Here is a 57,671-nt window from a genome sequence, read left to right as displayed (position 1 = left end):
TCAGAGTTTGATGCGCGAGTAAGCCAATGGATTCAAAAGGCGGATGCACAACAGCGCCGTGGTGGTGCAGCGCCAGCAGAAGTGGTTCAGTTGGATCGTATTATTGACGAGATGCGTTTGAAAAAATCTGCACAAGAAATTGAGTTGATGCAGATTGCATCGAATATCAGTGCAGAAGCGCATACCCGTGCAATGCAAAGCGTAAAACCAGAGATGATGGAATATGCGCTTGAAGCAGAACTGAATTATATATTTGGTAAAAATGGTTGTGTACCTGCTTATAATAGCATTGTAGGTGGTGGTGAAAATGCCTGTATTTTGCACTATGTTGAAAATAACAAGCCTTTAAAAAATGGCGATTTAGTTTTGATTGATGCTGCTTGTGAATATGAGTTCTATGCATCGGATATTACCCGTACTTTCCCTGTAAATGGCAAGTTTAGTCCTGAGCAGAAAGCACTTTATAATATTGTTTTAGATGCTCAATTGGCTGCCATTGATGCAACCCGTATTGGCAATCACTATAAATATCCACATGAAGTGGCTGTCAAGATTTTAACTCAAGGTTTAGTTGATCTTGGCTTAATGAGTGGCAATGTGGATGAATTGGTTGAGAGTGAAGCATTCCGTCAATTCTTTATGCATGGTACAGGGCATTGGCTCGGTATGGATGTACATGATGTGGGTGCTTATAAAACGGGCGAAGACTGGCGTGCTTATGAAGCAGGAATGGTAGTCACCGTTGAGCCAGGTTTATATGTAGCGCCTGATGATGAAACGGTTGATGCGAAATGGCGTGGTATCGGCATTCGTATAGAAGACGATATTGTTGTCACTGAAAATGGACCATTGGTTTTGACGAAAAATGTAATCAAAACCGTTGAAGAAATTGAAAGTTTAATGGCTTTAATTTAAGCAAAATAGTTGCTTAAATCATTTTTGTTCCATCATGTAAATGGTGGAACAAAATAAAATAGACAATATTTATTCAAATAAAATAGCTTAGATAGGTTTAGTCGAACTGTTGGCTAATCCTGTCTAATAAAATAGACCTTACTTATTGTGGGAAGTATTTTTTAATTCTTCACTGTTTTTACAAGGGCGTGCAGTGAAATCTGGCAGACCTTTGTTTTGGAAAATTTCATTTTCTGTAAAGGGGTATATGTGAACATTAAATTTAATATCTTCGGGTCCTTTACTTATTTTTCCATGAGGGCATAAAATATATATTTTTCCTGCATCTGCTTTGAAAGGAGGAACTGGAGTATAGACATTCCAAGCTTCAAACCCTCTGTATGTATCTAAAAAACTACCTATAATTAGTGAATGTACCGTTAAATTTATTTCTTCAGGGTTTACACTGATTAACTGATTACTTCCAAAAAAAGATTGATTTTTAGACACTTTTTGATCATTAACTTCGTATATTGTTGCGCTACCAGCCTTAAAATAATGGCCAGCTCCTATCCAGTCGATATAAATCATAGCTATTTCATTTTTTGGCTTAATTTCACCACTATACATTTTTGTAGGTTTTAAATGAGTTGAGCTACAGCCTACAATTGAAATTGATATGATTAAAAAAAATAAAAATCGCATGTTATTCCCCTTTATGAAAGTAAATTATATTCTTTTTTTGTTTGATTTTTAAAAATCTATCTATAGTCATTAGAAAAATAGGAAACACACATAGATTAGCTATAACGATAGTAATAATCGCTAAATGCTTAACATAAGTGGGTATTGAAGGGTTTTTCATTGAAGTTATTATGTGTTATTAATTTATATAGTAAAATTTATTTTGACGTAAAAAACAGAAAGTTTTGATTTATGAGAAAAATCACCAAATGTTATGGGTGGTTGAATATTTTTCCAAGAACTTTTAAAAACATAGACCAAACAAAGTACAAATTCCAATCCTGATTTGAGTTAGAGTAAGATAGTCCCGAAACATCAAGTCATGAAAAACTGATAAGGAATAATATTATGCAGCAACAAGTCATCATTGTCGGTGGAGGTATGGTTGGACTCAGCCTTGCTCTAATGTTGGCAAAATCTAATATCGTAGTAAAGCTATTAGAAGCTGTGAAATATCCGAATTACGATGACGAAAACGTTGCGCCTTATCATTCTAGCTTTGATGCGCGTAATACCGCATTGTCACGCCGTAGTGTACAGATTTACCAAAAATTAGGCTTGTGGGATGCTTTACAGCAACATGCGACCCCAATTTTACAAGTGCATATCACAGAGCAGGGTAGCTTTGGTAAAGCACGACTTGTCGCAGAGCAAGAAAAAGTTGAAAGCTTTGGTCAAGTGATTGAAAATGCTTGGCTTGGTCGTGTTTTGCTCACTCAAGTTCGCCAACAACCGCTGATTGAGTTGATTGATGGCGTACAAGTCACCTCATTGACACAAGATGATGATGCTGTACACATTGAAGCCATGCGTAATGGTGAATATATCCATTCCTTAAGATCCAAGTTGGTGATTGCTGCCGATGGTCGTGATTCATTCTGTCGCCAAGCGATTGGTGTCGGTGTGGATGAGCATGATTATGACCAAGTCGCCATCGTCACTACTGTACAAACCTCTAAACCCCATCAGCACGTTGGTTTTGAGCGCTTTAGTGCGTTGGGACCGTTAGCACTGTTGCCGTTGCCGGGTGAATACCGCCGTTCAGTGGTGTGGCCTGTGAAAAAAGGCACTGAAGCCGAGTGGTTAGGTGAAGAAAATGATCAACATTTCCTTGATGCTTTACAGGAAACTTATGGAGATCGTGCAGGAAAGTTTGAAAAAACAGGCAAGCGCTTTAGCTATCCATTGTCTCAAGTTTTAGCAGATAAGCAGGCGGTTGGACGTGTGGTACTGATGGGTAATGCAGCACATACCATTCACCCAGTTGCGGGGCAAGGCTTCAATTTATGCTTACGTGATGCAGATGTATTGGTGCGTTATTTGATGGAGCAATTGGCGAAATCAGATGATATTGGCAACCCAGATAATTTACTCGCTTATGAACAAGCACGTTTAACTGATCAACAACGTGTGATTAAGTTCTGTGATTCTGTGGTACGTGGTTTTAGTAATCAGAATCCAATTCTAAAATTATTACGAAATACTGGGTTGATTGCATTTGATGTGATCCCTGGAATTAAGCCTTTGGTTGCCAATTATGCGATGGGACTAAAAGCATGAGTGAAATGTTAGATGTTGTGATCGTTGGTGGTGGCTTGGTCGGTGGTCTAACGGCATTACTGCTTGCTCAGGGTGGCGTTCAAGCGACAGTATTGGATGCTGCGCCTGTGTTAGATCAAGAGAAAACTTTAGCTGTGATGAATCCGCGTGTATTGGCACTGAGTCAGGCGACCATTCATTTATTGAAAACAGTTGATGTCTGGAATGATTTAGCCCGCCAAATACCCTATTCAGGTATGCAAGTCTGGAACAAGAATGGTTATGGTGAAATCAATTTTGGCCATGCCTCAGAACAGCAACCTCAATCAGATCAGGCTCTAGGTTCAATGGTCGAGCCAAGTGTTTTGAATGTAGCGATTCAGCAAAAAATGCTGCAACAACTTAAAGACTATCGCACCCAAGTCAAAGTCATTCGGATCGAACAGATTCCACAAGGTTGGTCGATTCAACTTGCTGATGGCACAATTATTAAAACCAAGTTATTGATCGGTGCGGATGGCGCAAACTCATTTGTACGTGAGCAGGCTTATATTGATCTCGATGTGTTGGACTATAAACAAGCTGCGATCAGTTGCGCGATTAAAACGTCAAAACCAAATCAATATGTCGCTCGTCAAATTTTCCTCCCTACAGGCCCATTGGCGTATTTACCAATGGCGAGTCTAGATGCACAGGAAAATGGCTATTGGCAGTCGATTGTCTGGACTTTACCTGATGATTATGCTGATGAGTATTCAGCACTAACTGATCAAGATTTTATGCGATTGCTCACTCAGGAAAGCTTACAAATGTTAGGTGAAGTTGTTGATGTTCGCTCTAGAGCGCAATTTCCACTTAAAGCACGCGCGGCGCAACGCTATATTAAATTAGGCTTGGCATTGATTGGTGATGCTGCACATGTGATTCATCCTTTAGCTGGACAGGGTGTGAATATTGGTTGTCTTGATGCTGCTGTGTTATGTGATGTGTTACTGCACGATTTACAACGTGGAGTGTGGGCTAACGAGCAAACTTTGTTGCGTTATGAGCATCAGCGTAAAGGTCAAAATGATGCGATGATGCACAGTATGTCGGCGATTGGTTGGTTGGAAAGCTCGGAATTATTTCCATTTGTATGGGCAAGAAATTTTGGCTTAAAACAGGTTGAACAGTTCGATTGGTTTAAAGATCGTTTTATGCAACAGGCGAATGGCTTAGGTGCATTGAAGCAGACACGTTACGCTTGCTAAAAAATAGTAGATATTTTTTAAACAATCATTTATAAATCAGAGTGAATTTGGTCGTAAAAAATACGATTTAACAAACATTATGCTTTGCGAAATGAGAAGAGCTTGCTAAATTTCACCAAGTTCTGATGACCAAATAGCGATGATGAGAATTTAGTCATTGTGGGGAGAGTAATATGACGGAAATGAATGATTACGACGAAAATACAGAAGATTCTGCTGTAGACGACGAAGAGGCGAAAGCAGCCGAAAGTGGTGCAGATAATGAAGAATCTAGTGCAAATGATGCTGATCTTGCTGAAGCTGAGACATTAACCGTGACTGCAAAGCAAAAACAACGTCAAGCTTTAGAAGATGAAGTGGCTGCATTTCTTGCGCGCGGTGGACGCATTACCGAAGTGCCACCAGATGAACATCAAGATTAAGCCAAATGTCGAATAAAGACATCAAAAAAGCATCACGATTGTGGTGCTTTTTTTTGCTGATGTGATTCATGTTCACATTCATGTGGTTGATGTAATTCTTTGAGAATGCCACATTGCTCAATCGTTCTGTGTTGAGAACATTGCTGTTTAAGATGAGTTAGGTCTTGCTGTAGATGTTGAAGATTTTGAATTTTTTGAGCAACGTCTTTGAGATATTGATCAACAAGTTGATCGACTTCAATACAGGTTTGACTTGGGTTTTCTGCTAAATCTTTGAGCTTTTGAATATCCTGTAAAGTAATGCCCAATTCACGACAATGTTTTAGAAATAATAATTCTGAAAGCATTTGCTCGGAATAATAACGATAATTTCCTTCTGTTCGCTTTGCCTTTTCTAATAATCCAATTTTTTCATAATATCGAATGGTATCAACAGAAACGCCTGATTTTTTAGCGAGTTGCCCAATTGTAAAATTAATCATACTTGACTCTGGAGTTACTCAAGGGTTTTTAATGACTATAAAAGATAATGTGAGAAAAGTCATGGCGGGATGCGGATGTAATACAACGACTGCACCAACACAAAAGATTAGTCCAAAATTTAGAAAGGCATTGTGGATTGCTTTGGTTCTTAATGCAGCAATGTTCTTTGTGGAAATGATCGGGGGATCTCATGCACGGTCAGTATCCTTATGGGCAGATGCACTCGATTTTGCTGGGGATGCAGCCAACTATGCTATTTCTTTGGCTGTTTTGTCGATGACGCTGTATTGGAGAGCAACAGCAGCTTTGCTAAAAGGAATTACCATGACCGCATTTGGTGTGTTTGTGATTGCAAAAGTGATCTGGTCATGGTGGTTAGGTTTAACACCTGAACCGATGTTGATGGGAGCTATTGGAGTTCTTGCATTGATTGTAAATGTCAGCGTGGCATTGTTGCTTTATGCTTTCCGTGATGGTGATTCAAACATGCGTTCGGTGTGGCTATGCAGTCGTAATGATGCGATTGCGAATATTGCAGTCATTATTGCTGCCGTTGGCGTGTTTGGTACTGGAACAATGTTCCCTGATTTATTGGTTGCTTTTATTATTGCTTATTTGGGTGTTTCTTCAGGTTTGAGTGTGATTAAACAGGCGAGAGCTGAAAGAAAAATTGATCAAAGTAAGCTTGTGTCAAAAGCTTAGCAACGTTGAAAAAATTACTGGAGTCTCCGTGCGATATGATTTAGGTAGTATTCAATATCAATTTTTCTATAACCCAATAACTGACCGATTCTGCGTTCGATTGTGGGTTGAAAACCTTTTTGTAGTAAAGACTGCTCTAGTATCGATAGCAATTCATTAAGATGAGATTTTGGAGCATTCTTATAAATTAAACGAAGCGTTATAGTTTGATTAACATGCTGTATAGGAAAAGTCTTAGTATTTTTTTTAAATTGCCTGAAGTTAAATGGAATAAGAGCTTATCTGGGACTTCCTCATAAAAAAGGGCAATAGGCTTTTCACTCGAAAGTAGTAACTCAAGTTCTCTACCTTCGTGTGGGCCTAAGGTTGGAGGAAACTCTATTGCCATTTAAAGAGTCTCTTATGGTGTTTTAATTATCGTTTTGCGTTAATTCCAAAGCACGCTGATACGCCACTTTCTTTTTAATACCTGTCAAATCAGCAGCCAATTGCGACGCAGCTTTTACTGATAAATCTTGCAATAAGCGTTTTAACAATTCATCCAACTTATCTTGCTCCAAGTCTTTTTCAGCAGATGCACCACCAACCACAACTACAATTTCACCTTTTTCTTGATTGTGATCATTTTCAATAAAAGTTACTAACTCTTTTAGCGTCATTTTTTTGATGGTTTCAAAGGTCTTTGTGATTTCACGAGCAAAACCAACAGGACGGTCTTCACCAAAGACTTGAACCATATCTTGAATACAAGCCAAGATACGATGCGGTGCTTCGTAGAAAATCAACGTTTGAGTTTCATCTTTTAATTTTTCAAGTTGGCCAATACGTTGAGATGCTTTAGATGGTAAAAAGCCTTCAAAGCTAAAACGATCACTTGGTAAACCTACAGCACTTAACGCAGCAATTGCAGCACATGCGCCTGGTACAGGAATCACTCGAATCCCATGTTGTTGTGCTGCGCGAACTAACTTAAAACCGGGATCGCTGATAAGCGGTGTACCCGCATCACTAATTAATGCAACATTTTCACCATTTAGCATTTTTTGGAGAAGTTGATCAATTTTGTTACTTTCGTTGTGATCATGACACGCTGTTAACGGAGTTGAGATATTATAGTGCTTAAATAATTGAGCAGACTGACGAGTGTCTTCTGCGGCAACTACCGAAACCGACTTTAAAATATCAATTGCACGAAAGGTCATGTCATCTAAGTGCCCAATCGGGGTTGCTACAACAAATAATTGAGCACTCATATAAGGTAACTCCATAATGTACTTGAAAAAATATTGGTTGCTACTGTGTTTAGCAGCATCTATCAGTCCAGCTTATGCGGACGTCTTGGTGATTCTACCCGAATCTGGTGCAATGGCGCGAGCTGGTGACAGCATCAAACGTGGTTTCTTGAGCGCTTATACAGCATCTGGTAGCAAAGAAAAGCTGATTTTTGTTGATTCCACAACCAATAGTATGGATAGCATTATCAAGAAAAAAACAAACAATAAGACAAAATTAATTGTTGGACCATTGGCTAGACCGCATATTGAACAAATGATGGAATTGAGTCCTAAAGTTCCTGTTTTGGCGCTCAATGATGTTAACAAAGAAGCTAATCATATGTGGCAATTTAGTTTAGCCAAACAGGATGATGCGGCTACGCTCAATCGATTGCTCAAGAAAGATAAAATTAAGAAATTATATGTTTTACGTCAGTCTGGTTTAGAGTCTGCAACTGAACTTTTTATGATGGCATTGATGACAGAGTTCGGTGATGGTATTGAGTTTATCAATGAACAACCTAAAAAATTATCTAGAAAAGAAGGTTTGCTGCTATTAGGCAATCACAATTGGATAGAGCAGTTAGGGCAATTACCCGAGCGAAATATTTACGCGACCCCGATTAGCATTGAACAAGGACGGTCAATCCCGTTAGGTTTGAGTTTTTGCGATACGCCAGCGTTGTATAATGGACAATGGGCCGATTTGATCGAGGCATATAAAGAGCAACCAGAAAATATGGCATTCCAGCGCCTACTGGCATTTGGTGGAGATGCGTGGACGATTACGGAACAATTCCTTAATCATTCAGATGATGAGCATTTTTCATTTTCAGGTCGCACAGGGCTAATAGAAATCAACAATACTAAAATACGCCGTCAGCCAGCATGTTATCAACAGCAGAAAAATGGTATTCAGACTCTCAAACTAAGTTAAAACCTCATGCAGAAAAAGAAAAACGAGCTAGGGCAATGGGCGGAACAATGTGCCCTGACTTTTTTACAAACACATCAATGTGAATATATAAGTCGAAATTATCATTCCCGATATGGTGAAATTGACTTAATTGTAAAACGACAAAATGAACTGATCTTTGTTGAGGTAAAGGCAAGGTCAGCAGGAAGTTATGCAGCGGCATGCGAGGTGATAACGTCTTCTCAGAGACGTAAAATCATAAAAACAGCACAACTCTTTTTACAAGAAAACCCTGATTATTATGATTTTGATTGCCGTTTTGATGTGATTTGTTTTGATTTTCCACAGAAAATTGCAAAAACAGTACAACCAGACTTTTCAAAATTGAAGTATGATCAGCAATGGATTGAACATGCGTTTACTTTAGATGAAGTCAATATCTGAACTTTTTTAAGATAAATGCCCAAGATTGAACAAGTTTGTAGATAGGGAGTCTTGCCAAGTGTTGAAACGTTTAACGATTACGTTACTTTGCGCTGCAAGTTTATCGGGATGTGCGAGTTTTATTTCAGGTGGTACAGGGACTTCTCCTGTGGGAACCAACAGCGGAGAGCGTAGTTTAGGGCAGGTTTTTATTGACTCTTCGATTAAGCGTACTGCGAACATTAATTTGTATAAATTAGATCATCGTTTTAAACAATCTCGAATCAATATCGAAAGTTTCCATAGCAATGTGTTGCTGACAGGTCAGGTGCCTGATCCGTACTTAAAACAGTTAGCTGAAGATAACGTTCGTGCGATGAGTGATGTCAAAGCAGTCCATAACTACATCACTGTTGGCGACAAAGTTGGCTATAACACGATTATGCAAGATGCAACAGTGACTGCGAATACCCGCGGTTTGTTGATGAAAGCACCCGTTGTTTCTGATAGTAAAGTGCTTGTTCATACTGAAAATGGCGTGCTTTATGTGATGGGTCGTCTAAATACTGCTGAAATAAGAGATTTAGATGATGTCTTACAAAAAGTTGGTAATGTGAGTAAAATTGTTACACTGATTGATAACATTGATCAGTCTTCTGGAACTATGGCGAGTTCGACAGCTGCAACACCTATGGTGGGAACTGCATCGACACAACCTTTAGTTGAGACTCCAGTTGCGATTGATCCTGATCAGGCTGAACCTGCGACTATTACTCCGACCACACCTTAATTTATGAAGCAACTTATTCAACAAGTACAAGAAAATGTTATACGGGCGAAAAATTTCTATCAGGAATTTCGCCTGTATGATTTAGCAAGTTATTCAATCAATTATCTGACACCCAAAGATACTTATGAAAAGGAAGAGCATCTTGCATATGGATTAAAAGCAAGAAATCGTCTTGATCTTTATCGTACTAAGAACCCGAAGAAGCAAAGACCACTGATTATTTTTGTACATGGTGGTTCATGGCAACATGGCAATAAAAGAGACTATTTGTTTATTGGGGAGTCATTCGCTCGTGAAGGCTTTGATGTTGCTGTCATTAATTATCAACTTGCACCAGAAAATATTTTTCCTGCATTCATTGATGATTTATCCCAAGCGATACATTATTTAAATCAAAATCAGAAAAAGCTTAATATTTCGACTGAGAATATTATCTTGATGGGGCATTCGGCAGGTGCTTTTAATGTCATGTCGGTTGTGTATTCAGCAAAATCTCAGCCATTTAAATATACAGATAATATTAAGGCAATCGTTGGCTTAGCTGGGCCTTATCACTTTGATTATAAAGATGATCCACTTTCTGAACATGCATTTGATCAACACATTCCTTATCAGCAAGTGATGCCATATTATTTTGTAAATCCGAATAAGATTAAGCATTATTTATTAATGGCTGAAAATGATCAGTTGGTGGGTAATCACAATAGTTTTGATCTTGATAAAGCATTAAGAGAAAAGGGTAATCATAGTCATGTCATGGTGATTCCAAAAACAGGACATATCACTATTGTTGCGACCTTGGCGAGTTTTGTAAGTCACTACTTTAAAACGAAGCGCACTATTCTGCATTTTTTAGAAGAAGCATTAGAAGATTAGATTAAAAAAAAGCATCTTATTTAAGATGCTTTTTTATTTTCTACCATTTGCGTAATCATGGCATGTGCGATACTGCCTTTGAATGGAATTTCTGGTAATTGATCAATTTTAAAGAATTGTGCATCGCTAATTTCTTCAAGTTGCAATTCAATATCTCCAGATTCATATTCAGCATGAAAGGCGATCATTAAATTGCTTGGAAAAGGCCAAGGTTGGCTTGATAGATAGCGAACATTTTTGAGTTTTAATCCAACCTCTTCGAATGCTTCGCGTTGCACTGCTTCTTCTAAAGTTTCACCTACTTCTACAAATCCAGCAATTAAGCCGTACATATTGCTTTTGTTGTGTGCAGACTTAGCCAGCAAGATTTCATCATCGCCTTTGGTAATGATCGTAATAATGCAAGGCTGTACACGCGGATATTGATGATATGCACAAGCAGGGCAGATCATGGCATATTCACGCGGGTGGATTTCAGTAGCATGACCACAATGGCTACAGAATTTATGATTGCGGCGCCATTCAAGTAATTGAATGGCTCGGCTCGCTTGTAAAAACTCTGTATTTGACCATGTTTGAATCAGTTCGCGGATGGGTACGAGTTGATACCCATCAGGAATGATTTCATCTTCTAGCAAATCACGAGCAATCACTTGATCGCTATGATGTATAGGAAGGTCACTTGCTATTTTTTCGACTTGTGGTAGTTGAAATTTTTCGTCTACTAACAGTTTTTGATGTTGAAAAATATAAGCAAGTGATAGTTGAGTCATTATGCCGCTACGCTTTGTAATTGTTGACTGTTTGATAATGCCACATCAAACATAGATTGCAATACTGGTTGCTTGTTCTTCAAGTTATCAACGAGTAAATCTAAGCCAGCAACAACATTTAGCATACAATTGATTTGCTCAGCATCGAATCCTTCATTTTGTGAAAGACGGTATTGAGCAAAATGTGCAGCACCTAATAATGCAGTCTGTTGGGCAGAACTACCTAAGAATAACGCAGCACCAGCCAATTGATTAAAATATTCTGGCAGTGCTTCTAAGCTATGCGCTGCTGGATCTTGAACGTATAAACTGAGAGTTTGGGTTAATGTTTCAATCAACGTCTTCGTTTCAGTTAATAGTGCTTTATGTGCTTCATCTAGTCGATCTAGAGAAATCTGCATATTATTTACACGTAGCTGTAAACGGCTAGAGGTGTAGTTGCGCTCTAAAATACCAATAGAGTTCATTGAAGCAAGAATACTATTCATCAATTGTTGAACAGAGGTTGCATCAGTAAGCGTATTTGGCTGACTTAACTTTTCTGCTTGTTGAGTGAGTTCATTCGCTGCTTCATTCAGGTTGAGCACTTTGAACACATTTGAAAGCTGCTTGAGCTTTTCTTGTAATTCCTGTGTTTTCTCCGCTGACATGTTTTGGTGATTGTATTCAATTTCATTACGAATTTGAGCCATTTCATTGGTCATTAGCTGGCTAATTGTATGAATAGTTTCGTAATCAGGACCATATAGATGGCGACTCAAAACTTGTAGTTGCGTATCGCTTAATAATTCATCGCCGATATTCAACTGTTCACGAATATGTTGTGATAAATCATCTTCTTGGCTGATACAAATACTTAGAATGTCTGCAAGATCAACAAGGTTACTTTGGAATGCCGTAGGCTGAGCCAAGAATTGACCAATATTGGTTTCAATTTTAATTAAAGTGCGCAGACGTGCTTCAGTAATTAATAAATCTTCAATATGACCTAGACCAACGCTGACAAGTTGCCAATATTGTTGGCTAGGTAAATCAGCCGCCAGACCTGCCATGTACACTGCAACCAGTTTAATACCTTGTAAATCTAAAGGTGATTCAGCTTGTTTGATCAACTTATTCAAACATAGTTTGTAGAGTTGGTGAATGTATTGTGATTGCTCAAGGCTTGGAGCTTGAGGCAGATTGAAGTTCGGTGTGATGCAGTCCAGTAATGGTTGGATGCTTTGACCTTCTTGTGTAATTGGTTTGCCCAAGGCTTTTTCTAAGCGGTTCAGCGTATCGAGTAAGAATTGTGGAACTTTAACTTCACGGAGACAAATAAACTCAATGTAACGCTTTAACATTGTTGTGCCTTCACTTAAAGCAACAACATCACCTGTATTAATTTGCTCTGGTTGAGCCATGATTTTTCTCATGAGCTCAGCTGAGTATTGGGTAATTTGCGAGAGATGTGGCATATCAATCAATGCAAGAACTTGTGTACATTGCTCGAATTGATTGAGTGCATCATCAATACCAAAAGGGAGGGCTTGTTCTTCGGCAAGCGTATTAACTGCTGTCTCTACTAATTTAATCGAGTTGTCGATCTCATTTTTTATTATTAGTAATGCCGTTGGGTCGAAGTGAATCGAGGTTTGGTAAGACATGTGACCTACACCTTCCTAAGTTGTTATATCCATGAGCCGCCTAATTAGAGGAGGCTTAAATCTTTAATAGTTAATATAACGTAAGTTTTAAAACTTGAGATACAAAAAAACACATGGATTGGGAAATTTATTTTGCAAAAAAGCAAGGCTTTCCATGTTTTTCTTCGAATTGTTTGACCCACGTCTCATGTTGGTTGATTTCATCGTCATTCGGATAAATCACTGGTAAATCGACTTCGATTCTTTGGCGTGAGGTTTTGTTTTGACCTTCCTCTGATTCAGACAGTGCGTCCATATCAAAAGAAACCTGCCCACCTGTCATTGCAAGGTAAACATCTGCCAAAATTTCAGCATCGAGTAACGCACCATGGAAAGTACGATCTCGTGCAGGAATCTCATAACGACGCACCAGCGCATCTAATGAGTTTTTCTGTCCGGGGTGTTTGTTTTTTGCAAGGGCTAGGGTATCAGTAACGTCACAGACATCTGACAGTAAAGGCAGACCTACACGTTTAAACTCCATGTCTAAGAAGTTCATATCGAAAGTTGCGTTGTGTGCAATGATTTCAGCGCCTTTTAAATATGCGAAAAGTGTATCTGCGATTTCAGCATATTTGGGTTTATCAACTAGAAATTCATCTGTAATACCGTGGACATCGACAGAATCGCCAACAGGTTTTTCTGGGTTGATATAGATATGGATCGAGCTACCTGTTAGTTTGCGATTGATCATCTCAATCGCACCAACTTCAATGATTCGATCACTATCTTGATAATAAAAACCAGTGGTTTCGGTATCTAGAATTAGTTGGCGAGGACCCTGCAGATTAAGTTTTGCTTCAGTTATCACCACATGAGGGTGTGATTTGCTCGCTGATATTTCTTTTTCGGTTATTTCTTCTGACACATCATCATTGGATTCTTCAGCGATCACGTCTTCTAGCTCTTCCTCGATTTCTTCAGATTCAGTTCTCATATCCAGACCAAAAGGATCATTGAGTAACCAGTCTGATTCAGGCTTTTTTGTATCAGCGTTAGCCTGTGTTGTCATTTTCATTTGTTGAGCCGTTTGTTCAGCACCTTGATTTGCCAGTTGGTCAGCCATTTCATTGCCCGCATGACCAGCGTGACCTTTGATCCAATTCCATTCAATATTTCGATTGGCACAAACTGCATCTAGTTTTTGCCATAAGTCTGGGTTTTTAACATCTTTCCAGTTTTTCTTTTTCCAACCATGAATCCATTCAGTAATCCCTTGTTTCACATAGTTGGAGTCAGTCCAAATAATCAGATGAGCATCTGTTGGACAAAATGAAACACCCTCGATTGCCGCAGTGAGTTCCATACGATTGTTGGTTGTCTCAGGTTCACCACCACAAATTTTATGTTCACCCTGTTCGGTAATGATATACGCACCCCAACCACCTAATCCGGGATTGCCTTTACATGCGCCATCAACATAAAGTGTGATTGTTTGAGACATAAATGAACCTAAAAAATGAATTTGAATTGTGTTACAAGAATAAGGGCGATCGAATAAAAGCAAAGTTTTATTTGAGTGTACTCGTTTAAAAGTGTAGCACTCCCTTATGACAACTTGTATTGTAAAGCTAAATTCGGTTTATGAGCGTTACAAAACTCATATTTTTAAATTTCTTGTAACATTTCCATGCAAATCACGTTAAATTATTGCCTTGTCTAAGTGACATGCTTTACTACAATGGCAAATCGAAGAAATAAACTAGCGTGAGTTGACTGGAAGTTTTTATGTATAAATCGACCACATTGGTGTGGCAAGCATCGGCTACATCATTTTTTAAAATTACTGTACTTACTTCTGCTTTAGCTGCGCTAGGAATTACGACGGGCTGTTCATCGACGCCACAATCATCAAAGACCTCATCTTCAAAGCAAGTGGGTTCTGGATTCTTAGATGCAAACAGTTTAGATTCGCTTGAAGATTTACTCTCTGCAACAGATATGCGTGCTGTAGAGGGAGATCGTTTATTGGTCCTTAAACATGGTGATGTATGGAAACGCATGACCGTTGGGTTTAAGATGGACTTGAATCACTGGGACTCTCGTATCGAAGCACAACGTGGTTGGTTTATTTCTCGTCAACCTTATCTAGATCGTTTAAGCGCACGTGCCAGCCGTTATTTATATCACACTGTAAAAGAAGCTGAGCGCCGTGGTATGCCAACTGAATTGGCATTACTCCCTGTTATTGAAAGTTCTTACGACCCAGCGGCAACCAGTAGCGCCGCTGCGGCAGGTTTATGGCAGTTTATTCCTAGTACAGGCCGTATTTATGGCTTACAACAAACAAGCTTGTATGATGGTCGCCGTGATGTTGTAGAGTCAACTCGTGCCGCTTATGAATTCTTAGGTAGTCTATATAATCAATTTGGTTCGTGGGAGCTTGCACTTGCAGCATACAATGCAGGTCCCGGACGTATCCAACAAGCGATTAACCGTAACAAAGCAGCAGGTCTGCCAACAGATTATTGGTCACTTCGTTTACCGCAAGAAACTATGAACTATGTGCCTCGTTTCTTGGCTGTAGCGCAAATTATCAAAAATCCAAGTGCTTATGGGGTAGCCTTACCGCCAATTGCGAATAGACCACACTTTCGTGAAATTAATCTGTCTGCACCTTTATCGCTTAACCAAATTGCTTCTATAACAGGTTTGAGCCGTGCAGAGTTGTATGCATTGAACCCTGCTTATCGTGGTGAGATGGTTGATCCAACAAGCCCAATGCGTATCTTGATTCCAGCAGATTTAAGTCCATCAATTGACGCTAAGTTGCGTTCAGGAAAAGCTAGCTCTGGTAGTTTCTTAGCCAGCAACAATAACCCGCCAGCGCTGAACAATAATGTCAGTACATCGACAACGATTCGAACAACGACAAGCTCTAGTTCAGGTCAAACAATTACGCCATCAACCAAAACGCCACCTAATTTAACAGCGAGTACATCTCGACCTGCGACAACGACGTCAAATAGTCGAATCACGACACCAAAAGGTTCGGATGCCTTAGCTTCATTTGCAGCGGCGGCTAATGTACCAAGTGCACCGCGGATTCCTGTTGCGATTACTCCTGCGCCAAATGTACAACCTGTAAAGGTTGAACCACCGATTTCGAGTAAAGAGCGTGAGCAGATTATTGCAGCCGTAAAAGAAGAGGGTAAAAAGGAAACTGTTGCTCAAGTTTTAGAACCACAAGCAACTCAAGCTGAGAAAGACCAAGTTGTTGCTGAAATTAAAGCGATTGCGCCGAAAGGAACTGAAATTGTTGATCCATTTGATGGCAAAATTAAGTTAACAGCGATTCAAACAAGCCAATCTGTTGCTGATGAAAAAGGTCAAGAAGTTACCAAAGGCTTCGCTTATCCTAAGAATTTAGTAGAAGATACTACTACAGCAAACAGTGATGACGCTAAGCGAAATCAGGGTAAACCGTATATTAAAACGGATACCGATGTCGTTGTCGTTGCGCCGAAGGGTAAACGTTCAACTTACGTTGTTCTGCCAGGAGATACATTGGCGGTTATTGCACAAAAAAATGGTGTGAACTGGCGTGACATTGCAAAGTGGAACCAAATTGATCCAACAGGCACTTTATTTGTAGGAACAAGTTTATATCTCTATGATGCAAAACCACAGCCTGAGACTGCTAAAATTGCTGAAAAACCAGAAAGCTATGTGGTGCAGTCTGGAGACAGTTTGACGACGTTAGCATCCCGTTTTGATTTAAGCCTAAAACAGCTAGCAGACTACAATAACCTCTCTGTTACAGATGGCTTATTTGTAGGTCAAAAGCTTACTTTGAAAGAGCCTAAAGGTGGTTCACAACAATCTGTACGCAATACAGACAGTAAAGTGACGAATAAAGTTGCAACTAAAACGTATACGGTGAAGCGTGGAGAATACTTAAAACTAATTGCAGATCGATATGCATTGTCTAATCAAGAACTGGCTGATCTCACCCCTAATCTAAGTGCGACAAGCAGCCTATTAGTTGGGCAAAAAATTAATGTGCCTGTAAATGAAGTCAATCAAAGTGATGATGTTTCAGACACCAAAACCTCAGTAAAATATGACAACGTTACGGCTTCTACCAGCTTTAAAACAGAAAGCTATACGGTACAACGTGGTGATACATTAACAAGTATTGCAGCACAGTCAAAAATTACTTTAGATGAGTTAGCAGATTTAAATAATATCAAGGTGAACAGTGGTTTGCGCTTTGGACAAAGCTTGAAAATCCCTGCAACAGTTAAAACTCCTGAAACTTACGTCGTTCAATCAGGTGATAGCCTGATCGCGATTGCAAATAAATACGATCTACAGTTAAGCGATTTGGCCGATCTGAATGGTTTAGAACGAAATTCTGGTGTTCGTATTGGACAGCGTTTGAAATTGACGGGTGATGCGCCAGCAAAAACAGCATCAAATAGCAAATCAAATCAGAAAGAGGAAAGTGCTCCAGATATTTATACCGTAAAGTCTGGTGATACCCTGAGCAATATTGCAAGCCGTTATTATTTACAACTTGATTATGTTGCTGCTTTAAATGGTTTATCTCGTAATAGTAGTATTCGTGTTGGACAAAAGCTTAAATTATCAGGTGATGTACCAAGCAATGAGTCTGCTAAAGCTGATGATACGAGAAGTGTGTCGAAAACGGCTTCAAGTAAAAACACTGAGAAATACACTGTTAAGTCTGGTGAATCGCTCAATAGTATTGCGAGTCGTTTAGGTATGTCTGGTCGTGAGCTAGCAGATCTAAATGGTGTACGTCCAAACACGGGCTTACAACTGGGTCAAAGCATTGTGATTCCAAAATTAGTGACCGAATACAAAGTTAAGCGTGGTGATACTTTGATTGGTTTGGCAAGTAAATTTGGTTTAGATACGAGTGCTCTTGCTGAATTGAATGACTTTAAACCAAGTACTCAGTTACGAATTGGTGATGTGATCAAAGTACCAAACTTATAATTGATCTATGATTCGATCTATTCCCTTTAAAAAGCTTAGTCTATGTTGTGGACTAAGCTTTTTTACTCAGATTGTGTGTGCAGCTGTACAAACAACACCATATCTCGCCATGCATGTGCAGCCTAAGTATGCAAAGCTTAAGGTCATGCCCTATGCCAATCCATTTGCACCGAAAGGTGGGATATTGAGTCAGTCGAGCCTTGGTACTTTTGATAATTTGAATAGTATGAATGGCAAAGGCAGCTCGACAGAAGGAGTGAATTATTTATTTGATACTTTGATGGATCGCTCTTTAGATGAACCGAGGGTTATGTATCCATTATTAGCCGAAAAAGTGAGTTATGACCCTGATCATTTGAAATATATTATTTTCTATTTGAATCCCAAGGCACGCTTTAATAATGGTCAACCACTCACGGCTGAAGACGTAAAATTTACATTTGATACTTATCAAACCAAGGCAAATCTCGGTTTGCAAATGTATTTGTCTGATTTGGCGAGAACACAAGTATTATCTAAACATCAAGTCAAATTTATTTTTAGGTCCGACAACAATGTTGAAATGCCATTGATTGTGGCGAGCTTGCCGATCTATTCAAAACAAGATTGGATCAACAGAGATTTTAGTCGCGTGACTTTGCAGCCAATTGTGGGTTCAGGGCCTTATGTGATTGATCGAATTGATGCAGGACGAAGTATTAGTTATAAACGCAGTCCGCATTATTGGGCAAAAGATTTGGCTGTAAATAAAGGTCGCTATAATTTTGATCGACTCAAATATGTGTATTATCGAAATTTAGATGTCAGCTTTGAGGGTTTTAAGTCTCGACAATTTACCTTATACGAAGAGAAAAATATCCGTAATTGGATGACAGCTTATCATTTTCCTGGGGTGCAATCTGGTTTAATTAAAAAGTATAAAGCCCATCTTCATACGCCTTTAGATATTCAAAGTTTAGTCTTTAATACTAGGCGTGCCCCCCTAAACGACATCCATTTACGTCAGGCATTAACTTATGCCTACGACTTTGAATGGCAGAACAAGGCACTATTTTTCAATCAAAATCGTCGCTTACAAAGCTATTTTGATAATACGGATTTAGCCGCAAAAGGTCGACCAAGTGCTGCTGAGTTGAGTGTGTTAAAGCCTTATATTGCCCAACTCAATCCAATCATGCGGCAAGGTGTAGTACAGGATTGGCATTATCCTGTGTCTGATGCTAGTGGTTTTAATCGTCGAAACTTATTGACTGCACAAAAGCTTTTAAAAGATGCGGGCTATCAGATTCGAAAGAATCAGTTATATGATCGCCAAGGTAAATTGGTTCAAATTGAACTACTAATGCAGCAAGAAAATCAGCCAAGAGAGTTGATGCCATTTGTTCGTAATTTGAATCGACTTGGTATCCAAGTCAATCTAAGACAGGTAGATGTACCGCAATATATGGAGCGGATTCGTCGACATGATTTTGATATGATGGTGTTTAATATGCCTCAAACGCTTACGCCAGGTAAGGAGCAAGCACAGTTTTGGGGAAGCGTCGCGGCAGATGAAGCCAATAACTATAATTATTCAGGGATTAAAAATCCTGTGATTGATCGCATGATCGAGAAAATTGTTGCTGCAAAAAGTCGTGAAGAAGTGGTTTTATATACGCGTGTGCTCGATCGTTTATTACGTGCCGGTTACTACCAAATTTTGACTTATGGAAAGCCTGAGCGTTGGTTTGCTTATTGGAATATTTACCAGCAACCTGTGATTAAGCCAAAGTTATCCGTGGGTTGGGAATATTGGTGGGTTGACGCAGAGAAAGCCAAGAAGTTGCATCAGTCGGTTCAAAAACATTAATTAGAATGATTGTGAACAGTGTTCTAAAATTTCGATCAAATAACGTAATAAGGGATTCTCTTTAATGATGAACTATATTCTGAAAAGAATGTTATTGATGATCCCAACATTATTTTTCATTTTGTTGATCAACTTTATGATTGTTCAGGTTGCACCGGGTGGACCTGTCGAGCAAGCCATTCAGCAAATCCAGAATGCACAAGGTTTAGGTACAGATGGGAATAATAGCGCACATTTAAGTGATTTAGCGCAGTATCAAGGTACGCGTGGACTCAGTCCTGAAATGCTTGAGAAAATTAAAGTACAGTATGGATTTGATCGACCTGCACATGAACGTTTTTGGTTAATGCTTAAAGGTTATTTGAGTTTTGATTTTGGAAAGAGTTTTTTTAAAGATAAACCTGTGACGCAACTGCTCTATGAAAAACTCCCTGTTACGCTGTCTTTAGGGCTGTGGAGTACTTTTTTAATTTATTTGATTGCGATTCCACTTGGAATTAAAAAAGCCAAAAATAATGGTTTTCTGTTTGATCAATCGACGTCGTTGTTACTCGCAGTAAGTTATGCCATACCATCTTTTGTCTTTGCGATTTTACTGATTGTTTTCTTCGCAGGTGGGAGCTATTTACAGTGGTTTCCGTTACAAGGATTGGTTTCCGAAAATTTTGCTCAACTCAGTTTCTTTGCCAAAATTAAAGATTATTTATGGCATATGTGTTTGCCAATCTTAAGCATGGTTTTGGGAAGCTTTGCTGCGCGTGCTTATTTAATGAAGTATTCATTTGTTGAAGAATTAAAAAAGCCTTATGTATTAACTGCGCGATCAAAAGGGCTAAATGAACATCAAGTATTGTATGGGCATGTTTTCCGAAATGCGATTTTAATTGTGGTTGCATCCTTGCCTGAGACTTTAGTGGGGCTTTTTTTTGTCGGTAATCTGTTTATTGAAATTATTTTTAATTTAGATGGGATTGGTTTACTTGGTTTTGAGGCAATTACCCAACGGGATTATCCTGTGGTTTTTGGAACGTTGTTTATCTTTACCTTGTTTGGACTCATTTTAAGATTAATTGGAGATTTACTCTATCAATTGATTGATCCACGGATTGATTTTGAGTCAAGAGGTGGAAAGTGATGTCACCATTGATGCGAGGACGACTAAAACGTTTTAAACAGAACAAACTTGGTTTTGGCTGTTTTATTTTATTTATTGTGATTTTTGTCCTGTCACTTGCCGCTGAGCTGATTGCAAATGACAAGCCATTACTGGTGCGCTATCAACAATCTTTTTATTTTCCATTTATTCAAGATTATCCTGAAACGACCTTTGGTGGTGAGTTTGAAACCACGACAGACTATCAAGATCCTGTGGTTAAACAGCTTATCCAAGCGCAGGGGTGGATGATTTCTCCTCCAGTTGCATTTGCTTATCAAACACCAAATTTATCCTTGGCAGTGCCTGTTCCATCACCGCCGACGGCACAAAATTGGTTGGGTACGGATGATCAAGGTCGTGATGTGTTTGCGCGTATTTTGTATGGTTTACGCATTTCTCTTTTATTTGGTTTGGCTTTAACGCTGTGTTCTGCGGTATTCGGAATCATTGTAGGGGCAATTCAAGGTTATTACGGTGGTTGGGTTGATTTGATCGGTCAACGTATTTTAGAAGTTTGGGGCGGTTTACCCATGCTTTTCATTGTGATGATTTTGGTCAGTTTCTTTAGTCCAAGTGTGTATTGGTTATTTGTGATTATGCTGCTGTTTGGCTGGACTGAGTTGGTTGGATTGGTTCGTGCTGAGTTTTTACGCGCACGCCATTTGGATTATGTGCGTGCTGCACAAGCTGTAGGTTTACGTGATTATCAAATTATTTTTAAACATATCTTACCGAATGCTGTAAGTTCCAGTTTATCGCAAATTCCTTTTATGTTGACGGCTAATATTGTGGCTTTGACTGCATTGGATTTTTTGGGTTATGGCTTACCACCAGATGCAGCGTCATTGGGTGAATTATTATTACAAGGCAAAAATAATTTAGATGCGCCGTGGTTGGTGCTATCAGGATTTTTTAGCTTAGCACTGGTACTTTCTTTGTTAATTTATATCGGGGAGGCTGCACGTGATGCATTTGACCCAAGACAATAATCAGGCTGTATTGAAAGTAGAAAAACTCAGTATTTGTAATGAGTTAGGACAGCCACTCGTGAGTGATCTTAGCTTTGATCTGTTTCCTGCAAAAACACTTGCGCTTGTTGGTGAAAGTGGTTCAGGTAAATCTGTCAGTATGTTGACTTTGTTGGGACTGTTGCCTGAAACATTGAGTATCACAGGTTCTGCTCAATTTAATGGCGTTGATGTATTGCAGTTGAATAACTCAAAATTGCAACAGCTACGCGGCAAAAAAATTGCGATGATTTTCCAAGAGCCAATGACAGCACTGAATCCATTACATCAAGTTGAGAAAATTGTGGGCGAAAGCTTGATCTTAGCAGGTCAATCTAAAGCTGAAGCGCGACAAAAAGTACTGTGTTTATTGCAAGATGTTGGGATCGAAAACGCAGAACAAATTTTAAAACGCTATCCACATGAGCTGTCAGGTGGGCAACGCCAGCGTGTGATGATAGCGATGGCATTGGCTTTATCACCTGATGTTTTAATTGCTGATGAGCCGACAACTGCTTTGGATGTGATGTTGCAAGCCCAAATTCTTGATCTATTAAAGCAAATCCAACAGCAACGTCAAATGTCGATGATTTTGATTAGCCATGATTTAAATTTGGTAAAACGATATGCTGATCATGTGCTAGTTTTAAATCAAGGCCATACAGCAGAGCAGGGCACAGTTGAAGAAATTTTTACCCATCCTAAAACTGCGTATACCCGTCATTTGCTGGAGCATGATTTTGGGGATGCTCTAAGTTTAGATGTGACTGAAATGTTATTGGCTTTAAATAATGTCTCAGTAAAATATCCAATCAAACGTGGCTTGTTTAATCAAATTAAAAGGTTTCAGCTCGCTGTGGATTCTATCAACTTAGACCTTATGCAAGGAGAAGCACTCGGAATCGTAGGGGAAAGTGGATCAGGAAAATCGTCTTTGGCTTTAGCGATTGCACGATTAATCAAAAGTGAAGGTGAAATCCATTTTGAGAAGATTCAACTCAATCAATTAAACCAAAATCAATTACGTTCTATTCGAACTGACTTACAAATTGTATTTCAGGATCCTATGAGTAGTTTGAATCCAAGGATGAATCTTGAGCAGCTTATTGCGGAAGGATTAAATTTGCGTGCGATTGAGAAATCGCAGATCGCGTTAGAAATTGAACAAGTTTTAGAAAAAGTAGAATTGTCTGTTGAGGATAAACATAAATATCCACATGAACTTTCTGGTGGGCAACGACAGCGCGTTGCATTGGCTCGAGCTTTGGTTTTACAGCCTAAACTCATCATTTTAGATGAACCCACATCAGCACTTGATCGGTCGACGCAAAGGGCTATGATTCAACTGCTACGTCGGTTACAACAACAAGATAAAATGAGTTATTTGTTCATCAGTCATGACTTACAAGTCATTAAAGCGCTTTGTCAAAAAATAATGGTAATGCGGCATGGCAAAGTATTGGAATATCAAGACACGGCATTGTTATTTTCATCTCCTCAAACTGAATATACGCGCCAGCTGATTTCTGCTAGCGAATATTAGCATTGTAATTAAATTGACATATGTTATTGTCAATTTATCGGAAGATATCTTGACACCAACAATAATCAGATTAAATTAGAGTAAATACTCTAATTGTAGCAGAGGATGACCATGAGTCAGATTGCAGACAGTATCCAAATTCGCAATACCATTTTTAAAAATCGCATTATCAAAGGAGCAATGAGTGAGGCGCTCGCCAATCACGAAGGGCAGCCAAATGAATTGCATATTGGTTTGTATGAAGCTTGGGCAAAAGGTGGCTTGGGCTGTGCGATCACAGGCAATGTCATGGTGAATATTGCTGCTAAAAATGAACCTGGTGTGGTTGCGATTGAAACCGAACGTGATTTAGCTAAATTGCAACAATGGGCCGCAGTTGGTAAGAGATACGGTATGGTGCAACTTATTCAGTTGTCTCATCCAGGGCGTCAATGTCCAAAAGGGTTAAACAAAGAAACAGTTGCACCATCTGCTGTCCCTTTTAGTCCAATGCTTGCAACCATGTTTGGTACACCACGCGAACTAACACATGATGAAATCCTCGATATTATCCAACGTTTTGCAACAGCCGCAGCCGTTTGTGAAAAGGCCGGATTTGAAGGTGTCCAGTTACATGGTGCGCATGGTTATTTGATCAGCCAATTTTTGTCACCATTGACCAATAAGCGTACTGATCAATGGGGTGGTTCAATTGAAAATCGTACGCGGTTTTTATTGGAAATTTATAAATCAGTTCGTGCTGCAACCTCAGAAAACTTTATCATTTCAGTCAAATTAAACTCTGCTGATTTCCAACGTGGTGGAATCACTGAAGATGATGTGATTACAGTGTTTAAAACCATTGATGAGGCAGGGATTGATATTATCGAAATCTCTGGTGGTACGTATGAAGCACCTGCAATGGCTGGAGCAAAGGCCGAGTCACGTAAGGCAAGTACGATTGCACGAGAAGCGTATTTCCTTGAGTTCGCTGAAAAGATTCGTCAGCATGTATCATGCAAATTGATGGTGACAGGCGGCTTCCGTACTGTTGCTGGTATGAATGCCGCACTTGAAAGTGGGGCATGTGATTTCATTGGTATTGCGCGACCGCTTGCTGTTGAAACAGATTTAACTAATCGTTTAATCGCAGGCAATGATGTACGTTATGCAGTGAACCAGATTAAAACAGGAATTCCTTTTGTTGATAAAATGGCAATTATGGAAATCATTTGGTATGCGGCACAATTTAAGGCGATTGGTCAGGGCAAGAAACCAAATCCAAAATTATCACCTCTAATTGTGTTCTTAAATTATGCGAAAGGAAATATTAAAGCGGTTGTCAAAGGGCGTGTTAATTCTCGAAAATCAGCATAATATTTTAAGGACGCTTCGGCGTCCTTTTTATTTCGAATAAAAATAAAAAATCACTCATACACATATAGAATATGTTGCTGATAAAGTCGTTTGAGCTTAGAGTTTCAATAACTTCATTTACAATAATTTTTATAAGTAGGGGAAATAGATGACCATGATTATTATTTTGATTGCTGTTTTTGCAGTCATTTTATTCTTTTTAACGAATGTGAATAAGGCTAAAGGTAATAGAGGTGAGCGCAACCCAATCAAAGGTAAACGCATCATCACAATGAATGAACAACCAACTTTTTTAAGATTACGAGAAGCTTTGCCTGAGCATATTGTTTTAGCACAAGTTGCTTTTAGTGCATTTATGACAGCAAAAGGATATGCAACACGTAATTTATTTAATCGTAAAGTTGCTGATTTTGTTGTCTTAGATAAACAATTTAATGTAGTTGCGATTGTTGAACTCGATGATGCTTCACATAAAGGTAAGGAAGAAAAAGATGCTGACCGAGATGCATTAATTGCTGAGGCTGGTTATCGTGTGATCCGTTATAAAAGAACACCTGACCTAGAGCAAGTACAAAAAGATTTCGGAATTATTAAAGTTGCTGAACTCGTTGAAGCACCTTTAGTTGAACCAAAAACACATTTAGTATCAGATGCATTTATTGTTGAAACAGATACCAATGAGCAAAAAATATCTTAAATTTTATTTTGATACTCACAATAAAAAAGCCACTGTCTGAAAGATGCAGTGGCTTTTTTGAATTTGGCGTCCCTACGGGGATTCGAACCCCGGTTACCGCCGTGAAAGGGCGATGTCCTAGGCCTCTAGACGATAGGGACTTCTTGAGGTGGGTGTATATTAGGGTTCTGTCACCAAAGTGTCAAGAAGGTGAGGAGACAGTTTGTTCAAAATATAGCAAAACAGTTCAGCTGTCTTCTGCGTATCATACAAAGCAGAGTGCGCTTCTTTACCATCGAACTCAATACCAGCTTGAATACATGCACGAGCTAATACGGTTTGACCAAACATCACTGCACTCAGCGTCACTGTATCAAAGACTGAAAAGCTGTGAAATGGATTCTGATTTTTTGTACCAGAACGTGCAATCGCAGCTTGTAAGAAACCCAAGTCAAAGTGAGCATTGTGACCCACTAATACCGCATGCGTACAATGCTGGGCCTTACGAACTTCATTCAATGACTTAAATATACGGCGTAATGCTGTTCGCTCATCTTCAGCCATTGCGATTCGCATTGGGTTAGATGGATCGATACCAATAAAATCTAAAGAACGACGATCTAAATTTGCGCCTTCAAATGGATTGATATGTGCATGGAATGAAGGGCCTGGAACAAATTGTCCTTGTTCATCATAGACAATCGGAATACAAGCAATTTCGAGTAAAGCATCGGTTTGCGAATTGAAACCTGCTGTTTCAACATCGACAACAACAGGTAAAAATCCACGAAAACGCTGACCAATGACAGGAGCTTTGTTTTCTTCTTGGGTCACACTTTTCTCCATTGCAGTGTTTTACCTGCATGAAGTGGAATAATTTTTTGACCATCAAGATAGTCAAGCGATTCGGCTACAGTATTTTCTTCTTTAACTAAAGTAATCGTAGACGTATTACGTGGTAAACCATAGAAGTCTGCACCAAACATGCTTGCAAAACCTTCTAAGCGTTCAATTTTACCCACTTGATCAAATGCTTGTGCATAAAGCTCAATTGCATTTGGTGCGCTATAACAGCCTGCACAACCGCATGCATTTTCTTTGGCATTTTGCGAATGTGGCGCACTATCTGTACCCAAGAAGAATTTTGGATTACCACTTGTTGCAACTTCCAACAACGTCGTTTGATGCGTTTGACGTTTTAAAATTGGCAGGCAGTAGAAATGCGGTTTAACACCACCGACCAATAAATCATTACGATTGAAAAGTAAATGTTGCGGTGTGATTGTTGCAGCAACATTACGATCTTGTTCAAGAACAAAGTTAGCTGCGTCACTGGTTGTAATATGTTCTAAAACAACTTTTAGTTTTGGAAATTGCTTTAACAGTGGAGATAAAATTTCATCAAGGAAGCGTTTTTCACGATCGAAAATATCGACATGATTATGAGTGACTTCACCATGCAAGAGTAATGGAACTTGATGTTCTTCTAATTGCTCGATGACGGCATATACTTTACGAATATCACTCACGCCATTATCCGAATTGGTTGTTGCGCCAGCAGGATAAAGTTTGATGGCATTAACAAATTCAGATTCTTTAATTTTACGAACTTCATCAGGTGAGGTGAAGTCAGTAAAGTAAAGTACCATGCGAGGATCGAAATGAAGACCTTCAGGTACGTGAGTTAGAATACGTTCACGGTAAGCTAAAGCTTCTTCTACCGTTTTTACAGGTGGAACTAGATTTGGCATACAGATTGCGCGCGCAAATTGTTTAGCTAAATCAGGTACAGTACGCTCTAAGGCTAAACCATCACGCAGGTGGGCGTGCCAATCATCTGGTTGTAAAAGGGTAATCGTGTTCAAGGTGCACTTCAAACTTAAAAATAATACAAATAATAATGCATAAAGTGTGAAAATGGTAACTACAATTACGGATAAGTGGTTAATCAAAGTGCACGACAAAATGACAAATTGTGTTATTTTTATGCGGCACAAGAATACAGCATTATAAGAAGAGTTAGAGGGATGGAAAATCAGTATGATCTTGAACAGTTAAGGCGGTCGAAAGAAGAGTTAGAGCAGCTTGTTTTTCAACATTTTAAAGGGAAGAAAACACAAAAGACTTTACCGTCTCAACTAGAAAATGAGTTCTGGCAATTTAATATTGATAGAACGCGGATTAATGCAATCCAATTTTTTGGTCAGGGTGTGATTACTTATACGATTTTTGTTCTCCTCATATTGCCTTCAAACTTTCTAGTTATCCGTTCTAGTCCCAATTTTATTGCCGATTTTGTTTATAGTATTTTGAGCCTGCTCATAGTAGGCGGTGCATTATTTTTATTTTGGGTATTTGCTCGTTTTCGCAGGCTCAATAAACTATTTTATCCTGCCGTTTGTTGCATCGTATTTTCTACGATCGTTTTTCCATCGTTATTTATGATGAGTATCACCAATGTTGTCCTGCAAAATCAGGCAATGGTGATGATTGCCTTTTTATATATGTTGGGATTTATCCTAAGTGGTATCCGACCTACACATATGTTATGGCTAGGATCAGTCGCTGCTATTGGTATTTTATTGTCTTTATATTTACTAGAAATACCCTGCGATTTTTTAATGTTGGGGCGGACATTTATTGGCAGTTTACTTTTAGGTTTTTCTATTAGTGTGATGCTGACATCTAAAGAACGGAAGTTGTTTTTAAAAACTAAAATTTCAGAAATAGATGAAAGGATTTTGCGTTTACAGGCTTCTGAATTACTTCATTTAAGCCAGCATGATGAACTAACCAAAGTGTCAAATCGACGTACTTTCGAAGAGATGTTTAGTTATTATTATGACTTGGCATGTCGTGAAACCAAGTCAATGTCTGTGCTTTTTATCGATATCGATTATTTTAAAAACTATAACGATTTCTATGGTCATCAGATGGGTGATCAAGTGATTTCTGCTATTGCGAAAACAATTAAAAGTTCCATTCGACATATGGACTTTATTGCACGCTATGGTGGAGAAGAGTTTGTTGTTTTATTGCCTGAAACATCGGCACAAGGTGCCTATGCCGTTGCAACCAATATCTACAAAGCCATTGATCGACTTATGATTCCACATGAAAAATCTTTAGTATCCAATCATGTGACCATCAGTTTAGGAATTACAGTATTTAATGGCAATCCTAAAATTAGCCAAGATGTCTTGATTCATACTGCTGACAAAGCGTTGTATCGCGCTAAACAATTGGGCCGTAATCAGATTTATTATCAACCCTTACCGATCGTGGAATAAAAAAACCGAATATAATTTATATTCGGTTTTTACTTCACTCGATTGTCAAAATCATTCTAAGAATTTAACCGTGACACCTGAACGGACTTTAGCACCTAAATCATTTGCATCCCAGTTGGTTAAACGGATACAACCATGTGATGCAGTCTTAGAAATTAAAGATGGGTTTGGTGTGCCATGAATACCAAATGATTTTTTACTTAAACCAATCCAGATATTGCCGACTGGAGCATTTGGACCAGGTGGTAGCGAGAGAGGTTTAAGATTCTTACCTTGTACAAAGTTAGAAGGTGAATAGCTATACCAAGGGTTTTTAGCAACACCTGTGACTTTATAAGTTCCTGTTGGTGAAGGTGTATCTGTGCTGCCAATCGTTGCAGGAAATGAGGCGATCATTTGGTTTTGGCTGTTGAACAAATAAAGCTGTCTAGCGCCTTTGTGTGCAACGATTAAGTGAATGTCCTCAGGTAAATCGTTACGAACATTCGCAACAACGATTTTTTCACCCACTTTTTTAAAGTTCGCGCGAGGGTTAAGTTGTTTTAGGAAATTTTCATCCATATGGAATTTTTCGCCTAACATTTCTGTTACGCGAGTGTAATAAAGACCTTTCATTTTTGCTTGTAAAGCATAGTCAGAAGGAATTGAATCTGCATATGGTCCTTTTAGGTCATCTTCAGTAATGGTGTATTCAACATAAGCAGGTTTAGTCTGTTTTGCGACTAATGCATCCCATGTTTCTTTGGTCAACTCACCTGTTGGTGTAATGCCATTCATTTGTTGGAATGAAGCAATCGCTTTTAAGGTGTTTTTACCACTTGAACCATCAATCGCACCTGGTGAAGCGTGCGCATTATTTAGCATAACATGGGCGCGGGCATAGGCTGGATGCTTACCTCTTGGTAAACCTTCAGGCCATTCTGCATTATTAATCGCATCCATTTTCCATGACGTTGGAATTTCTGGTGGTAAAGCTGCTGCTGTAGTCTCTGGAGCTTTGTCTAGGTTCTGAGATACGACAGATGCAGTATTTACTTGTGGCTGTGAAGCTGGTTGAGCCACAACAGCAGAAGCTGGGCTTGTATTCATCACAGGTTGTGAAGCTGGTTGAGCTACAACACTTGATGCTGCACGATCAATTGCCAAAGGATCTATTGGATCTTGGACTGGTGCTGAGATTATTTTTGGATTTAAAGGTTGCTCAGTTGTTGGAGCAGCGAAAGCAACATTAGCAATAATACAACTTAAACTCATAGCGAGTAATGAGCGAACAAACATGTAATTCAACCTTAAGAATTATTCATATTGAGATATAAGATGTTGCAAGTATTACAGAAAATAAGCTGAGTTGCAGTAGCTGTTTTGTGTCAAAGCGAAATTTTTAGCCCAAGGCAGATTTTTTGTATGGAATTATAATTTCTAGGCTAACTTTGCTATCATGCGCGCTACATGAAAGAATTTAGAGATTGGTAATGACAACGTTGAAAAATGATCGTTTTTTACGAGCTTTATTACGTGAACCTGTTGATACAACACCCGTGTGGATGATGCGTCAGGCAGGTCGTTACTTACCAGAATATCGTGAAACTCGTGCTCAAGCAGGTGATTTCCTTTCTTTGTGTAAAAATACTGATTTTGCTTGCGAAGTGACTTTACAGCCATTACGCCGTTATGAACTTGATGCCGCAATTCTTTTTTCAGATATTTTAACAGTTCCTGATGCTTTAGGTTTAGGTTTGTATTTTGAAACAGGCGAAGGGCCAAAGTTTCATAAAACAGTCCGTACTGAACAAGATGTTGCAAATTTGCCTAAGTTAAATGCGAAGTCGGATCTAGCATATGTCATGAATGCAGTTTCGACCATTCGATCTGCTTTAAATGGTCAAGTACCTTTAATTGGTTTTTCTGGAAGCCCTTGGACACTTGCAACATATATGGTTGAAGGTAGTTCAAGTAAAGAGTTCCGTTTTACGAAGAATATGATGTATGCACAGCCAGAAGTATTGCATGCGTTATTGGATCATCTTGCAGATTCCGTTATTGATTATCTGAATGCACAAATTGATGCTGGTGCACAAGCAATCCAAATTTTTGATAGCTGGGGTGGTGCATTAGCACATCGAGAATATGTTGAATTTTCACTCAATTATATGAAGAAAATTATCGCAGGTCTTCAACGTGAAAAAGATGGTCGTCGTATTCCAATTATTGTCTTTACCAAAGGTGGTGGACAATGGCTAGAAGCGATGGTGGGTACTGGTGCAGATGCTTTTGGGGTGGATTGGACCACGCCATTATATACAGCGAGAGATGTGATTGCTGGTCGCGCAGCATTACAAGGCAATCTCGATCCAGCAGTACTGTATGGTTCAGCAGCATCCATTGAAAAATCAGTAAAAGCAATGCTCGATGATGCTTATGCGAATGGCGAAAAAACAGGTTATGTTGCTAACTTGGGGCATGGTATTACGCAATGGGTTGATCCTGCTCAGCCGAAAATCTTTGTTGATACCGTTCATGAATATAGTGCGAAATATTTAGGTTGATTTAAAAACTCTAATCAATATCTGATGTTAGGATCAATCTTGTGCAGTTGATTGTTTTACCGCTACATTTTATCGCTAAGGCAGCTTCGGCTGCCTTATTTGGATTATTACTTTTAATTGCTTTTGCATTAACAGCACCGATGGGAAGTAATGAGTATTTTGGTTTCTTCCGTTATGATTATCTGCTTTTTTATGCTTTGATCATTCAAGCTTGCCTGATCTATTTGAAGCTCGAGTCATGGGCAGAAGCAAAAGTCATTGCTTTGTTTCATATCATGGCGATGGGGATGGAGATTTTTCTCACACATCCAGCAATTGCTTCTTGGCAGTATCCGCAACCTGCTGTATTTAAATTACTTACAGTGCCACTTTTTGCTGGGTTTATGTATTCGGCTGTAGGTAGCTTTTTTGCGAGATCTCTTAGATTATACCAAGTTGCATTTGAGCACTTACCAAGATTCAGTAATATGCTGTGCCTCGCTGTTTTATCTTATTTAAATTTCATGACTAAGTTTTTTATTCCAGATATTCGTATTGCATTATTTATCTGGAGTATCATCATTTTTTGGAAAACAAAACTACATTTTCAGCTTCAACAAAAGCATTTTAAAATTCCAATGTTACCTGTTTTATTATTATTGGCTTTCTTGATTTGGATCGCAGAAAATATTAGTACATTTTATAAAATATGGTTGTATCCAAGCCAAGTTGATGCATGGCATATGGTGGGATGGGGCAAGTTAGGTTCATGGTATTTATTATTACTATTAAGTCTGGTATTGGTACTTAAAATTCTAGGTAATCGCAATGAAGGTGGAAAGTGGCAGTTAAAATAAACTGTATTTTTAGATGAATATGGTGATTACAAAGCTCGGTTTATAAATATTTCAACTTTATTTCAAAATCTATTTGCTAAAAAGGAATAACCTCGTTATTTTAATTCTTGTGTAAAAATTTTGCACATTAAAATAGTGATAAAGAATAGTTAAAATAATTGATACTGGAGATCTTTCCTATGTTAAAAAAAATTGCATTGGCCGCTTTATTGGCAGCTGGTTCAACTGTAGCAATGGCTGATAATGATGTTGGTTGTGGTGTTGGTACACAAGTTTGGGCAGGTAAAAAGGGTGTTGCACCTAAAATTCTTGCTGCAACAACTAACGGTATTTTTACAAACCAATTATTAGGGATCACTTTTGGTACTTTAGGATGCCGTCAAGGTGGTACAGTGACTGCTCAAGTGGTGACATTTACCAATGAAAATGCGGAAGCTCTAGCGCGTGATATGGCTGTTGGTCAAGGTGAAAGCTTGAATGTTCTTGCTGAGCTTATGCAGATTAAAGCTCAAGATAAAGCACGCTTCTTCGCAGTTTCAAAAGCGAACTTTGCTGAAATTTACTCAAGCAAAAATCAAAATACACTTCAAGTTTTAGACTCTTTACAAAGCGTTATGGCAAAAGATACTGTATTGAAAGCTTATGTCTAATCTTTGATACTTTGAAACCCTGTCACTTGGCAGGGTTTTCTTATATTCGATAGATTGCTTCGATCATTTTATTGGTTTGCAATAAAAAGCTGATGGATGAGAGAAGTGATTTGTTGTCAGATTGATAATTCTTAAAAATGTTTGTTGCTGAATGAAATTTGTTACTTGTATTGTCGCTTCTATATTATGTCAAGCTGCTTATGCTGTAGCTCCATCTGATATTCAAAACTATATAAATCTCGCTGAACAAAAAAGATTGGATCAAGACATGACGTGGCAACGATTGATGTATGCTGATCAATCACGAACAAGTGAGGTGAATTATGACGGCTATTTTTATGCAATTGATGGTAAAACCAATATAAAAAATGAGCTTCATGCAGATATTCAAGCTTTGTTTCAACAAACTGAAAATAATCAGTCTATTCGCTGTAAATTCCCTGCACGTAGCCGCTGGTTGATCGAACAGTTACAAATCCCAGCTCAACAACTTTCAAATGTGAACTGTGATGAGTTTGATGCATGGATTAATCAGATCAAGCCATATAAAGCAACCTTGATTTATGCAACTGACTTTATGGGCAATCCAAGTTCGATGTTTGGGCATACGCTTTTGCGATTAGACCCCAAAGATCAGAAACAACTTAATTTAGTGAATTATGCTGTGAATTATGCTGCCACTGTAAATAGTCAAGATAACTGGTCATATGCTTGGAAAGGGCTAACTGGACAGTATCCTGGTGAATATTCTTTGATGCCTTATTATCGAAAAGTCAAAGAATATGGTGATTTTGAAAGTCGTGATTTGTGGGAATATGAACTCAACTTAACTCCTGAGGAAACACGCTTCTTGGTGGAACATATTTGGGAAATGCAGCATGTGAGTTTTCCTTATTATTTTGTCAGTGATAACTGTGCTTATCGATTGTTAGGACTGATTGATTTGGTTCGACCAGAGCTAAATTTAAAAAAACAGTTTAATTATGCTGCGATTCCAATTGAGACATTAAAAGCAGTTGATGATCAGAACTTAGTGAACGATGTCGTTTATCGTCCAGCACTTGAAACTCAATTGCTTTCACAGGCGAAGCAACATGGGACACATTTGGCTAAAGTTGCGCATAAAATTGCTTTGCTATCATCAGATCAATTTCAACCTGTTTTAAGTGCTTACAATATTCAAGATCAAGCCAAAATTTTAGAGATGGCGTATGATGATTTATATTTGCAATTTATTAGTCGAACAGTTGAAACAGAAGTTGCTCAACCGCGATTACGACAATTATTAGCATTGCGAAGTCAAATAGAAGTTGATAAACAACGTCAAGCACCGACTCGACCGAAGATGCAACCTGTTGAAGGACACCATGCGCGTAATATCTCAGTAAATACAGGAGAATTACAAGGCAAGGCGTTTGTTGAGTTAGGACATCGCCAAGCCTACCATGATTTGATTGATCCTCAAGGTGGCTATCGCCTAGGTACACAGCTTTTGTTTTTAGATGGAAGTGTTCAATATCGAGATGATCAACTCAAACTTGAGCATTTGGACTTACTTTCGGTGAATTCTTATAATCCGATTCAACCCTTTAAATCACCAATTAGCTGGGGCTTTAATTTTGGCTGGAAACAAGAAGCAGTTCACGGTGGACAATTTAGTGAAGATCAGCAGCATGGTGTAATGAACTTAAATATACAGGCGGGTTATAGTTTGGCAGATTATGATCGCCGTCATCTATGTTACGTCCAGTTACAGAGTCATGTGCAAGGTGGAAAAAACTTAGATAAAGGTTGGCGTATTGGCGCAGGGCCAACAGTAGGTTGTATGAATCGATGGACAGGTCGAATCAATAGTGTCTTACAAGTTGAATTGCCGTATTGGCAAGATCAAAATCAGTGGAATCTGAAACTGGGTTCTCAATTTCAATATAGTTTTGACTCAAATAATGCCATGCGATTGAGTTGGGACTTTGAGCAACAAGATCATAAGGAGTGGAATAAAGTCGGTTTAGGTTATATTCGTTTTTTCTAGATATTAGACTTCTCTTAGAGAGTTCATCGTTTCTAATGGACTGTGTTCATAAGGGGTAATAAAGAAGCCTAATCATGTTCTATTTAAATAAAAGAGAATATCAAGCCTCAACCACGACATAATATTTCTTTACAGCCTCAACGACTTCAAATGTACCGACAAAAGCAGGTGGAATGATACCCGCTTGACCTGCTGATATTTCAACAAAAGACTTGTTGTCAGTATCATGCAAGCGAACAATTCCTTCGATGACTTGGAAAAACTCTTGTTTGTTGTCAGCAAATACAATATTCCACGCACCCACTTCACATTGCCAAATGCCACAACTCATATTGGGATGTTCATAGAGGCTGTGTGTCAAACGTTGCGGATTACCTTTTACGAGTCGATCAGGTCGAGGATAGTCTATCGCTGCATTCGTCTGCTCTAAACTAGATGGATCGAGTAATAATGCTGTAGCTGTCATATTTCATGATGGGCGTGTTTAAATTAAGCTAATTATAAAGCATCTTTATACGTCTCAGTTAAGCTTACTAAAATGACAAAATGAATTTGATTAAGAAAAATTAGAAATAAAAAAAGCCTCAATTGAATTGAGGCTTTAAGTACCATATTGCTTAGTAGCTTTCTGGCACAGCACTTAAAAATTCACGACGGGCATCTTTATCAGTCTTAAAATCACCAACAAAAGAAACGGTACGAGTCGTAGATTCTTGTTTACCTACGCCACGCATCATCATGCACATATGCGCTGAATCAATCACCACTGCAACGCCACGTGCTTTCGTTACATCAGCAACAGCTTCGGCAATTTGCTGGGTTAGATTTTCTTGAATCTGTAAGCGGCGAGCAAACATTTCTGTAATACGGGCAAATTTAGATAGACCTAAAACTTGACCTTCTGGTAAATAAGCAATGTGTACACGACCATAAAAAGGGAGCAGGTGGTGTTCACAAAGTGAATAAAATTCAATATTTTTAACCAATACCATTTCATGGTTATCGGATGGGAAAACCGCACTATTTGTAACTTCTTCAAGCGTTTTACTATAACCAGAAGTTAAAAAAGAAAAAGCTTTAGCCGCACGCATAGGCGTATCTTTGAGGCCTGGGCGATTCAAATCTTCACCAACGGCAGTTAAGATGTTTGCGTACGATTGCTGCATAGACATAACAATGTTCACTTAGGTGGGTTGAACAAAACGGGAATTGTATCAGAAAACGATTCAAAAACTTACTTTTGAGTCAAATGCCGATTATTGTTTGTACTTTGGATTCTTTTCTGCTCGTTTTAATAGGACTAAAACAGCACCAGTGCCGCCTTGATTTTCAGGCGCACTGACAAAAGCAAGAACATCGCGATGTTGTCTGAGCCAGCCATTTACATAGGTTTTTAAAATTGCTTCTGGGCCTTTACCATGAACAATTTTAATGACGTTTTGATTTTCATCTTTGGCCATTTGAATGATTTGTAAAACTGCAGCGCGCGCTTGTTCAACTGTACAACCATGCAAATCGACTGCTTCGAACCAACGAATTTTACCAGCTTTCAAATCTTCAAATACTTTGTGTTGTAGGGTCGCAATGCGATAGCTCAATGCTGCTTGACTGGCAACAGGATTTAAAATGGCTTGCGTATCTGAAATTTCAGTAAGTTCTTGCTCAGAACCACCTTCTGCAGCAGCGCGCTTTGCTAAAGTTTGGGCATCGACTTTTTTACTACGCATAACTTTGGTATCGGCAATATTTTTATTGTCGATCGGTTTGACCCCAAGAAGGGCTTTTTTAAAAAGTTCTGTATCTTCCAATTCTTCAGCTGCAGCTTGCGCCTTTTTTGATTCGGCTTGCTTCGCAATCGCGCTGGATTGTGGATTAGAGATTTGCTTTTTAAAGGCTTTCAGTAAATTAAACTGATCTTTAGAAAGCGAAGAATCATGTTTACTCATAATGTTAGAAAAATAGGCAAGATACGAGAGAAGTGTAAAATTATAGTCTGAATCCGTGATGATTTGAACTGAATTGCATTCATGCGATCTTTGATAGGAGGGGTGAATAATTAGCGATAAATAACAATTCATTTTCTAAAATAAAAATCGTAGTTTATATTGATGGCTTATATAGTCTATATTTTATAGAACGTTCACCACTCAATATAACTTCACCCTCTAATTGAAATTCCCATAAATAAATTCCTTTTAAATTTTTTCTTGTTGGAGGGAGTAAAATAGTAACTGATTCGAAGCCCATATTATTTTTTCAATAAAATAAATGAGGCATAAAAAAAGCCCAATGATAAAGAATTGGGCTTTTAATCTATTTTGAATTTAAACCTGTTTTGGCTGACCAAACAATTCACCAAATGCCACATCAGGCCTAGGCTGTTTCATAAAGCTCTCGCCAACAAGGAACGTATGAATATCATTGGCTTGCATCATTGCAACATCGTCAGGTGTGGCAATACCACTTTCAGTGACTAACAAGCGAGATGCAGGGAGTAATTTTTTCAAACGAATGGATGTCTCTAAATCAACATCAAAGGTTTTAAGATTACGGTTGTTTACGCCTAAAATACATTGTTCAGAAAGTTTTAAAGCACGTTCTAATTCATATTCATCATGTACTTCAACCAATACATCTAATTGATGTTCAAATGCGGTTTTAGACATTTCTTCTAATTGTTGATCGGACAAGCAAGCCACGATTAATAAAATACAATCTGCTTGTAATGCACGTGCTTCGACAACATTGTAAGGATCAACTAAGAAATCTTTACGCAAAGCAGGTAAGGCACAATGTTGACGTGCAATGGCAATATTTTCATCTGTACCTTGGAAGAAATCTACATCTGTTAGAACAGAAAGACACGCTGCACCAGCTTGTTCGTACTGTTGAGCAATTTCAGCAGGATTAAAGTCTGCACGAATCACGCCTTTAGATGGAGAGGCTTTTTTAATTTCAGCAATCACAGCAGGACGTTTGTGTTGTAAGGCATTGGCGAAACCACGTACAGGTGTCGCTGCTTTTGCCCATTCTTCAACATCATGCAGGTTACGTTGTTTTAAACGTGCTGCAAGTTCCTCATGTTTACGGTCAACAATTTTACCGAGAATGGTATTTTGAATATTGATCATGAGAAGTCCTTAGTCTGCTTGATATTGTTTCAATGTTTTGGTGAATTCAGCCAAGATACTCATTTTTTCAGTGGCTTGACCACCATAAAGAATATCTTGAGCAAGTTCAACAGCTTGTTTGTAGGTACTAGTAATGCCTGCAACATAAATGCCTGCACCTGCGTTCAGTGCAATCATATTGGCAGCTTTTTCGCCAATCTCTGATTTATCTCGACCGAGTGCATCTTTAATCAGTTTTAAGCTTTCTTCAGAACTATTGACTGTTAGGCCTGATAGAGTTTGAGATTGAATACCAACATCATCTGGACTTAGTGTCCATTCCGTAATTTCGCCATTCTTTAGTTCTGCGACAGCCGTCGGCGCAGCAAGACTAATTTCATCCAAACCATCTTTAGAATGCACAACCAGTACATGTTCTGCACCAAGTTGTTTTAGTACTTCTGCAATTGGGCGGCAAAGTTCATCTGAGAACACACCAATGACAAAACGGTTGACACCAGCAGGGTTGGTGAGTGGTCCTAATAAATTAAAAATACTACGAATACCTAACTCACGACGTGGTGCAACCGCATATTTCATTGCTTTGTGGTGATTAGGTGCAAATAGAAAACCTACACCAATTTCACGTATGCAACGTTCAGTTTGCTGCATATCGAGATCAAGTTGGATACCCATTTGCTCAAGCACATCAGAAGAGCCCGATTTGCTTGAAACACCACGATTACCATGTTTAGCAATTGTTGCACCAGCAGCAGCGATCACAAAACTTGAGGCAGTTGAAACATTAAATAAATTTTGCCCATCACCACCCGTTCCGACGATATCGACGAGGTGTGGAATGTCGCTAACATCAATCTTAATTGCAAATTCACGCATGATACGCGCAGCAGCAGTAATTTCATCAATGCTTTCACCTTTCATACGCAGACCCATCATCAGCGCACCGATTTGAGCATCTGTCGCTTCACCTTGCATAATACTGCGCATTACATCTTCCATTTGCGGTTGGGTAAGATGAATGTTTTTAGTAATGTGATTGAGAGCCTGTTGGATATTCATAGTCATGAGTTACAGCATTATGATTAATTAAAAAATTGAGAAATAAATAGATTGATCGCAATTGGTTCGGTATGACTTGACTGTGATACATGATCTAAAAGCTAGCGAGTTATGTTATCAGAAAATAATGTAGATTTTATACGCTTTAAATAAAAACTATCTTGTGCTTCAAAATTAGACATATTGCTATATTTTTCAACTATTATAATCAGTGAATAAATAATTTCATCAATACATAATTCTGTCTTTATGGAAACAAGAATATGCAGATCAGCCAGCTTTTTAATTATCCAGTGAAGTCCTGTAAAGGAAATAAACTTTCGACAATGGAAATTGATGGTTTTGGTCCTAAATGGGATCGACGTTGGATGATTGTTGATCCTGATGGGCGGTTTATCACCCAAAGGCAAGTCGCAGAAATGGGACAAATTGGTGTTACGGTTTCATCTGATCGCGTATGCTTTGATTATCATTCAGAGAAGATCGAGCTCAGTATGATCGAAGCGCAAGGTCAGAAAGATGAGCGCTTAGTGACAGTTTGGCAGGATAAGCTTTCGGGGAATCGTATCCATCATCCTGTTAATGCTTGGTTGAGCCAAAAACTTGGACGAGAAGCACAGTTGATTTATATGCCGCAAGAGACCGTCCGCCAAGTAGATTTAGAGTACGCACAATTAGGTGATCGCGTAGGATTTGCGGATGGCTTTCCATTCTTGATTATTAGTGAAGCATCTGTTGAGTTTCTAGCTGAGAAAGTAGGTTATCCGCTAGATGTACAGCGTTTTAGACCCAATATTGTGATGTCGGGGTGTGATGCATTTGCTGAGGATCAATGGAGACAGATACAAATTGGAGATATTGTCTTTGATCTTGTTAAACAGTGTTCTCGATGTGTGATTCCAACAATTGATTTGAAAACGAGTCAAAAGCAACCAGAAATCATGCAAGCAATGCTCAAATATAGAAAACAGGGCACTAAAGTGATGATGGGACAGAATGCATTACATCGTGGAGAAGGGTGTATTACAATTGGGCAGGAAGTAAAAATTATTCGTTGAGTTTAATTCTTAGTTTTTATTAAAAGCCAATTCATTTCAATGAATTGGCTTTTGTATATGGAAATAATTAGTTTGATTAAGTTATCTCATGGTCTGGATTTCTAACACCTAATAATTGACTTGTTGCCGTACCCGCCGTCATTGAGCCATTGACGTTAAGTGCAGTACGCCCCATGTCGATTAGTGGTTCAATTGATATGAGTAAAGCCACCAAAGTCACAGGAAGCCCCATAGCTGGCAGTACGATGAGGGCCGCAAAGGTTGCACCACCGCCGACACCAGCAACACCAATAGAACTGAGCGTTACAATCACAACCAGTTGTGCAATCCAAAGTGGATCTAAAGGATTAATTCCAACAGTAGGGGCGACCATTACGGCAAGCATTGCTGGGTATAAGCCAGCACAACCATTTTGACCGATCGTTGCACCAAACGAAGCTGAGAAGCTTGCGATTCCTTCAGGTACGCCAAGCTGTTTGGTTTGTGTTTCGATGTTTAATGGAATACTTGCTGCACTGGAACGACTGGTAAAAGCAAAGGTTAAAACTGGAAATACTTTCTTGAAAAAGTTGATCGGATTAACACGAACAAATAATAAAATCAGTCCATGAACGATAAACATGATTGCAAGGCCCAAGTAGGATGCTGCAACGAATTCACCTAATTTCACAATATCAGCTAGGTTTGCGCTTGCAACCATTTTTGTCATTAATGCCAGTACACCATAAGGTGTAAACTGCATCACTAATCGAACTAAACTGATAATGAGTGCTTGTAATGCCTCAATTCCTTGTCTGATTCTTTCACCATTTACAGCATCTTTTGCCATAAGCTGTAATGCTGCAACGCCTAAGAAAGCAGAGAAAATAACGACGCTAATAATCGCTGTTGGGCGAATGCCTGTTAAATCCGCAAAAGGATTTTGTGGAAAAAGTGACAGCAATAATTGTGGAATATTGAGATCAGAAACTTGACCGATATATTGGCTTTCAATTGTGGCGAGGCGAGCGGCTTCTTTGGTTCCTTGAACAAGACCTTCAGCAGTTAAGCCGAATAGATTGGTCACGCTAATCCCGACTATGGCAGCAATTGCGGTGGTGAATAGCAAGATTCCAATGGTGAATACACTTATTTTACCAAGAGAAGTTGTTTGATGTAACTTTACAACAGCACTTAAAATCGAGATAAAAATAAGTGGCATGATCACCATTTGTAAGAGCTGAACATAGCCATTTCCGACAATATTAAACCATGCAATAGATTGTTCGATGATAGGGCTGTCACCGTAAATAGTTTTTAATGCAAGCCCAAAAACAATACCGACAACCATACCAATCAAAACTTTCTTTGAGAGGCTCCAGTCTTGGCGATAACTAAAAAATAATCCTGCTAAAAGCAAAATAAAAACGAGAATATTCAATAATACGAGAGCATTCACAATAAATGTCCTGATAGATGGCTCAGGGAGGAGGGAGAGTTATTTAAGTTATAAATTCTAGCATTTAAGCAGTTTTTGACTTAATCATTCCTACTCATAAGCTTAATCATAAAAACTAAAAAGAAGCTTCGTGTAAGTATTTTACATTACTTTAATTAGTTGAAAGATCTTTTAGTTGTTGAAATTGAATCATTATTTAAAATTTATGTGGATTATATATTTTTCTATCCATTTAATCATTTGGAGAAATAGATTTGAAAAGCAACTTTTAGATGCTCAAAATAATAACAGCCCATCGTTTAGAGGGCTGTATATTTTAAATCTAAACTGACTTATGCATAAATTTCTAAGAAATTTTTAAAGATTTGATGCCCATGTTCACTGAGAATTGATTCAGGGTGGAACTGAACACCTTCCACAGGAAGAGTTTTATGTTTTACACCCATAATTTCTTCAATTGTTCCATCTGCTTGATTGGTCCAACAGGTGACTTCTAGACAATCAGGAAGAGTCTCTTGTTCAATTACAAGTGAATGATAGCGTGTTGCAGAAAAAGGTGACGGTAAATTACTGAAAATACCTTTATCGCTATGGTACATATCTGATAATCGACCATGCATCACAGTTTTGGCGCGAATAATATTGCCACCAAAAGCTTGGCCAATAGACTGATGCCCTAAACATACGCCGAGTAGAGGAATTTTACCTGCGAAATGATTAATTGCAGGAATTGAGATACCAGCTTCAGTTGGAGAACAAGGGCCAGGGCCAATCACAAGGTATTTGGGCTGCCATCGTTCGATGTCCTCTAATGTAACTTGATCATTACGAACAACTTTTACTTCTTGATTTAACTCGCCAAAATATTGAACGATGTTGTAAGTAAATGAGTCATAATTGTCAATCATTAGAAGCATGATTATAACCTTTTGAAAATATACACTTTAATTGTGTTTTCGACTTTGTGGATTCACTCTAAATTCTAAAATTTGAAAAAACAAGAAATGATAGAATCATAGAGGAGAGTCATCATAACAAAAACAAAGAATCAATGTGAGTGAAATCGCAAGAATGAGTCTGAATGTTTATAAACTTTGTTCAGCAAAAAAACGACAAAAAATGAAGAATAAAGTTTTGTAATTGAAAGACTTGATAAAATAAACACAAAGTGAATCTAAAGTCTAAATGAATTGATTGGAATCAAGCTGAAAAGAATGATATAAAAAGCCAATTTATGCTAACAAATGATGGCGTAATTGGCACTACATTGGTTCTTTATCATGTGTTCTGCACTATTTTGGTTCATAATGTCTTTTTTGGGGACGCGCTAAAATAGAAATGTGTGAATATGGTGCATTTGCGAATATAAACATTATAGTGGACATAGGATATGGAGCTTAAAGCATTTTTTCTGTAAAGAATTTCAATGTTTTAGGTATGCTTTATAATTGTTGGTATGATAATTGCTAATTATATCCCAACAACTAACACGCACTTAACAAGTGCATATAAATTTCATTGGAGCAAATGAGCATGGCGAACAAGGTCCTTCAACTCATCAAAGAAAGTGGCGCAAAATGGGTCGATTTTCGCTTTACTGATACTAAGGGTAAAGAGCAACACGTAACTTACCCAGCTGACACGATTGATGAAGATACATTTGAAGACGGTAAAATGTTTGATGGTTCTTCAATCGCTGGTTGGAAAGGCATTGAAGCTTCTGACATGATCTTACGTCCAGATGCTGAAACAGGTTTTCTTGACCCGTTCTTTGCTGAGCCTACAGTTGTTGTAACTTGTGACGTAATTGAGCCATCTACTGGTCAAGGTTACGAGCGTGACCCACGTTCGATTGCTCGTCGTGCTGAAGAATATTTAAAATCTACAGGTATCGGTGATACTGCATTCTTTGGTCCAGAACCAGAATTCTTCGTATTTGACGAAGTAAAATGGGACATCGATATGTCTGGCGCTCGCCATACTTTAATCGCGGAAGAAGCTGCTTGGTCTACTGGTAAAGATTACGAAGCTGGTAACTCAGGCCACCGTCCACGTGTTAAAGGTGGTTACTTCCCAGTTCCTCCAGTTGATTCTCACCAAGATATGCGTGCTGAAATGTGTGCTCGTATCGAAGACATCATGGGTCCTGGCCGCGTAGAAGTGCATCACCACGAAGTTGCTTCTTGCCAATTAGAAATTGGTGTGAGCTTCAATACAATGGTTCGCAAAGCTGACGAAGTACAACAGTTCAAATATGCTGTTTGGAACGTTGCTCACCAATACGGCAAAACTGCGACATTCATGCCTAAGCCAATGGTAGGTGATAACGGTTCAGGTATGCACGTTCACATGTCTATCTCTAAAGATGGCAAGAACTTGTTTGCTGGTGATGAATATGCTGGTTTATCTGAAATGGCATTATTCTTCATTGGTGGTGTGATCAAGCACGCGCGTGCATTAAATGCGATTACGAACCCATCGACGAACTCTTATAAGCGTTTGGTTCCTCACTATGAAGCGCCAATTATGCTTGCTTACTCAGCGCGTAACCGTTCTGCGTCAATCCGTATTCCATATGTTTCTAGCCCTAAAGGCAAGCGTATCGAAGCTCGTTTCCCAGATCCAATGATGAACCCATACTTAGGTTTTGCTGCATTGTTGATGGCTGGTCTTGATGGTATCCAGAACAAGATCCACCCAGGTGAAGCGGCTGACAAGAACTTGTACGATCTTCCTCCTGAAGAAGAAGCAAAAATCCCAACAGTTGCTCACAACTTGGAAATGGCGATTGAAGCACTTCAAGCTGATCATGAGTTCTTGTTAAAAGGTGGCGTGTTCACTAAAGAAATGCTTGAAGCATATATCGAACTTAAAACTGAAGATGTACGTCGTCTTAACACGACTACTCACCCAGTTGAATTCGACATGTACTATAGCTTGTAATACATTGTTATTCAGAAAAGCTCGCTTCGGCGAGCTTTTTTTTGGCAATTGTAATGTATCTAGTTGTATCTATTTTAAAATTTTAAGACAGTTCAATTTATATTCATTGGTTGATTTATATTGACGTAGAGTGGGTAACATGAGTTTAATAGAATTAAAAACTACAGAAGAATTTGTAGAAGCGATTTCAGAGCAGGCAGTTTCTTTATCAAAGATTCAGTTCTCTGAGGATTTTAAAAAGCTATTTCTGTTTTATGTGGAAACGTTTAAAGATCAGATAAATAGTATGGATTGGGATTTTCTTTCTATAGAGTTCTGGTTTGATTCTGGTCAGTTGATTCTTTATCCTGAAAGCTTTGAGTATGAAAGGCTTGATCCTTATATGTGCTTAGTTTTTCAATATTATCAAATATATTTTGATCAATTGATTACCCAAAATATAAGTGATGAAGTCCTTGAAGAAGAAAGTATAGAGATAAAACAGAAAGTTATTGATTGTGTAAATGGGGTGCTAAATGAATTATCAACTTATATTCTTACAGAGTTAAATAGAAAAAAGATTTATTTAAAATACTTTGGTGTTACAAAGGAATTTGTCTTTAAAGAAGAGGTTTTGGGGTTATAGTTTTTTGAAATTAATTTTCTAATTTTCACTGTTCTATATAATGTTTAGATTCTTTTTGTGATATCTGTGGAGACATGTACCTGCTTGACTGATCAATAAATCCTACATTTTTTTAAAGAAATTCATGTAAACTAAACGCGATGTTTTTAGTGAGCAACGCATGCGAAATTTACGACCAAACAGAATAAAGGGTAAAGAGATCCCAGCTGAATTAAAAAAATGGTTGTATGCGTCAGGTTCATTAACACAGCAACTCACCGATTTGGGTGGTGGTGAGTTTCATGTAGAACGAATAAAAGAACATTATCAACGTCTAACTTTTACGGACAGCCAGTGGATGCGGATGCCTTATCAGCATATCGCATGGGTAAGAGAGACCAATCTTTATGGTAGTGAGTCCGAAGCTTGGGTAAAAGCCAAAAGTATTTTTCCGATTCTAAGTTTGCAAAAAAAAGCGCGTATATTTAAGCATATCGGGAACAAACCGATTGGGTGGTTCTTATTTCAGCGTACAGAGCCTAAGTGTGAGCGACGTGTGATCTATCTTGCCGAGGGTTGGACTAGGCAAAGTTGTTATACGTGGCACGGTTGTAAATTTATTGTGCAAGAAACTTTCTTGCCTGCTTTTGAACAGTTTATTCGACAGCATTGACTCTAAGGATTCTTCATGGAAACAGTGCAACATATCTCTTGGCGGCAGCGTTTAGAAGCTTATTACTATTTATGTCGTTTTGATAAACCAATTGGTACAGAACTGGTTTTGTGGCCGACAATGTGGGCATTATGGATTGCTTCAAAGGGTATTCCTGATTTAAAAGTACTTGTAATCATGATTTTAGGCTGTTTTTTTATGCGAGCAGCTGGTTGTGCAATTAATGATTTTGCTGACCGAAAAGTTGATGCCCATGTTGAACGGACTAAGAGTCGCCCTTTAGCAACAGGTGTGATCAAGGCAAGAGAAGCTGTATTCGTATTTTTGGGCTTAGTTATAGCAAGCGCATGCTTATTATTTTTCTTACCGATTGAAACGTTTTATTGGTCATTCGGCGCGCTATTTTTAGCCTTTATTTATCCTTTTATGAAACGCTATACGAATCTGCCACAAGTGTTTTTAGGTGCGGCATTTTCGTGGTCAATCCCTATGGCTTATGTAGCAGTAGGGAAAACACCTGATTTGACATGTTGGTTATTATATTTTGGTAATTTAGCGTGGACTGTTGCCTACGATACTCAATATGCAATTACTGATCGTGAATACGATTTAAAAATTGGTGTGAAATCTACCGCAATTTTGTTTGGGCGATTTGATATTCAAATTATAGGATTGCTGCAAATTGTTAGTTTATGCTTAATAGGTACTGCACTATATTTAGAAAATCTTTTGCTGCCATTTGGGTTAATCGCATTGATATTCGTAGGATTAGATTTTATTTATCAAGCAATAAAAACCAAAGAGCGTGATCCGCAAATCTGTTTTTGGGCATTCCGTCACAATCGATGGGTTGGAATGATTATTTTTGCAGGAATTTTTTTAGAATTAATATCTTAATCTGACTGATTAGTTGAAAAGTGTCCTATACAAGGGCACTTTTTTTATGTATTAATAACAGTGCATGTAGTTTCATGCTTAAAAAAAAGACAAAGACTAAAAGGATATTTTATGAAACGGTCAAAAATTGCATTGGCAATGACGTTCTCAATTTCAGCACTGTTTTTATCAGCATGTAATGATAATGGAGATGACAATAAGCGTGCTGATTCCGACAAGACATATTTGTATGAAAGTAACTATGCTAAGGACAGTATAGATAATGCTTCTTCGATCAAAGTCATGACCTACAATATGACGAATGTTCAAGGGAAAACAGCAGAAGCTACGGCAATGGTCATATTTCCAAAAGCGATCCAGCCGAAAGATGGTTATAGAGTTGTTGTTTGGGAGCATGGAACGGTTGGGGTGGGTGATAGCTGTGCACCAAGTAATAATCTAATTAATCCTCGATTTAGAATCCTGGCAGATAGTTTGTTGGCGGCGGGTTATGTGATCGTTGCTCCTGATTATGAAGGTTTAGGGACATCTGGGGTTCACCCATATTTAAACTTATCTAGTGAGGCGAAGTCTGCACTTGCTGCGGTTAAAGCTGTAAAAGATCATTATGGCACACAGTTGAACGGTGAATGGATGTCGATTGGCCAATCACAAGGTGGTCATGCTTCATTGGGTACGGCAGAGTTTGCTAATGCGGATGTGAGTTATAAAGGGGCAGTAGCAGGCGCACCAGCATCAAGTTTAGGGACTATTATCCAAATTTATATTGATCCGCAATTTAATCTTGATACGAATGGTCAACCTAAGCCTGTAAGTAAACTCGATGAGAGCTTGTTACAAGTGCGTTATGCAGTTGCAAATAACCTTCTTACACCTGCACAAGGTCAAGCAAAAATTGAAGAAATAGCAGATGGTTATGCTGAATTGTTAGCTTATGCTGCTTTAGCAAGTGCGGGGATCAAAGCAGAGCAACCAAACTATGATTTGAAAACAATTTTTACATCAGGTGCGGCTGATATTGCTGAGTTAGCTTATGGGCGTAATGGTGATGATGGGGCTTGTTTGAGTTATTCGGGTGAGGATGCTGCAAATGGTTTACATGAGAAATTCAAAGCAGGCATTGTTGCTTACTTAGTCGATCCAACACATCAACTGTCAGGATACGGTATTGATCTGACGAAGTTTAAAACAGATCCTGTTGTGCAAGAGTTTTTAAAATCAACTCAGCCGGCAACAAATGCCACAGCTGAAAAGGTAATTAAAACCCCTGTATTGATGCTTCAGGGAGAGAAAGATCAAGCTGTACTCCCCGTGGTGACACAAAGTATGTTTGCCAACATGAAAGCGAAGGCTTTACAGTTCTTCCCACAAGCAGGTTATGAAAATGGTTATGAGTTGAAGATTGTTCCGAATGCGACTCATACTCAAGCAATCATTTGTGAAAATGCCAAAGCTGTAGATTTTATTCAAGCCAATATGTCTGCGGGTACAGGTATTGTTTTAACTGATGCGCAAAAAGATGCAAGTCAAAGTCCTCACTGTACGGGAATATTTTAAACCGACAAAAACTGTGATTTTAATTTTAAGCAAGGAGTCTCTTTATAGAGGCTCTTTTTTTGTTATATTGTTGCACTCTATTAAGGCCTAATTTGAGACAGAATCCTTTATGAGTCAGAACGCTGCAGAAAAGAGACGTATTCCTTGGTTGTTAATGAGTTTGGGTTTACTCATTCCGATTTTTATTGTGGGTATGGCATTTCTGGCTGCAAAAAGTGATGCTGAAACTAAGCGTAAATATGACCAGCAACATGCCGAAATTGCTAAAAAATTTGAACAGCAGAAAAATGCTGAGCAAGTTGCTGACAATCAGCCATAAAGAAAGACCAAATTCAGCGAATATCCATCTGTAGCTGCTTTACAGATGGAATTTGTGTATATCGTTGTACGTAATAACCTGCTTCTTTTAGCATTTGATCTCTTTGTTGGTCTTCTAGCTCTTTACCTATATGACTTGGGTCATCTAGTTCAACAATCGCAATAACCTTCATCTCTCTATCTAACACCACAAAATCAGTCACTTTTCGATTGAACTTATTTCTTAACTTATAATGATCACTTGTTATGAGTGCGCTAAATGCAACCTGAGCCAATACATGATCATTAGGAAAAGCTTGTTGTAATCGTAGAAACATTTGTGATTCAAATGAGGTAATAACGGGTCGTGCGAAGAATTTTTGTTTTCTAAAGAAAGCGGGTAGGCAGCTATATAAAAGAAGTGCTGTACTGATACATCCAATAAGGATGAAAATAATTTGGCTGGATTGAAACATATTCTTATTAAGCTGTGAATAAAAAACCCACTCATGAAGAGTGGGTTTTTAGAATCTTGGCTCTCCCACCTGGGCTCGAACCAGGGACCTGCGGATTAACAGTCCGTCGCTCTACCGACTGAGCTATGGGAGAATAGTAGATTGGCTCTCCAACCTGGGCTCGAACCAGGGACCTGCGGATTAACAGTCCGTCGCTCTACCGACTGAGCTATGGGAGAATCTGGATATGCATTCTATGCATGTAGTGGGGGATGGTCAAGTCATTCATGAGAAAAAAATTAAATATTGATTTAATTGTACTTTTTATCATCATTTGCAGACATTTCTTAAAATTAAAATAATTGAGCATTAAAAAAGCCCTTATCAATGATAAGGGCTTTTAGAATTTTGGCTCTCCCACCTGGGCTCGAACCAGGGACCTGCGGATTAACAGTCCGTCGCTCTACCGACTGAGCTATGGGAGAATCTGAATGCCATTATAGGGGGCTTTTGAAATCGGTCAAGTTAAAAGTGTCATGTTTTCTTCATTTTTATATCGTATGGTTTTTATTTGCACAATTAGCTTGAAATTTAAAAAATAACTTGAACTTTGGAAATGCTATTGCTAGATTCGAGTTAGAAAGCGTTTAGATATCTATCTAAGCAGTGTGGATTTAACCCTACTTGCCAGCACTAAAATGGCTAAATCGGAGGTCAAAATGACTATTCTCAGTATTCAATCTATCTTTTCAAATCTTTCTTATTATCAAGAAAATTATTTAGATATCATTCAAAATCCTACACAATATTATCAATCTGTTGAAAATGCCAATATACATTTCGCTGCTTTCAGTGATGAGCGACTGTATTTAGGTGATTTATTACAGCTTTGGTTTGGTGATAAGTGGACTGAACATCAATTACAAATTCTCGAAAAATCTCGAAATTTATTATCAAATAAAAACTTAGAGAATAGGGAAAATGCTTTATTCTTATTTGCATTTGAGAAGCAAGGACTTTTCAAACAAGCGCACGCTTATGCGTGGAATGTACTAGAGCAAAAGATTCAAAAAATAAGTTTGAATGAAAGTTTTCCCTTTTATTGTCATTACTTAAGTTTATCTCGTCCGCAGCGTCTTTCTTAATAATAAAAAAGCCTGTCGAAACAGGCTTTTTACATCTTTTTAGGTGTTAAGCTGTTTTTTCTGCTTCGATTGATGCAATTGCAGCATCAACACCTTCAATGGAATCAGCAGCTTTTTTGATACGCGCTAAAGCCTCCACTAAAACTTCGTCAGCAGTTGCATAAGAAATACGCATAAATCCACCTAAACCAAACGCATCACCAGGAACAACAGCAACGCCTGTTTCTTCAAGTAACCATTCAGAAAACTCTGTGCAAGATTTTAAACCTTTTGCACGAATAAGCGGACGAATGTTTGCGTATGCGTAAAAAGCACCGTCAGCTGGTAAGCAAGAAATACCATTGATTTCATTTAAGCCATTTACCACTAAATCGTGACGACGTTTGAATGCTTCGATCATTGGTTGTAATACATCTTGCGGACCATTCAATGCAGCTTCAGCAGCGACTTGTGAAATTGAAGTCGGGTTTGAAGTTGATTGCGATTGGATTTTTTTCATTGCACCAATGATTTTTGCAGGACCAGCAGCATAACCGATACGCCAGCCTGTCATTGCATATGCTTTAGAGACACCATTGAGAACGATGGTACGGTCATATAAATCAGGTGCAACGGTTGCAATGTTGTAGAACTCATCTTCCCAACGAATTGGTTCATACATGTCATCAGAAGCAACAAAAACTTGAGGGTGACGACGCAAGACTTCTGCCAAAGCTTCTAATTCAGCTTTGGTATAGATCATGCCTGTTGGGTTAGAGGGGCTGTTTAATACCACCAAACGTGTGTTAGGTGTGATTGCCGCTTCTAATTGTTCTGGTGTGATTTTGAAGCGTTGTTCTTCGCCACATTTCACGATTACTGGTGTACCTTCAGCAATAATCACCATATCTGGATAGCTTACCCAGAATGGAGCAGGGATAATGACTTCGTCACCTTTATTTAACAAAGCAAGTGCTAAGTTAAAGAAACTTTGTTTACCACCACAAGAAACCAAAATTTGATTTGCTTGGTAGTCTAAATTGTTATCGCGTTTGAGTTTCGCAATAATTGCTTTTTTTAAGCTTGGAGTGCCGTCTACAGCTGTGTATTTTGTAAAGCCATTATTAATCGCTTCAATTGCAGCATCTTTGATGTGTTGAGGGGTATCAAAGTCTGGTTCGCCTGCACCTAAACCAATCACGTTCTTACCAGCAGCTTTAAGCTCAGCAGCTTTGTTTGTTACTGCAAGTGTAGGGGACGGTTTGATGGCATTGACACGATCAGAGAGACGTACGTCCACGGCATTATTCCTTCTTATGGGATTAAAAATAAAAGCAAGCTATCTTAGCTTAAATAGACTTAAAAGTGGTCGAAACTTACCGTGTTTGAATAAAAAGTTACCAAATACACAGCGGTGTTTTTTACATTTTTTATTTTTATCAATACAGCAAAAATCTATTACAATAGCTGCTAGAAATTTAGATTTCGTGAGAATTTCAATGAGCACTGAAAATCCTAAAGCAAAGAAAGCTTTGGTGAAATTACCATTCCCGATGCCATCTGCGCAAAATGACGATGATGATGCAACGCATAATCAGGTTCGTCCAAAACCTGAACAATATGCGGATCGTACGTGGATGCCACCTCGTGGGACACGCCGTTCTATGGGTAAACGCTAATAAAAAAAGCCAATCGATAAGATTGGCTTTTTTATTACTAATGACGATTTAGAGGATGTTGTATTTCTAGTTCACCACGCCAAAGTTTAATAAAATCATATTCATCAATGTCATAGAGTTCCATCAAGGCAATAATCACGCCCACAAAAATCATTGCACCTTCAGAATTGCTCTGGAAATTGAAAATCTTACCATTCAATTTACCTAGAATATCCTTGATCTCATGCTCTCTACCCCGACCATAACGATCACGCGGATAAAGCTCCTCATTTAATACAATTAGAGCAATGGCTTTTTCGGCTGTAGATAATTGAGTTTGGTTTAATGCTTCTTCAAATGATTCATAACCATGATTGAAGTAAAAAATAACCTCATCATTAATAAATGCATGTACTGTTGCTGCTGTTAGATTTGGAAATTGGGAAACGGCATCTTCTTCGATATAGGGACGGAATGATTCTGGGAAGATCACATTGCTGTGAATGCCTTTAAATAATGGGGCGATTTCTGAAACTTTATAGCCTGCAATACCGCACCCTAAAGCTGTCAAAAAGTATTTCATTTTTGGGTGGTTTTTTGCATAGATTTTAAAATCATCCACATAATGCTCAATTTGCGAGAGAGGCATTTGCTGGATGTGTTCATTGAGTGTTGGAATCGCAAAACTTTGTCCAGCCCAACCACGACCTACACCTTTCACCGCAGCAAAATGCTGTGCAGCAACACGCGCAGCACCACTGTCGTGTATGCCGGCAAGATTACTGCCAAAAACAAAGACCGTATCTTCAGGGAGTTCCGTTACTATGGTTTCATCATGGTATTGGTAAGTCATTCGGATTCATATTTTAGATTATCGTTCTACTCATGTTGCTATTGATTAGTATTAGGGTCAAGTAAAAAAATATTTAATTGTTATGTTAATAATTTCAATTTGTTAAGCATAGTTTTAGCTTGAAAAATTACTCGTATTATAGAGCGTAAATATAGCTAACGTGGAATTCACATCTTGTTGTTTAAGCTCAAACTTTCAAGTGGTGAATACATAGTCGACGCATATGAGTATTGTTATCGCAGGTGCTTCAGGTGGAATAGGCCGAGCACTTTTTGAGTTGTTAAATAAGCAGGGTCAGAAGAAGATATTTTGTATTAGCCGACAACGTCTAAGGGATTGTGATTTACAGGTTGACCTATCTGAATCAAGTCAAATCAAATTGATTCAGGAGTTTTTAAGTCATATTCAACCTACAGAGGTTTATTGTTGTGCTGGTGTTTTACATGAAAATAGTTATATGCCTGAAAAGAGCCTAAACCAAATTTATGATGAATGGGTTTATAAGTCATTATCACAAAACGTTATGACACATGTTCATCTAGCGCAAGCCTTAGCACCTATTCTGAGCAAAAACTACGATTTAAAATGGCTATCATTATCAGCCAAAGTTGGAAGTATTGAAGATAACGCCTTAGGTGGGTGGTACAGTTATCGAATGACCAAAACAGCATTAAATATGTTTATTAAAAATTTAAGTATTGAATGGTCACGTAAATCATCTAACATTATTGTTGCAAGCGTTCATCCTGGAACGACTGATTCAGCATTATCCAAGCCATTTCAGCGCAATATTTCACCAGAAAAACTGTATAGTGCTGAACAAACAGCAGAACGATTGATAACAATTATGCAGAATTTAACAGCACATCAAAATGGAAAGCTTTTAAATTGGGATGGGCAGCTGTTACCGTATTAATTAAATGAAACTAATCTTGAAAAGTATCAATTCGCCCAAATTGATTTGCTAAACTATCGTTTAAATTTTATCAAAGAGTGTACTTGTGAGCGAAAATCAACCTTTCGATTTAGTGACAAATTACCAACCTGCGGGTGATCAACCACAGGCAATTGAAAAATTAGTCAAAGGAATTGACCAAGGTTTTCGTAATCAGTTGCTACTTGGGGTAACGGGGTCGGGGAAGACCTACACCATGGCAAATGTGATTGCTCAGACGCAGCGACCAACCATTATCATGGCGCACAATAAAACATTAGCTGCACAACTCTATGGTGAATTTAAAGCATTTTTCCCGAACAATGCAGTTGAGTATTTCGTTAGTTATTACGACTATTATCAACCCGAAGCCTATGTGCCTTCTTCAGATACCTTCATTGAAAAAGACTCAGCGATTAATGATCACATTGATCAGATGCGACTTTCTGCAACGCGTGCGTTGTTAGAGCGTCGAGATGCCATCATCGTTGCATCAGTTTCAGCGATTTATGGTTTGGGTGATCCAAATGCCTATATGCAAATGCTGTTGCATATTGTACAAGGCGATCGAGTCAGCCGAGATGAGATCATTCGTCGTCTCGTTGAAATGCAATATACGCGTAATGAACTTGAGTTTTTACGTGGTACATACCGTATCCGTGGTGAAATTATTGATATTTTCCCAGCAGAATCGGATAAGGATGCCATTCGCGTTGAGTTATTTGATGACGAAGTTGATTCAATTCGCTGGTTTGATCCATTGACGGGTAAATTAGTAAGAAAAGTTCCGCGTGTAACGATTTATCCGAAAAGTCACTATGTCACGCCGAAAGACCATTTGACTCGTGCGATTGATACCATTAAAGACGAACTCAAAGATCAGCTTAAGTTTTTTAAAGACAATGATAAATTGCTCGAAGCACAGCGTATTGAGCAACGTACTCGTTATGACTTAGAAATGATGCAGCAGTTGGGTTATACCAATGGCATTGAAAACTATTCACGTCATTTATCAGGGCGTTCGGCTGGTGAAGCACCACCAACCTTATTTGATTATATTCCTGAAGATGCATTGTTGATTATTGATGAATCGCATGTAACCGTTCCTCAAATTGGGGCGATGTACAAAGGTGACCGCTCACGTAAAGAAAATTTGGTGAATTATGGATTTCGCTTACCAAGTGCATTGGATAATCGTCCAATGAAGTTTGAAGAGTGGGAGCGTATTGTTCCAACAACCGTATTTGTTAGTGCAACACCTGCGCAATATGAGTTGGAAAAGTCAGAGCAGGTGGTAGAGCAGGTGGTTCGTCCAACGGGATTGATTGATCCTGAAATTGAAGTAAGACCTGTACTGACCCAAGTCGATGATGTGTTATCAGAAATTAATATTCGTAAGCAGTTGAATGAACGTGTTCTGGTGACGACGTTGACTAAGCGAATGGCTGAGGATTTAACATCATATCTCAAAGAGTATGGGGTTAAGGTCGCTTATTTACATTCCGATATTGATACGGTAGAGCGAGTCAAAATTATTCATGAGCTACGTACTGGTATACATGATGTTTTAGTGGGGATTAACTTACTGCGTGAAGGTTTGGACATGCCAGAAGTCTCTTTGGTCGCAATCTTGGATGCAGATAAAGAAGGTTTCTTGCGTTCTGAGCGGTCATTGATTCAAACCATTGGTCGTGCTGCGCGTAATGTGAAAGGTAAGGCCATTTTATATGCTGATCGCATTACAGACTCTATGCGTAAAGCGATGGATGAGACTGAGCGCCGCCGTAATAAACAAATTGAATTTAATGAACTTCATGGAATTATACCGCGCAGTGCCGTTCGCCAAACAATTAAAGAAATTGATACGGGCGAAGTGCTGACCGATGATGAAATCGATGAAAAAGTGCTTGAGCAAGCTCAGTCAATCAGTGCAGATGAACAGCATTTACTTTCTGATCCAAAGTTATTTGCAAAACATATTGCTAAGTTGGAAAAGGAAATGTTGAAAGCATCGAAAGAGCTACAATTTGAGCAAGCAGCACGACTTCGTGATGAAATCGTGCGGTTGAAAGCACATATGTTGCAATCTTGAATAAGCTGAGAAATCCTTAAAAGTGATACATATCGCAACAGTTTTTGTTTATAAATTAGGCTATGTTTCTAAGTTAAGTATATGACTATTTATAACAAATTTCTGCTTTGAGGATTTCTGATGCCCTTTATTAAAAATTTCCCGAAAGCGAGTTGGCGTTTAGCAAAAATTGCAGTGGGTGGAGCTGTTTTAACTGGATTGGCTGTAGCAACAATCTCTTATGCTCAAGCGAAGCCCTTAGCAACCGTTGAAAAAGTAGAATTAGACAAGTATTTGGGTGTTTGGTATGAAGTCGCTCGCAAGCCGATGTATTTCGAACGTAAGTGTGCGTATAACGTTTCAGCAACTTATACCGTAAATGAAAATGGCAATATTGTTGTTGATAATAAATGCTATGACGTTGATGGAAATCTTCAGCAAAGTCTTGGCGAAGCATTTGTCGTGAATGCACCTTTTAATACTAAATTAAGCGTAAGTTTTCTACCTGAAGGTGTTCGTTGGATTCCTGTTGGGCGAGGTGATTACTGGATTTTAAAACTTGATGCAGATTATCAGACAGTATTAGTCGGAGAGCCTAAGCGCAAATATTTATGGGTGCTTTCACGAACACCAAACCCGAAAAAAGAAGTGATTCATGAATATCTAAATTATGCCAAATCCCTTGGATATGAGATTAATGATATTATTTACCCTGAACATCGCTAGAAACAGCACTTTATTTTAAACCATGCGCTTGCATGGTTTTTTATTTCTCATATAGTGGATTAATCAAGTTTTTCTTGAATCACTTTTCTATCCAGAGGTCAAAATGTTTAAGGGAATTGCGTATTCAGTTTTGGCTTCTGTAACCTTTGGGGTTCTTTATTTTTATACCCAATTTTTAGGTGCATTGGATAGTGAGCAAACCTTTGGTTGGCGCATCATTGCAACCTTGCCATTTCTAACTTTATTTATGTGGTTTAGTGGTGATTTGGTTCATATTAAAACTATTTTCCAAAGAGTATTAGCAAAGCCTAGTTTACTCCTCTTGTTAATACTAACCTCAGTTCTAACCTCTGCGCAATTATGGCTTTTTTTATGGGGGCCGATGCATGGTCGAGGATTGCAGGTTTCGCTTGGATATTTTCTATTACCTCTTGTACTGGTGCTAGCTGGAAGTGTTTTATATGGCGAAAAGCTGTCTAAGTTACAGTGTTTAGCAGTTTTACTCGCAGTGTTTGGTGTAGGACACGAAATGTGGCGTTTGGGGAGTATTGCGTGGGAAACAGCTTTAGTTGCAATCGGTTATGCAGCATATTTTGTGATTCGGAAAAAAATCAATACTGATAATTTAGGTGGATTTTGGTGGGATCTTATATTGATTTTACCTATTGCAATTTATTTGACACAAACAGGTATCACACCTTATTTGAAGTTTTTAGACCATCCAAGTTTAACTTTTATCGTCATGGGCTTAGGTGCATTAAGTGCGATTGGTTTGGGATGTTATCTTTTAGCAAGTCGATACTTACCGTTGATTATTTTTGGGTTATTGGGATATTTAGAGCCAGTTTTATTAGCATTAGTGTCTTTGATGTTGGGAGAAAAAATAGGTGCAGAAGAGTGGCTTACTTATATACCGATTTGGTTAGCCGTATTGGTTTTAGTGATCGAAGGGGCGATCCATCTTTATCAACAAAGACTACGTAAACAACATTTGGAATTGAATTTACAGCAATATTCAAAACGGCTCAGTGACAATGAGCAAGATTAATATGAGTCTAGTTTTGAACTAAAGGCCTTTAAGCTTCGCATATAAGTAGTACATTAGGTTAATGGTGAGAAACATTAAAATCCGTCCATACTGCCTTAGGCAGACAACCAACTTCACCATTGCAGTTGAAAAAGGGTTCGTCAATCCAAGAAATAGGAAAATAGACAATATTTGTGAGTAGCAGTCCGAATAATCCGATAAAACCCATAGAGACTTCACAAGCAGGAGGAATGCTGATTAGTAATAACCATATTTTAAAATTCATTTTTACCTTGAATTAGTTAAGTGTATTAATAGTCTAAAACATAGTTTTTATTGTTATATTTAAACAACTTGTCTTGTATTTTATTTTTTAGCTTGTAACTCCGAATGATTGTTGTGGTTAATAAAATGCAGTAACTGAAAACTACTATTTATTAGGGGAGGCGCTATAAGTATGAGTGAAAATCAACTTAAGCTAATCATGAA

Annotated in this window: 53 protein-coding genes and 4 tRNA genes (1 of these 57 only partly in view); 34 read left to right on the top strand and 23 right to left on the bottom strand. The window is 38.5% G+C overall.

The features are described 5' to 3' along the window. On the top strand, positions 1-915 hold the 3' portion of the coding sequence (locus F959_RS12870) for an aminopeptidase P N-terminal domain-containing protein (RefSeq protein WP_004880839.1). It extends 405 nt beyond the left edge of the window; the window shows 915 of its 1,320 coding nt (coding positions 406-1,320); its start codon lies beyond the left edge, outside the window; its stop codon occupies positions 913-915. 138 nt (positions 916-1,053) lie between these two features. On the opposite strand, the gene F959_RS12865 is transcribed toward F959_RS12870, so the two are convergent. Beyond that, complete coding sequence (locus tag F959_RS12865) at positions 1,054-1,599, bottom strand: hypothetical protein (RefSeq protein WP_004880836.1); 546 nt, start codon at positions 1,597-1,599, stop codon at positions 1,054-1,056. A gap of 387 nt (positions 1,600-1,986) precedes the next feature. Between F959_RS12865 and ubiH the strand changes: the two genes are divergently transcribed. The 3 genes from ubiH to F959_RS12850 all read left to right on the top strand — a co-directional run bounded on the left by ubiH (position 1,987) and on the right by F959_RS12850 (position 4,849). Beyond that, on the top strand, positions 1,987-3,198 hold the full coding sequence (ubiH, locus tag F959_RS12860) for a 2-octaprenyl-6-methoxyphenyl hydroxylase (RefSeq protein ID WP_004880835.1): 1,212 nt from the start codon (positions 1,987-1,989) through the stop codon (positions 3,196-3,198). Beyond that, on the top strand, positions 3,195-4,427 hold the full coding sequence (locus F959_RS12855) for an FAD-dependent monooxygenase (protein WP_004880833.1): 1,233 nt from the start codon (positions 3,195-3,197) through the stop codon (positions 4,425-4,427). The genes ubiH and F959_RS12855 overlap by 4 nt, the downstream gene beginning before the upstream one ends. Before the next feature lie 173 nt (positions 4,428-4,600). Beyond that, positions 4,601-4,849, top strand: coding sequence for a hypothetical protein (locus F959_RS12850; RefSeq protein ID WP_004880831.1), 249 nt, complete (start codon positions 4,601-4,603; stop codon positions 4,847-4,849). Between the two features lie 32 nt (positions 4,850-4,881). Here the strand turns inward: F959_RS12850 and F959_RS12845 are convergent, their stop codons facing one another. Then, positions 4,882-5,331 carry a MerR family transcriptional regulator gene (locus F959_RS12845; protein WP_004880828.1) on the bottom strand — a complete coding sequence of 150 codons (450 nt, stop codon included), beginning with the start codon at positions 5,329-5,331 and terminating at the stop codon, positions 4,882-4,884. Between the two features lie 61 nt (positions 5,332-5,392). Here F959_RS12845 and F959_RS12840 point away from each other — a divergent pair, with 61 nt between their 5' ends. Next, on the top strand, positions 5,393-6,034 hold the full coding sequence (locus F959_RS12840) for a cation efflux transmembrane domain-containing protein (protein WP_017196954.1): 642 nt from the start codon (positions 5,393-5,395) through the stop codon (positions 6,032-6,034). 410 nt (positions 6,035-6,444) lie between these two features. On the opposite strand, the gene rsmI is transcribed toward F959_RS12840, so the two are convergent. Beyond that, positions 6,445-7,287, bottom strand: a complete 843-nt coding sequence (gene rsmI / locus F959_RS12830; protein ID WP_004880821.1) for a 16S rRNA (cytidine(1402)-2'-O)-methyltransferase — start codon at positions 7,285-7,287, stop codon at positions 6,445-6,447. 16 nt (positions 7,288-7,303) lie between these two features. On the opposite strand from rsmI, the gene F959_RS12825 reads away from it, so the two are divergent. The 4 genes from F959_RS12825 to F959_RS12810 are packed head-to-tail and all read left to right on the top strand — an operon-like array spanning position 7,304 to position 10,313. Continuing rightward, positions 7,304-8,245, top strand: a complete 942-nt coding sequence (locus F959_RS12825) for a penicillin-binding protein activator (RefSeq protein WP_004880817.1) — start codon at positions 7,304-7,306, stop codon at positions 8,243-8,245. Positions 8,246-8,251: 6 nt separating this feature from the next. Beyond that, positions 8,252-8,668: a YraN family protein gene (locus F959_RS12820; protein ID WP_004880815.1), complete on the top strand. Its 417-nt coding sequence runs from the start codon at positions 8,252-8,254 to the stop codon at positions 8,666-8,668. Between the two features lie 58 nt (positions 8,669-8,726). Further along, positions 8,727-9,437, top strand: coding sequence for a BON domain-containing protein (locus F959_RS12815; protein ID WP_004880814.1), 711 nt, complete (start codon positions 8,727-8,729; stop codon positions 9,435-9,437). Positions 9,438-9,440: 3 nt separating this feature from the next. Beyond that, a complete protein-coding gene (locus tag F959_RS12810; protein ID WP_004880812.1) occupies positions 9,441-10,313 on the top strand; it encodes an alpha/beta hydrolase in 873 nt (290 codons plus the stop codon). Positions 10,314-10,333: 20 nt separating this feature from the next. On the opposite strand, the gene nudC is transcribed toward F959_RS12810, so the two are convergent. The 3 genes from nudC to dnaQ all read right to left on the bottom strand — a co-directional run bounded on the left by nudC (position 10,334) and on the right by dnaQ (position 14,215). Further along, positions 10,334-11,086, bottom strand: coding sequence for an NAD(+) diphosphatase (nudC, locus tag F959_RS12805; RefSeq protein WP_004880810.1), 753 nt, complete (start codon positions 11,084-11,086; stop codon positions 10,334-10,336). After that, positions 11,086-12,732 (bottom strand): hypothetical protein, encoded by a 1,647-nt coding sequence (locus F959_RS12800; RefSeq protein WP_004880808.1) that lies wholly within the window; start codon positions 12,730-12,732, stop codon positions 11,086-11,088. The genes nudC and F959_RS12800 overlap by 1 nt, the downstream gene beginning before the upstream one ends. Before the next feature lie 127 nt (positions 12,733-12,859). Further along, a complete protein-coding gene (gene dnaQ / locus F959_RS12795; protein ID WP_004880804.1) occupies positions 12,860-14,215 on the bottom strand; it encodes a DNA polymerase III subunit epsilon in 1,356 nt (451 codons plus the stop codon). A 284-nt stretch (positions 14,216-14,499) separates the two neighbouring features. Between dnaQ and F959_RS12790 the strand changes: the two genes are divergently transcribed. The 7 genes from F959_RS12790 (at position 14,500) to F959_RS12760 (ending at position 25,344) form a co-directional block, all read left to right on the top strand. Further along, positions 14,500-17,736 (top strand): LysM peptidoglycan-binding domain-containing protein, encoded by a 3,237-nt coding sequence (locus tag F959_RS12790; protein WP_004880803.1) that lies wholly within the window; start codon positions 14,500-14,502, stop codon positions 17,734-17,736. Between the two features lie 7 nt (positions 17,737-17,743). Beyond that, a complete protein-coding gene (locus F959_RS12785; RefSeq protein ID WP_004880802.1) occupies positions 17,744-19,585 on the top strand; it encodes an extracellular solute-binding protein in 1,842 nt (613 codons plus the stop codon). A 64-nt stretch (positions 19,586-19,649) separates the two neighbouring features. Continuing rightward, positions 19,650-20,720 (top strand): microcin C ABC transporter permease YejB, encoded by a 1,071-nt coding sequence (gene yejB / locus F959_RS12780; RefSeq protein ID WP_004880800.1) that lies wholly within the window; start codon positions 19,650-19,652, stop codon positions 20,718-20,720. Next, positions 20,720-21,730: an ABC transporter permease gene (locus F959_RS12775; protein WP_004880798.1), complete on the top strand. Its 1,011-nt coding sequence runs from the start codon at positions 20,720-20,722 to the stop codon at positions 21,728-21,730. Before yejB ends, F959_RS12775 begins: the two co-directional genes overlap by 1 nt. Beyond that, entirely contained in the window at positions 21,708-23,291 is a 1,584-nt protein-coding gene (locus F959_RS12770) for a dipeptide ABC transporter ATP-binding protein (protein ID WP_004880796.1), read from the top strand. Before F959_RS12775 ends, F959_RS12770 begins: the two co-directional genes overlap by 23 nt. A gap of 111 nt (positions 23,292-23,402) precedes the next feature. Further along, positions 23,403-24,647, top strand: a complete 1,245-nt coding sequence (locus F959_RS12765; protein WP_004880795.1) for an NADH:flavin oxidoreductase/NADH oxidase family protein — start codon at positions 23,403-23,405, stop codon at positions 24,645-24,647. Positions 24,648-24,795: 148 nt separating this feature from the next. Then, complete coding sequence (locus F959_RS12760; RefSeq protein WP_004880793.1) at positions 24,796-25,344, top strand: DUF2726 domain-containing protein; 549 nt, start codon at positions 24,796-24,798, stop codon at positions 25,342-25,344. Between the two features lie 64 nt (positions 25,345-25,408). Here the strand turns inward: F959_RS12760 and F959_RS12755 are convergent. The 3 genes from F959_RS12755 to pyrC all read right to left on the bottom strand — a co-directional run bounded on the left by F959_RS12755 (position 25,409) and on the right by pyrC (position 27,188). Then, positions 25,409-25,484: transfer RNA gene (locus F959_RS12755), tRNA-Glu, on the bottom strand. Positions 25,485-25,503: 19 nt separating this feature from the next. After that, positions 25,504-26,169, bottom strand: a complete 666-nt coding sequence (gene rnt / locus F959_RS12750) for a ribonuclease T (protein ID WP_026094137.1) — start codon at positions 26,167-26,169, stop codon at positions 25,504-25,506. After that, a complete protein-coding gene (pyrC, locus tag F959_RS12745) occupies positions 26,154-27,188 on the bottom strand; it encodes a dihydroorotase (RefSeq protein ID WP_004880787.1) in 1,035 nt (344 codons plus the stop codon). The genes rnt and pyrC overlap by 16 nt, the downstream gene beginning before the upstream one ends. Positions 27,189-27,350: 162 nt before the next feature. Between pyrC and F959_RS12740 the strand changes: the two genes are divergently transcribed. Next, a complete protein-coding gene (locus F959_RS12740; RefSeq protein ID WP_004880786.1) occupies positions 27,351-28,613 on the top strand; it encodes a GGDEF domain-containing protein in 1,263 nt (420 codons plus the stop codon). Between the two features lie 51 nt (positions 28,614-28,664). Here the strand turns inward: F959_RS12740 and F959_RS12735 are convergent, their stop codons facing one another. After that, positions 28,665-29,891: a L,D-transpeptidase family protein gene (locus F959_RS12735; RefSeq protein ID WP_004880784.1), complete on the bottom strand. Its 1,227-nt coding sequence runs from the start codon at positions 29,889-29,891 to the stop codon at positions 28,665-28,667. 194 nt (positions 29,892-30,085) lie between these two features. Here F959_RS12735 and hemE point away from each other — a divergent pair, with 194 nt between their 5' ends. The 4 genes from hemE (at position 30,086) to F959_RS12715 (ending at position 34,677) form a co-directional block, all read left to right on the top strand. Then, complete coding sequence (gene hemE, locus F959_RS12730; RefSeq protein WP_004880783.1) at positions 30,086-31,159, top strand: uroporphyrinogen decarboxylase; 1,074 nt, start codon at positions 30,086-30,088, stop codon at positions 31,157-31,159. 41 nt (positions 31,160-31,200) lie between these two features. Next, positions 31,201-31,995, top strand: coding sequence for a DUF817 family protein (locus tag F959_RS12725; protein WP_004880781.1), 795 nt, complete (start codon positions 31,201-31,203; stop codon positions 31,993-31,995). Positions 31,996-32,174: 179 nt separating this feature from the next. After that, a complete protein-coding gene (locus F959_RS12720) occupies positions 32,175-32,645 on the top strand; it encodes a DUF3015 family protein (protein WP_004880780.1) in 471 nt (156 codons plus the stop codon). A gap of 151 nt (positions 32,646-32,796) precedes the next feature. Next, a complete protein-coding gene (locus tag F959_RS12715; RefSeq protein ID WP_004880777.1) occupies positions 32,797-34,677 on the top strand; it encodes an Lnb N-terminal periplasmic domain-containing protein in 1,881 nt (626 codons plus the stop codon). A 100-nt stretch (positions 34,678-34,777) separates the two neighbouring features. On the opposite strand, the gene F959_RS12710 is transcribed toward F959_RS12715, so the two are convergent. The 5 genes from F959_RS12710 to trpD form a co-directional block, all read right to left on the bottom strand. Beyond that, positions 34,778-35,143 (bottom strand): cupin domain-containing protein, encoded by a 366-nt coding sequence (locus F959_RS12710; RefSeq protein WP_004880776.1) that lies wholly within the window; start codon positions 35,141-35,143, stop codon positions 34,778-34,780. A gap of 151 nt (positions 35,144-35,294) precedes the next feature. After that, positions 35,295-35,843: a GTP cyclohydrolase I FolE gene (gene folE, locus F959_RS12705; RefSeq protein ID WP_019384954.1), complete on the bottom strand. Its 549-nt coding sequence runs from the start codon at positions 35,841-35,843 to the stop codon at positions 35,295-35,297. Between the two features lie 90 nt (positions 35,844-35,933). Beyond that, positions 35,934-36,623, bottom strand: a complete 690-nt coding sequence (locus F959_RS12700; protein ID WP_004880771.1) for a Smr/MutS family protein — start codon at positions 36,621-36,623, stop codon at positions 35,934-35,936. Positions 36,624-37,001: 378 nt separating this feature from the next. Beyond that, positions 37,002-37,808 (bottom strand): indole-3-glycerol phosphate synthase TrpC, encoded by an 807-nt coding sequence (trpC, locus tag F959_RS12695; protein ID WP_004880769.1) that lies wholly within the window; start codon positions 37,806-37,808, stop codon positions 37,002-37,004. Between the two features lie 9 nt (positions 37,809-37,817). Then, positions 37,818-38,867 carry an anthranilate phosphoribosyltransferase gene (gene trpD, locus F959_RS12690; protein ID WP_042863458.1) on the bottom strand — a complete coding sequence of 350 codons (1,050 nt, stop codon included), beginning with the start codon at positions 38,865-38,867 and terminating at the stop codon, positions 37,818-37,820. 263 nt (positions 38,868-39,130) lie between these two features. On the opposite strand from trpD, the gene F959_RS12685 reads away from it, so the two are divergent. After that, entirely contained in the window at positions 39,131-39,925 is a 795-nt protein-coding gene (locus F959_RS12685; protein ID WP_004880766.1) for an MOSC domain-containing protein, read from the top strand. 76 nt (positions 39,926-40,001) lie between these two features. Here F959_RS12685 and F959_RS12680 read toward each other — a convergent pair whose 3' ends face one another. Further along, positions 40,002-41,363: an L-cystine transporter gene (locus F959_RS12680; RefSeq protein ID WP_004880763.1), complete on the bottom strand. Its 1,362-nt coding sequence runs from the start codon at positions 41,361-41,363 to the stop codon at positions 40,002-40,004. A gap of 332 nt (positions 41,364-41,695) precedes the next feature. After that, a complete protein-coding gene (locus F959_RS12675) occupies positions 41,696-42,280 on the bottom strand; it encodes an anthranilate synthase component II (protein ID WP_004880761.1) in 585 nt (194 codons plus the stop codon). 610 nt (positions 42,281-42,890) lie between these two features. Between F959_RS12675 and glnA the strand changes: the two genes are divergently transcribed. The 6 genes from glnA (at position 42,891) to F959_RS12645 (ending at position 48,356) form a co-directional block, all read left to right on the top strand. Then, the gene (gene glnA, locus F959_RS12670) at positions 42,891-44,306 is read left to right on the top strand and encodes a type I glutamate--ammonia ligase (RefSeq protein ID WP_171054769.1); all 1,416 of its coding nucleotides are present in this window, start codon (positions 42,891-42,893) and stop codon (positions 44,304-44,306) included. A 139-nt stretch (positions 44,307-44,445) separates the two neighbouring features. Further along, a complete protein-coding gene (locus F959_RS12665; protein ID WP_004880756.1) occupies positions 44,446-44,931 on the top strand; it encodes a hypothetical protein in 486 nt (161 codons plus the stop codon). A gap of 160 nt (positions 44,932-45,091) precedes the next feature. Further along, on the top strand, positions 45,092-45,583 hold the full coding sequence (locus F959_RS12660; RefSeq protein ID WP_004880753.1) for a chorismate--pyruvate lyase family protein: 492 nt from the start codon (positions 45,092-45,094) through the stop codon (positions 45,581-45,583). Positions 45,584-45,598: 15 nt separating this feature from the next. Further along, the gene (gene ubiA / locus F959_RS12655) at positions 45,599-46,480 is read left to right on the top strand and encodes a 4-hydroxybenzoate octaprenyltransferase (protein WP_004880749.1); all 882 of its coding nucleotides are present in this window, start codon (positions 45,599-45,601) and stop codon (positions 46,478-46,480) included. 111 nt (positions 46,481-46,591) lie between these two features. Beyond that, a complete protein-coding gene (locus F959_RS12650; protein ID WP_004880746.1) occupies positions 46,592-48,037 on the top strand; it encodes an alpha/beta hydrolase in 1,446 nt (481 codons plus the stop codon). A gap of 109 nt (positions 48,038-48,146) precedes the next feature. Then, on the top strand, positions 48,147-48,356 hold the full coding sequence (locus F959_RS12645) for a hypothetical protein (protein WP_004880744.1): 210 nt from the start codon (positions 48,147-48,149) through the stop codon (positions 48,354-48,356). A gap of 13 nt (positions 48,357-48,369) precedes the next feature. Here F959_RS12645 and F959_RS12640 read toward each other — a convergent pair whose 3' ends face one another. The 4 genes from F959_RS12640 to F959_RS12625 form a co-directional block, all read right to left on the bottom strand. Beyond that, positions 48,370-48,810, bottom strand: coding sequence for a DUF2726 domain-containing protein (locus tag F959_RS12640; protein WP_004880743.1), 441 nt, complete (start codon positions 48,808-48,810; stop codon positions 48,370-48,372). A gap of 57 nt (positions 48,811-48,867) precedes the next feature. After that, positions 48,868-48,943 (bottom strand) — tRNA-Asn (locus F959_RS12635). Between the two features lie 9 nt (positions 48,944-48,952). Continuing rightward, a tRNA-Asn gene (locus tag F959_RS12630) sits at positions 48,953-49,028 on the bottom strand. Positions 49,029-49,198: 170 nt separating this feature from the next. Continuing rightward, positions 49,199-49,274 (bottom strand) — tRNA-Asn (locus tag F959_RS12625). Between the two features lie 234 nt (positions 49,275-49,508). On the opposite strand from F959_RS12625, the gene F959_RS12620 reads away from it, so the two are divergent. Beyond that, positions 49,509-49,934 (top strand): hypothetical protein, encoded by a 426-nt coding sequence (locus tag F959_RS12620; protein WP_004880740.1) that lies wholly within the window; start codon positions 49,509-49,511, stop codon positions 49,932-49,934. A 46-nt stretch (positions 49,935-49,980) separates the two neighbouring features. On the opposite strand, the gene F959_RS12615 is transcribed toward F959_RS12620, so the two are convergent. After that, on the bottom strand, positions 49,981-51,213 hold the full coding sequence (locus tag F959_RS12615) for a pyridoxal phosphate-dependent aminotransferase (protein WP_004880738.1): 1,233 nt from the start codon (positions 51,211-51,213) through the stop codon (positions 49,981-49,983). Between the two features lie 199 nt (positions 51,214-51,412). Between F959_RS12615 and F959_RS12610 the strand changes: the two genes are divergently transcribed. Next, positions 51,413-51,592 carry a hypothetical protein gene (locus F959_RS12610; protein WP_004880736.1) on the top strand — a complete coding sequence of 60 codons (180 nt, stop codon included), beginning with the start codon at positions 51,413-51,415 and terminating at the stop codon, positions 51,590-51,592. A gap of 37 nt (positions 51,593-51,629) precedes the next feature. Here F959_RS12610 and F959_RS12605 read toward each other — a convergent pair whose 3' ends face one another. After that, positions 51,630-52,424: an A1S_2505 family phage non-structural protein gene (locus F959_RS12605; RefSeq protein WP_004880734.1), complete on the bottom strand. Its 795-nt coding sequence runs from the start codon at positions 52,422-52,424 to the stop codon at positions 51,630-51,632. 223 nt (positions 52,425-52,647) lie between these two features. Here F959_RS12605 and F959_RS12600 point away from each other — a divergent pair, with 223 nt between their 5' ends. The 4 genes from F959_RS12600 to rarD all read left to right on the top strand — a co-directional run bounded on the left by F959_RS12600 (position 52,648) and on the right by rarD (position 57,203). After that, positions 52,648-53,340, top strand: a complete 693-nt coding sequence (locus tag F959_RS12600) for an SDR family NAD(P)-dependent oxidoreductase (protein WP_004880732.1) — start codon at positions 52,648-52,650, stop codon at positions 53,338-53,340. An 85-nt stretch (positions 53,341-53,425) separates the two neighbouring features. Then, positions 53,426-55,450, top strand: a complete 2,025-nt coding sequence (uvrB, locus tag F959_RS12595) for an excinuclease ABC subunit UvrB (protein WP_004880731.1) — start codon at positions 53,426-53,428, stop codon at positions 55,448-55,450. A 120-nt stretch (positions 55,451-55,570) separates the two neighbouring features. Continuing rightward, positions 55,571-56,155, top strand: coding sequence for a lipocalin family protein (locus F959_RS12590; protein WP_004880728.1), 585 nt, complete (start codon positions 55,571-55,573; stop codon positions 56,153-56,155). A gap of 103 nt (positions 56,156-56,258) precedes the next feature. Then, complete coding sequence (gene rarD, locus F959_RS12585; RefSeq protein WP_004880726.1) at positions 56,259-57,203, top strand: EamA family transporter RarD; 945 nt, start codon at positions 56,259-56,261, stop codon at positions 57,201-57,203. Positions 57,204-57,671 lie beyond the last annotated feature (468 nt).

It is taken from the genome of Acinetobacter venetianus RAG-1 = CIP 110063 (assembly GCF_000368585.1).
Lineage (GTDB): Bacteria > Pseudomonadota > Gammaproteobacteria > Pseudomonadales > Moraxellaceae > Acinetobacter > Acinetobacter venetianus.
The sequence above is the reverse complement of the archived record's forward strand: the minus strand, read 5'-3'. Positions and strand labels throughout refer to the sequence as shown.

Excerpts from the sequence above, each read along its gene's own strand:
- F959_RS12820 (WP_004880815.1), top strand. The coding sequence starts at position 8,252 with ATGCAGAAAAAGAAAAACGAGCTAGGGCAATGGGCGGAACAATGTGCC.
- F959_RS12825 (WP_004880817.1), top strand. The coding sequence starts at position 7,304 with ATGTACTTGAAAAAATATTGGTTGCTACTGTGTTTAGCAGCATCTATC.
- F959_RS12700 (WP_004880771.1), bottom strand. The coding sequence starts at position 36,623 with ATGAGTAAACATGATTCTTCGCTTTCTAAAGATCAGTTTAATTTACTG.
- F959_RS12645 (WP_004880744.1), top strand. The coding sequence starts at position 48,147 with ATGAGTCAGAACGCTGCAGAAAAGAGACGTATTCCTTGGTTGTTAATG.
- F959_RS12650 (WP_004880746.1), top strand. The coding sequence starts at position 46,592 with ATGAAACGGTCAAAAATTGCATTGGCAATGACGTTCTCAATTTCAGCA.
- dnaQ (WP_004880804.1), bottom strand. The coding sequence starts at position 14,215 with ATGTCTCAAACAATCACACTTTATGTTGATGGCGCATGTAAAGGCAAT.
- ubiH (WP_004880835.1), top strand. The coding sequence starts at position 1,987 with ATGCAGCAACAAGTCATCATTGTCGGTGGAGGTATGGTTGGACTCAGC.
- F959_RS12765 (WP_004880795.1), top strand. The coding sequence starts at position 23,403 with ATGAGTCAGATTGCAGACAGTATCCAAATTCGCAATACCATTTTTAAA.
- F959_RS12605 (WP_004880734.1), bottom strand. The coding sequence starts at position 52,424 with ATGACTTACCAATACCATGATGAAACCATAGTAACGGAACTCCCTGAA.
- F959_RS12810 (WP_004880812.1), top strand. The coding sequence starts at position 9,441 with ATGAAGCAACTTATTCAACAAGTACAAGAAAATGTTATACGGGCGAAA.
- F959_RS12770 (WP_004880796.1), top strand. The coding sequence starts at position 21,708 with ATGCATTTGACCCAAGACAATAATCAGGCTGTATTGAAAGTAGAAAAA.
- F959_RS12855 (WP_004880833.1), top strand. The coding sequence starts at position 3,195 with ATGAGTGAAATGTTAGATGTTGTGATCGTTGGTGGTGGCTTGGTCGGT.
- trpC (WP_004880769.1), bottom strand. The coding sequence starts at position 37,808 with ATGATCAATATTCAAAATACCATTCTCGGTAAAATTGTTGACCGTAAA.
- glnA (WP_171054769.1), top strand. The coding sequence starts at position 42,891 with ATGAGCATGGCGAACAAGGTCCTTCAACTCATCAAAGAAAGTGGCGCA.
- F959_RS12740 (WP_004880786.1), top strand. The coding sequence starts at position 27,351 with ATGGAAAATCAGTATGATCTTGAACAGTTAAGGCGGTCGAAAGAAGAG.
- F959_RS12675 (WP_004880761.1), bottom strand. The coding sequence starts at position 42,280 with ATGCTTCTAATGATTGACAATTATGACTCATTTACTTACAACATCGTT.
- hemE (WP_004880783.1), top strand. The coding sequence starts at position 30,086 with ATGACAACGTTGAAAAATGATCGTTTTTTACGAGCTTTATTACGTGAA.
- F959_RS12800 (WP_004880808.1), bottom strand. The coding sequence starts at position 12,732 with ATGTCTTACCAAACCTCGATTCACTTCGACCCAACGGCATTACTAATA.
- F959_RS12710 (WP_004880776.1), bottom strand. The coding sequence starts at position 35,143 with ATGACAGCTACAGCATTATTACTCGATCCATCTAGTTTAGAGCAGACG.
- F959_RS12790 (WP_004880803.1), top strand. The coding sequence starts at position 14,500 with ATGTATAAATCGACCACATTGGTGTGGCAAGCATCGGCTACATCATTT.
- F959_RS12775 (WP_004880798.1), top strand. The coding sequence starts at position 20,720 with ATGTCACCATTGATGCGAGGACGACTAAAACGTTTTAAACAGAACAAA.
- trpD (WP_042863458.1), bottom strand. The coding sequence starts at position 38,867 with ATGAATATCCAACAGGCTCTCAATCACATTACTAAAAACATTCATCTT.
- F959_RS12665 (WP_004880756.1), top strand. The coding sequence starts at position 44,446 with ATGAGTTTAATAGAATTAAAAACTACAGAAGAATTTGTAGAAGCGATT.
- F959_RS12845 (WP_004880828.1), bottom strand. The coding sequence starts at position 5,331 with ATGATTAATTTTACAATTGGGCAACTCGCTAAAAAATCAGGCGTTTCT.
- yejB (WP_004880800.1), top strand. The coding sequence starts at position 19,650 with ATGATGAACTATATTCTGAAAAGAATGTTATTGATGATCCCAACATTA.
- F959_RS12600 (WP_004880732.1), top strand. The coding sequence starts at position 52,648 with ATGAGTATTGTTATCGCAGGTGCTTCAGGTGGAATAGGCCGAGCACTT.
- rnt (WP_026094137.1), bottom strand. The coding sequence starts at position 26,169 with ATGGAGAAAAGTGTGACCCAAGAAGAAAACAAAGCTCCTGTCATTGGT.
- F959_RS12685 (WP_004880766.1), top strand. The coding sequence starts at position 39,131 with ATGCAGATCAGCCAGCTTTTTAATTATCCAGTGAAGTCCTGTAAAGGA.
- nudC (WP_004880810.1), bottom strand. The coding sequence starts at position 11,086 with ATGACTCAACTATCACTTGCTTATATTTTTCAACATCAAAAACTGTTA.
- rarD (WP_004880726.1), top strand. The coding sequence starts at position 56,259 with ATGTTTAAGGGAATTGCGTATTCAGTTTTGGCTTCTGTAACCTTTGGG.
- F959_RS12850 (WP_004880831.1), top strand. The coding sequence starts at position 4,601 with ATGACGGAAATGAATGATTACGACGAAAATACAGAAGATTCTGCTGTA.
- F959_RS12660 (WP_004880753.1), top strand. The coding sequence starts at position 45,092 with ATGCGAAATTTACGACCAAACAGAATAAAGGGTAAAGAGATCCCAGCT.
- F959_RS12590 (WP_004880728.1), top strand. The coding sequence starts at position 55,571 with ATGCCCTTTATTAAAAATTTCCCGAAAGCGAGTTGGCGTTTAGCAAAA.
- F959_RS12760 (WP_004880793.1), top strand. The coding sequence starts at position 24,796 with ATGACCATGATTATTATTTTGATTGCTGTTTTTGCAGTCATTTTATTC.
- F959_RS12640 (WP_004880743.1), bottom strand. The coding sequence starts at position 48,810 with ATGTTTCAATCCAGCCAAATTATTTTCATCCTTATTGGATGTATCAGT.
- F959_RS12610 (WP_004880736.1), top strand. The coding sequence starts at position 51,413 with ATGAGCACTGAAAATCCTAAAGCAAAGAAAGCTTTGGTGAAATTACCA.
- F959_RS12785 (WP_004880802.1), top strand. The coding sequence starts at position 17,744 with ATGATTCGATCTATTCCCTTTAAAAAGCTTAGTCTATGTTGTGGACTA.
- ubiA (WP_004880749.1), top strand. The coding sequence starts at position 45,599 with ATGGAAACAGTGCAACATATCTCTTGGCGGCAGCGTTTAGAAGCTTAT.
- F959_RS12715 (WP_004880777.1), top strand. The coding sequence starts at position 32,797 with ATGAAATTTGTTACTTGTATTGTCGCTTCTATATTATGTCAAGCTGCT.
- F959_RS12840 (WP_017196954.1), top strand. The coding sequence starts at position 5,393 with ATGGCGGGATGCGGATGTAATACAACGACTGCACCAACACAAAAGATT.
- rsmI (WP_004880821.1), bottom strand. The coding sequence starts at position 7,287 with ATGAGTGCTCAATTATTTGTTGTAGCAACCCCGATTGGGCACTTAGAT.
- F959_RS12620 (WP_004880740.1), top strand. The coding sequence starts at position 49,509 with ATGACTATTCTCAGTATTCAATCTATCTTTTCAAATCTTTCTTATTAT.
- folE (WP_019384954.1), bottom strand. The coding sequence starts at position 35,843 with ATGCAGCAATCGTACGCAAACATCTTAACTGCCGTTGGTGAAGATTTG.
- F959_RS12865 (WP_004880836.1), bottom strand. The coding sequence starts at position 1,599 with ATGCGATTTTTATTTTTTTTAATCATATCAATTTCAATTGTAGGCTGT.
- F959_RS12735 (WP_004880784.1), bottom strand. The coding sequence starts at position 29,891 with ATGTTTGTTCGCTCATTACTCGCTATGAGTTTAAGTTGTATTATTGCT.
- F959_RS12720 (WP_004880780.1), top strand. The coding sequence starts at position 32,175 with ATGTTAAAAAAAATTGCATTGGCCGCTTTATTGGCAGCTGGTTCAACT.